The following is a 57509-nucleotide window of genomic DNA, read 5'->3' as shown; positions in this document are numbered from 1 at the left end:
CGTTGCCTCTATCATCGAATAAATCGATTTTATCATCAAACTTTGCCATTTTTTCCCTCCTAAATAAATAGAGTTTAACTAATATACCACTCTCAATGGTAAATTTTTTACCAAATTGAGTATTTAGCTACAAAGCAAGTTTTTGCAATAGCCAGCCATATGGTATACAAATTTTATTTTATTAAAGATATAATATAAATATTACCTATGAAACATTTTAGAAAACTTTATAAAGTATAATAAAAGATTTTTTCTTTAAGAAAAATTACTCTAAAAGTATTACTTTTTATTATTGATTAAATTAATGTAAATATAAAAAATAAAAATAAATAACTATTTAATTAAAAATAAAACGATATTAGAAATAATATGATAAAAATAATAAAAATAATAAATTTAAAATAAAAATAAAGCAATATAAAAAATTATTACTTTTAGATGTCTGAGTAATAAATATTACTAAAAGTAATACAAAAACTCCACCTGAAAAAAATTCGATTTTTATAAATAAAATGAATTAAAAAATAATATATTATGCAAGTTGTAGCAGATGTTGGAGGAATACCTGGAAAGGATTGTAACGGTTTTTGCAAATATTGTTACTTTAGAAAGGTAAAGGAAATTAAAGTATTTGGCTGTGCTCACTGTTTACCTAATAAAATTGGCTGTGAAAGATGTAGTAAAGGAGTGGCTGACTCCCAAGGAGCATTTAAATCACCCTTTGAAGTTATGAATGAAGTTCAAAGTGCATTGATGATGTCAATGGGCAGAGGAGACATTTCAGCATACATAAGCGGAGGAGGAGACGTGAGCTGTTATCCTCACCTTGAAAACCTAACAGCCAACCTGAAACAGTTCGGTATCCCATCAGTATTAGGTTATACATGCGGAAAAGGAATAAGCGACAGCGAAACTGCCACAAGACTGATTAACAATGGAGTTAAGGAAGTTTCATTTACTATCTTTTCATCAGATCCTAAACTCAGAAAGGAATGGGTCAAGGACAAACACCCCGAAGAGGCTCTTAAGGCCTGCCAGATATTCTGTGAAAACATTGACCTGACAGGTGCTGCCGTGATAATACCCGGCGTTAATGATGGAGATGTTTTGCGCCAAACCTGCAATTCCCTGGAAGAATGGGGAGCAAAAGGAATGCTTTTGATGAGATTTGCAAATACCTTCAATGAAGGACTGATTTTAGGAAATGAACCTATTCTTAAAGGAGTGGAATCACAACCTGTTGAAGACTTTGCCGAACTTGTAAAACAAATCAACTCAGAATACAAATTCAGAGTAAGCGGAACTCCATTATGCGACCCTGTAACTGGGGGCCCTTTTGCAATTGCCAGTGATGAAAATGAAGTCTTCTTGCAGTTCATCAAACCAATAACCGGTGAAGCAACCATAATCACATCCAAACTTGCAGAACCATTTATCTCCAAAATATTTTCAAAACTTGAAACAGGAGACAATGTTAATGTTGTTGGCGTTGAAAAAGAGATAGCCTGTTTGATTACAAAAGAAGATTTGGAAAAGCTTGATTTAAGTGAAATAAAACAAGCTGTCATACTTCCGGGCAGATCATTTGTTCATCTGCTTGATGCAGAGAGAATCTTAAGTGCAGACGGCATTGAAAGAATTGTTGGTCGTGGCCCCGACACATTGACTGTTGACGGAGAGTTGAGTATTGACATGACTGATGAAAATGTCATAGAAAGAGAATTAGAACAGTTTAACGATTTAGTGGATGCAGTCAATTTCTTCGGAATGAGAGTGATACGTTAAAAAAAAAAGAAAATTAGTTTGAATCCTCAATAAGAGAACTCTCACTATTTATTTTTACCAAAATATAATCATACATGAATGATTTTTTAATTTCAGCAAGTTCAGATAATTTTTTGCCGTCAATATCGACATTAGCTATCTTATCGGCATAATTATCATAGTTTAATTTTACACGGACACCATCTAGTTGAGAAGTTACAGGTGCTGGAGAAATCACATCTTTAATTTCCTTAACTTGGTTTTCAATTGCATTTTTTACAACGATAGATGGCACTAATGGAGCATCAAGAGCCATTTCGCGTTTTCTATCATTTAATATTTTTTCAATGGTTTCCACTAAATTATCAAGTGCACGTATATCCGGACCTCTTCTGAGCCTTCTAGGAATCCTGCCCAATCCTCCGACATATGCATCTGCTCCAGGAAGATCTTCAACATTCATATATGGTGCTCCAGTAACTATAACAGGAACATCAATATTATCATATAAGAAAGCTTTTTCCTTAATACAATTTTCAAAACTGCCTAATGCAAAAACAGCTATATCATGTTCTTCAATCAAGCTTCTTTCCTCTTCAGTGATTCCTGATGTACCTTTTCCATCACCTCTTGCAAGACCAATCATATTATCCTTTGCACCATATTCACGCAAATATTCGGATATGTCACATGCTGCATGAGGCAAATGATGTCTTGCCAATGTTGGTGAAACAATAGCTATTTCAGAACCAGCCATAGGGGCAACTGATAATTTACCTAATAATTCGGATGCCTTAGATTCAATTTTATCAACATCTTCCATTGGAACTGCTATATTCAATACCAATTCCATTTGTTGAATACTTTCCTGAAGAATGAATCCGCCCAAATCTTCAATTAATTCTTTTATTTCTTCACTTTTGTGAACTCCACCATTAAATGTTAATGTTTCATACATATTAACAACTCTCGAAAAATGCAATTTACAATAAATAATATTTTAATTTATATGTTATATTAAATTTTCTAAAATGGCATATCTTTGCTCAATTTTTTCAAATGGATTTTTAGAAATGCTATTGTGAGAAGGGATTTCGACTAAATTTTCGGTTTCTGTGACTTTATCTTTCAGATAATCAGGATAGATTACGTAATCATAATTATCAGATACTATATTAAAGCCAACATCAATAACAATGTCCTTTAAAAATTCAGAATATACCCTGACATTGACATTCCGTTTAAAACTGGAATTCAGGTATTTTTTCGCCAGACCGTAACCCTCAAAAAATGCCTCGATTTCATCATCTGAAATTTCATTTCCTGTGACTTTGGAAACTTCCCTGATACTTTCAAAAACCTGTTTTGGAGTGTTGATTTTAATGGGCAATGCATTCATTTCAACTTTGCTTTCGGAAAGCAGAATTGCCAAATCCCCATCCTCTTTTTTTGGAAATTTGTTTACCTTATAATCTGTGACTCCTGCAAGTCTTACAATTTCTTCACACATTGGTGTTGTGACGATTTTCATAATAATATTATTATATAATTGCCCAATATAAATTATTTCATGAAGGTTACATTGAGTTTTGAGAAAACAGTTAGTGAAGACGTGTCCATAATGGTTGATGCATTAAGGGCAAGTTCAACAATAACACTGGCTTTGGACAAATTTGAAAAGATTATCCCATGTCTTAGTGCCGAAGATGCTTTAAAAATAAAAAAAGAAAAGGGAGGAGTTCTTGCAGGAGAAAGAAATGGTGAAAAAATCGAGGGTTTTGATGTTGGAAACACTCCCGTCGGCATTGATGAATACGAAACGGATGAAAAGACATTAATATTGACTACCGGCAACGGAACCAGAATTCTTGACGGCATGGACTCAACCGTTCTTGTCGGATGCCTTGTCAATGCAAAGGCAGTTGCTGAAAAATCATTGGCCATATCCGAAGACCATATTGATGTTGTCATGGCAGGCGTCAGAGGAGAATTCTCGCTTGAAGACTTTTTGGCATCAGGCGAAATTTTATATTGGATCTGCAAGGATTTGGACGAATATGAAATAAACGATATGGCTAAGGCTGCGATAATGGCCAGCAGGAATCATAATTCTTTAAAAATGGGATTTTATAACTCCCGAACAGGAAAACACTTGGCCAAACTGGGGTATAAAAAGGACATTGACCTTTGCAGTAAAAAAAATATTTGTGAAAATGTAGCGATATACGAAAATCGGGAACTGTATTCAATTAACGATTAAGTTTATATATTAAGATTTCATAATATTAGATGAATACTAATTTTAAAAGAAGTGTTAGTCTTGAAAAGAGAATGTTTAAAAATTATAGGTACTGCTCACGTATCAGCAAATAGTGTTGAAGAAGTTAAAGATGCTATTTATGAACAGCAACCTGAAGTAGTAGCTATTGAACTTGATATGGGAAGATACACCCGCCTTAAAAAGGAAATGGCAGGAATTGAAGAAGACGACTCAATTTCAGTGACACAAATAATTAAAGACAATAAGGTAGGGCTGTTTTTTACCACAACACTTCTTAGTTTCTTCCAGTCCAAAGTTGGGGAAGATGTTGACGTGAAACCCGGATCTGAAATGGTCGGAGCCATTGAAGCATGTGAAGATTTGGGAATACCAATCGCATTGATTGACAGGGACATCGGTACAACCTTGCAAAGAGCCTTGAATAAAATGGGTTTTATGGAAAAGGCCAAATTCATGTACGGGCTTATAGCTTCCGCTTTAGGATTTGGTGATGAAGATGACGTGGATATTGAAGAACTTAAAAATCCGGAAAATCTTGATGATTTGATGGAAATGTTTAAGGATGAAGCTCCAAGCGTTTACGAAGTTCTTGTACATGAAAGAGATGCATATCTCGCAGGAAAACTACTTCAAATACCTCAAGACCATGTCATTGCAGTGGTTGGCGCAGGGCATCAGCCGGGAATTGAAAGATATCTTGACAATCCTGAAACATTGCCTAATTTAAGTGATTTGGAAGTCATTAATGAAAAAAAAGGAATCCCATGGACTAAAATAATCCTGGCATTGATTCCAATCCTGTTTGTTGTGATATTTTTTCTGGCATTTATTAATGGGATAAACATTACCGGAAATATTTATGAGTTCATAGTAATCAGCATGATAATGGGATTTATCGGATCAATCCTTTCAGGCTCAAAAATTCAGTCTGCAATTGTCGGAGGAGTTGTAGCCCCATTAACAATTATTCACCCATTGCTTGCCGCAGGATGGTTTTCAGGATTGACTGAAGCAAAATACAGGAAAGTAAGGCAAAGCGATATTAAAAATCTGGCCCATATCGGAAGTTTAAAGGATTTATGGCACAATAACATTTTCAGAATACTTTTAGTGGTGATAGGTACTAATTTAGGAGTCAGTATAGCCACATTAGTAATTTTGCCGTCAAAAGTTTTCATACCCCTATTCATGAAAATATTCGGCATGTAAAGTATATACTTTTATATAATATATTGATTAAATATTAATTACTATTAATTTTAAATGGACAAAATATCATGTATCTTATATTTCGTTGCGACTGCGGTCGTGTATTATATGCAAAGAAAGGAGTAGCAACACGCAAATGTGTTTGTGGAAAGACTTTGAAGGTTAAATCCAGAAGAATATTTAAAAAGGTTGCTACACGCGAAGATGCTTCATATGCAGTTCAGCAAATGCAAGATGAGATATATGGTAACACTGACTTTCAAAGAGCCAGTGATTTATAAGTTTTAATTGGTTTGTTAAAAATGATTGGAACGGCACTCAAAATAATTATAATATTAATCTTAATAATATTTACAGGATATTTATCAATGGCGGAACTTGCTGTTGTATCCATAAGAAAATCAAAAATGCAAAAATACTTAGAAGAAGGAAATAAAAACGCTCAAATTGTTTTTGATCTACTTGAAGACCCTAATGAATTTTTATCAACAGTTCAAATCGGAATTTCACTTATCGGAGTTTTAACCGGTGCTCTTGGTGGAGTAACATTAGCCAAACCTCTTTCTCAACTAATCTCATTCGTACCATACAGCGAACCTATCAGCATAGCGATAGTCGTTATTGTTACAACTTACCTAACATTAGTCGTTGGAGAGATTGTTCCTAAGGTTATCGCTTTGAATGACCCTGAAAGAGTTTCCCTAAAAGTCGCAAAAAGCATGGTAATCTTATCACAAATATCAAAACCTGTCAGCTTCATTCTTGCTAAATCAAGCAGTTTTCTTTTATGGCTACTTAGAATTGAAAATAAAAACGACGACCTTGTCACTGAAGAAGAAATCGAATTAATGATTAAAGAAGGAAGAGAAGACGGCACTATCGAAAAAGAAGAAGAAGACATCATCAAAAGAGTATTCAAGCTTGATGACCAGAAAGTAGAAAGCATAATGACTCCAAGAAATGAAATTATCTGGATTGACCTTGAAGACGATAAGGAAATAAATAAAGTTAAAATCATTGAAAGTAGAAGATCTATTTTCCCAATTGCTTCCGGAGAACTGGATGACTTTATTGGAGTAGTTCAGGCAAAGGACATACTTTCCGCATTATTCATTGGGGATGAATTTGACATTCATAAAATCGTTAAGGAACCATTGGTGGTATCCGAACACCTTGAAACATTAGAATTATTAAAAGAATTTAAAGAAAATCAGGAATACGTCCACATGTCACTTGTTGTTGATGAGTTTGGAAGTGTGGAAGGACTGATTACTTTAAATGATTTACTTGAAGGTATTGTAGGAGACATTCCTGGCATTGACGAAGAAGATGAACCTCAGGCTATCCAAAGAGCTGACGGAACATGGCTGATAGATGGAAGATATCCAATCGACAAGTTCAAAAAATTGTTTGAACTTAAAGACTCCTTGCCTGATGAGGAAGATGACGGATATACCACATTGGCAGGATTCATACTCAGTATAAGCGGTACAATACCTGATGAAGAAGATAAATACGAATGCGGCAGATTTATCTTTGAAATTATTGATATTGACGGACATCAAATTGATAAAGTCCTTGTAACTGATTTAGGACCTCAGGAAGAAATTAAGGAGGAATAAATATGGATACGTCGATTATAATCCAAATTGTTTTATTATTAGTGGGATTTGTATTTTTAATAAAAGGTTCTGACTTTTTTGTAGATGGAGCGAGCAGTATTGCATCCTTATTAAAAATACCGACCATTATTGTTGGATTGACAATTGTGGCATTGGGAACAAGTGCTCCTGAAGCTGCGGTTTCAATTACATCTTCCCTCACCGGAAGCAATGCAATGGCGGTCAGTAACGTTATCGGAAGTAATTTATTCAACATGCTAATGGTCATCGGTATTGCTGCACTGCTCAGCGAATTGCTGATGGAAAAAAAAGTTCTTGATTTCGATTTGCCTTTCCTTGTTGGAATAACCCTATTATGGGCAATTTTCATAATTATCGGATGGGACATTACAAATATTGAAGGTATCATTTTACTCCTGATTATGGTTGCATACATTGCTTATCTCGTTTACTCAACCAGAAAATCAGGCGGTGCGAATGAAGTTGAAAAACCTAAATATGATCTTCCAAAAAGTATCTTTTTCATACTTGTCGGACTTGCAGGTATTGTACTTGGAGGAGATTTGGTTGTTGACAGTGCTTCAGCTATAGCAATTGCATTCGGAATGAGTGAAACATTGGTAGGTTTAACCATTGTGGCTATCGGTACCTCTTTACCAGAACTTGTAACATCACTTACCGCTTTAAAGAAAGGGGAAAATCAGCTGGTTATAGGTAACGTGATTGGGTCAAACATCTTCAACATATTGTTCGTACTTGGTGCAAGTAGTGCAATAAGCGCAATCCCTCTTGATTCAAGCATGCTAATAGATGTTTTATTCATGTTATTTGTCACAATATTGTGTTTCATATTTGGTAAAACTCAAGATAAATATGACAAAAAAGAAGGAGCTATTTTAATCTTGCTGTTTATCGGATATATGGCATTCGCAATTATGAGAAATTGATTCTTTTAATTCACAGGCCTTGCAAATGTTTGAGGAAGTCGGTTCACCACAAACTTCACACTCATTAAGGCTTGTGGGAATATCATTTTCAAAAGTCAATATCTTTTGAAATGATTCCATCACATTATTTTTAATTCCAGGATATTTGTCTTCATTAACGTTTAAGAATTCTTTGATTTTAGCCCGTAAAGACAAATGAGAATAAGGGCACTCATCAAGATGAATATCAATATTATTTAAAACTGCCCACATTCCAACTTCCTTTTCTGGAGTATTCCACAAAGGTTTAATTCTTGGAACCAATTTTGGATGAATTACATCAAGTTCGGGGCCGAATTTGGAGAATTTGATTGTATCCCCACGGGCAAAGCTCATTAAAAATGATTGGATTTCATCATCCAAATTATGGCCCGTAGCTATTTTTACAGCACCCAATTCATATGCAGTTTTATTTAAAATGTTTCTTCTAAAAACACCACATGGAATGCAAGCGCTTTTAAAATCATGATAGATATCATCTAAAGCGAATCCTTCCTCTTGCCTAAATGATTTTTGAACGAGTTTGACGTCCAGATCTTTAGCATTATTGACTGCGGAATCTATTCCGTGCTGCCTGTAACCGTCAATGCCCTCATCAACACTGATGGCAACCAAATCAAAGTCCAGATAATTTTGATAATTTTTTAATGCGTGAAGTGTTAAAACACTGTCCTTACCGCCTGAAAGCGCAATGGCTATCAGTTCACCTTCCTTGATTAATTCATAATCGGAAATTAAATTATTGATTCTTGTAAAAATTTTTTCATTGAATTCATCTTTGTTTAACTTAACCATTACTAAATTAATTTATAAAAAGATAAATAAATATTTTTACAAGGTGAAAACATGATTACATGTGATTTTACAATAATTCCCATTGGAAATGGAACCAGCTGCAAAAACTATGTAACTGCGGCCGTTCAGGCAATTAAAGATTCGGGCCTGAATTATCAATTAACAGGAATGGGAACACAAATTGAAGCTGAAAATTTAGAAGAGTTATACTCTGCAATAGCAAATGCCCAGGAAGCTATTTTTGAAATGGGCGTGGACAGAGCATATACTGTAATCAAAATTGATGACAGAAGAGATATGAAAAACAGAACTTTGGATGCCAAAGTTGATAGTGTTAATAAAAAATTAAAATAAAAAAATAAAGTTAGAATTTAATCTAACTCTTCAGAAGCTGTTTTTACAGCCTTAATTACTAAATCCAAATCTTCTTTTGTAAGTGATGGGTGCACTGGAAGTGAAATAACATTGTCCGCTGCAAGTTCCGCATTTGGACAGTCACCTTCAATTCCTAATGTTTTATAAACAGGCTGATTGTATAATGGGATTGGATAATGAATACCAGTTCCTACACCACAGTCGTTAATGATGTCAACCCAATCGTCCCTGTCGCCTTTTTCAACCCTAATTGTATATTGGTGATATACATGTTTTGATCCATAAGCACAATAAGGAGTTATTACTCCATCGACCTCTTTTAGTCCTTCATTTAAGTATGCTGCATTTTCAATTCTTTTATCATTGAATTCATCAATTTTATTTAACTGTGCAAGACCTATTGCTGCGGAAATGTCTGTCATTCTGAAATTGTAACCAATTTTATCGTGATGATATCTTACGCTAGCTCCATGTGCCCTGAATACTTCTGCGTTTTCAGCCAAATCCTCATCATTGGTTGTGATAATTCCGCCTTCTGAGGTAGTCATGTTTTTAGTAGGGTAAAAACTGAAACAAGCCATATCCCCCATACTTCCAACTTTCTCGCCGTTACATGTTGCACCATGAGCCTGAGCGGCATCTTCAATGACAGATAATCCGTATCTTTCTGCAATTTCATTAATCTTATCCATATTAGCTGATTGACCATATAACTGGACCGGTAAAATCGCTTTTGTATTTTCAGTTATTAACTTTTCAATAGAGTCAGGATCAATTGTATATGTTTTTAAATCTATGTCTGCGAATACCGGTTTTGCTCCAGTATACAATATTGAATTTCCACTTGCAATGAAAGTAAAAGGAGTGGTAATCACTTCATCACCTTCACCGATACCGCATGAAAGTAATGCCACATGCAATGCTGCAGTTCCGGAATTAACTGCTATACCATAATCTGCACCAACCCATTCAGCGAACTTTTCTTCAAATTCTTTAACTTTTGGGCCTTGGGCAATCATGCCTGATTTTAGAACTTCAACCACATTTTCTATTTCTTCATCTCCAATTATGGGTTTTGCAATAGGAACTTTAATATTTGACACAATATCACCAATTAGATTTAAATATAAAAAATTTCACCTACACATTTCAAGTAATAAGAATTTATTACTCAACAAAGGGTCTTTCTATTTAGATATATATTGTGTTATGATATATTAATTTATCATATGAAGGCATAAAACAATGAATATTGAGCTAATAAATATTATTTTTTAAGATAATCCCATGGGCCCGTGCAAAAAAATAAGAATAATTAGACAAAATATAACTCCCATAACTCATTTATTTTCCCATATGTGCTTTTTGTGTAGATTTTTACTGTCAAAAAGGTGAATAATACAAGTGCAAATAAGATGATTACCCCTAGATTAATTTAATGAATTTAGAGTGAAAATAGAAATAAATTATGTGTTTGAGTAAATGTGAAAAATTTTTTAATAACTTTAAATAAAATTATTATAACGTGTTTTTATGCAGCCTTCAGTTCTTATGTTTAATAAAAATGATGATGACATCACCAAAATGGAATATGTTTGCATTTCTATAGTGAAATCAAAAATTGATGATTTGACTTCAAAACATAATTTGGACCAAAATTTGTTGTTTTTGGCTGCCACATGCATTACATTGACAAAATATGCCAACGGCACCCAAATTTTCATCAAAACAAAGTCCAAAATCAATGAAAAATCCGTTGAAATTCCTTTGAAATTCAATGATGAAAACAGAAAAAGGAATGTTATTGATTATATTTCCAACCTCAGGAGTTATTTTTCCAATCCGCAGGATAATAATGAATTGTTAAAGGAATTGGCAAATCAATCCCATTTCAATTATATTTATAATGATTTGGAAGACAATGATTCTAACACTTCACTGATTATCAACAAATCATCCCAGGAATATCACTTGAAACTAAAGTTCGATGCCAACAAATACACTATCTCATATGCAGGCTCATTTTTAAGGAGCGTCAAAAAGGTTTTAAATCAATTTTACACTTCTGGAATCGAGAATCTTAAGGTTGAAGATATCGCACTCCGGGATGAAAAGCCACCCATAAAATATGAACTTAAAAGAAGCCCTCTGGTTAATGAATTATTGGAAAATCAAGCAAACAAAACGCCAGAAAAAACTGCCCTGATGACTTGCGGTAAAAGATATACATTTAAGCAGGTCAATGATGAGGCAAATAGAATTGCCAATGCATTGATAAAAAGGGGAATAAAAAAAGGCAGCACAATCTCATTCATGCTTGCCAGAGACAAGACCCTCATCACAACATTTCTGGGAATTATCAAAGCAGGGTGCGTAGCCATTCCATTGGATATGAATTTTCCTCCAAAAAGGATAAGCTATATTCGAAACAACAGCGATTCAGAATATATCATTACAAAAGAATCCATTGATGGTGCAATTGACCCTCAGGATCTGATTGATGAGGGAGATACAGGTTTTCCCAATGTTGACTTAAAGGCGGATGACCCCATTTTTCTTCTTTATACCTCTGGTTCGACAGGAAATCCTAAGGGAGTCATTTCAACCCATTGCGGAATATCAAATCTGACTGCCACCCATATCAAGAACAACTACAAGAGATTGCTGTCTATCGCTTCGATATCATTCGACATTTCCGAAGAAGACATTCTGCTTTCCCTGACAAATGACATGGAGCTGGTCTTTGCAAACGATGATGAAATCAAGGATGTTGTTCTGTTGGCTAATCTGCTTGAAGAGACAAAGCCGGAATTTGTAAACCTTACCCCTTCAAGGATTCTTTCATATCTGCAGGTTCCAGAGTTCAAATCTGCAATAAGACACTTTAAGGGAATTGGCTGTGGCGGAGAGCCGTTTACAAGAAACGTCTACGATTCAATTAAGGAATGCGCAGACATTGATATTTATAACGGTTACGGTCCTCTGGAAACCAGCCTGACCTCGAACAGCAAAAAGATTCTAAATCCCGATTTCATCACCAACGGAAAGCCACTTTTCAATTATGTCACTGATGTAAGGGACATCGATGACAAGCTTCTGCCTTATGGAGTAATCGGGCAGCTGTATATCGGCGGAATCGGTGTAAGCAAGGGCTATTATAATATGGAGGAAAAAACTAAAGAGGTGTTCATTTCCTTAAATGGGCTTCCTTATTACAAGTCCGGCGATTATGCGGTTGAACTTCCCTCAGGCGAGATGATCATCAAGGGAAGGGTCGACAATCAAATCAAACTGAGGGGCCAAAGGGTTGACCCTGAAGAAATCGAACAAGTGATTGTCAGATATGATAAAATCAATAATGCCGTTGCCATAATTCATGAAATAAATAATGAAAATCATCTATGCGCCTATTTTACTTGCGAAAACCAGGTTGACATTGATGATTTAAGGAAATATCTTGAAAGATTCCTGTCTGAATATATGGTTCCGACATTCATCATCCAGCTGGACAAGTTTCCTGAAACCCCTAGCGGAAAGATAGACAGAAAGATGCTGCCAAAACCGACTGTGAACACGGAAAACATAAAACCGGATAATGATTTGGAGAAGACCCTCTACGATTTCTGCAGGGATATCCTAAACCATGACAGTTTCGGAGTCACCGACAATCTGTTCAAGCTTGGTTTCACTTCCCTAACATTGATGAAGCTGAATTCGGACATATACCATGAGTTCGACATAAACCTGAAACACAATGACCTAATGAACACTCCTACAGTCAGAAAACTGTCAAAACTAATAGGCAATAATCACTCAACCGATAAAATAGAAAAGGTAGCACCATCAGTTACCGGAAAATATCCGATGTCCTCCCAACAGAAGAGACTGTATGTTATTTATCGTAAAAATCCTGATTTAACCAATTACAATTTGCCAAATGTAATCCAGCTTAAGAAATCAATTGACATTAACCGGCTGGAAGATGCAATCAATAGGGTAATTGAAGCCGAAGAGATACTTAGAACTTCACTTCATGTTGAAAATGGCAAATACATACAAAAAATTCATAATGAGAGGCCAATCAAGGTGGATTCAGTCAAGCTTGAAGAGAATGAAGACATTTATGAAGTCATATTGCAAAACATTCAACCGTTCAAACTGGAAACGGATTCCCTACTTAGGATAAAGGTCTTTGAATTCAATGGCAAAACCTATATCTTCAGGGACATGCATCATGTGATAGGCGATCAGATAAGCAACGACCTACTATACGATAAAATTAAAAAGGCTTACAATAATGAGCCATTCACGACAAACGAAATTCAGTATAAAGATTATGCATTCTGGGTTAAGAATCAGCAGGCTAAGGAAAGGAATTACTGGAAAAACAAGGAACTTTCAGAATATGGAACCGTACTGATGACAGATTTTGAAAGGCCACAGAACATGACTTTCAACGGAAACAAGATTGAATACAATCTGGATAAAGAAATTATAGAAAAGCAGGCAAGAGATAACAACACCACAGTTTACAAATTATTGCTTCTGCAATTCAGTGTTTTGCTTCACAAATACACAGATGAATCGAACATTCAAATCGGGACCGTAACAAGCGGAAGAACACACCCGGTTCTGAAAAAGACTTTGGGAATGTTTGTCAATACGCTGCCATTTGCACAGACCATGTGTGGCAGAGATACCTTAAAAGAGACTTTAATAAAAACCGAAAAGGAATTGGCCAACTTATTTGCCAATCAGAACTATTCAATCGAGCAGATAATTGAAGACCATAATATGCCAACAAACAATTCATTCAATCCGCTGTTCAGCATAGCGTTTATACAGAACACTGACGATGAATTTAACAATGATTTGGAGTGGAATGAATCCAAATTTGACTTGACATGCACAATAAAGAATAGTCCAACCAATTTGACTGTCGAATTCGATTATAATATGGATTTGTATTCATTTGAAAAGGTCAACGGATTATTGAGCCATTATGTTTACTTGATTGACAACATCGATGAAAATATGGGTAAGAAAATAGATGATATTGATATCCTTTCCCCAAGTGAGAAGAAAAGGATAATAGAAATGGCTGGCGTTAAGGAGGATATAAACTATGATTCAATCCTGACTGCATTAAAAGAGCAAATTGCTAAAAACCCTACAATGCCTATTTTGTCTGATTGTGAATCTTGTTTAAGCTATAATGATTTTGATTTGAAAACCAACAGCTTGGCAAATTATCTTAAGGACAATTTTGCCGTTGAAAAACAAGACAATATCGTATTGATAGCTAACCGTAGCATAGAATCTGTTTTGAGCTTCTACAGCATTTTGAAACTGAATGCCGTTTATGTTCCAATCCACCCATCGGCACCGAAGGGGAGGATAAGACACATCATTGAAGAGGTTGACGCCAAAGTCATATTGACAAATCTGGATTTGGACATGGATGATGCCAACATCGTTGATTTGAGGCAAATGTCATTATATGATTATGATTATAGCGAATTTGAATCGTCCTCTCAAGGCAAGCTGTGCATACTCCATACTTCAGGAACTACAGGAGTCCCAAAAGGTGTGCAAATCACTCATGAAAATGTTGAAAACTTCCTGATCAGTGCCAAAAAGCAATTTTATGATAAAGACAGCAAGATTATTTACCATACAACAAATATCGGATTTGACACATCGCTTTTTGAAATTATCTTTTCAATGTTGAATGGCATACAGCTACATGTAATCGATGAGAATTATAATTTTTCAGGAATTCCTGAAGACATATTGAATCAAAAGTCAATTATCAATACTGTTCCGGCCAAAATGAAAATGTTTTTAATGCTTCCAAATTTTGAAATGATTATGGAAAATGTGGGGCAGCTAATATTTGCAGGGGAAGTCCTAACTGAAAGTCTGGTAGCCGAAATTCGAAAAAAATACAATCCAATTATTTACAATGCATATGGGCCTTGCGAAGCAACAATATTCGCAAGCATTAAAAGAGTCCCATATGATAAAATCACCATTGGAAAAGCCAATATAAATACTGAAATTTATATTTTAAATGATAGAAGACAGTTGTGTCCAATAGGCATTCCTGGAGAATTGTGCATTGGTGGAAAACAGGTAGCTGATGGTTATTTAAACAATGACGATGAAACAAACAGGCGTTTCATCAAAAATCCATTTGATGACGGTACATTGTACTGCACTGGAGATTTGGCCTATCTTGATAGTGATGGCGAGATAAATTTCATCGAAAGAATGGATACGCAAATTAAAATCAATGGCCAAAGGATTGAAGTGGATGAAATCAACAGACAAATTGAAATGAATGATGATATAATCCATGCGGTTACAGTTTCGAATTCCGAAAATACACAATTGCATTCTTATATCATTAGTGATGATGTCATTGACACCGACAAACTATTGGATGATTTAAGAGATATGCTCCTTCCGTTTATGGTTCCATCATCAATAATGCGGATTGATTCTATTCCTCTAAACAGCAACGGAAAAATCGATGTTAAAAAATTGCCCCAACCTAAAGTAGCCAAATACAAATATGTTGCACCGACCAGTGCAGTTGAAAGGGCAATTGTAAAAGTATGGGAGAATGTTCTGGATGTAAAACAGGTAGGAATCAATGATAACTTTTATCATTTGGGCGGAGATTCAATTAAGGCCATCCGCATAGTTTCCATGCTTCAAAATGAAGGAATCAATTGTAATCCAAGTGATATTTTAAATTATAAGACTCCATATCTCATTGCTCAGAATGCAGAAGATAAATTTGAAGAGTCTTATGAACATGTTGAAGGAATTTTTGATTTGCTTCCGATTCAAGATTATTTCTTTGATCAAATAAACAGGAATGACTACACGCAGGAATTTGTTTTGGAATCTGCAGTTGATTTGGATATCGCTATCCTGCAGACTGCTTTGGATGAATTAACGAATCTGCATGACATGCTGAGGGCAAGATTCAAAGTTAAGGATGATGGGCATGTTCAGGAAATATTGCCGTTGAATACTCGGATTTGCGAAATCAATGAATATGAGATAAATGGCAATTTTGATGAGGGCATTACAGAAATCATCCTGAAAGCTAAAGATTCCCTTGATGTTTTCAATAATCTGATGGATGTTAGTTTGGCCTATTATGATGATAAATGTTATCTTGTTTTTGTCATTCATCATCTGATTGTGGATGGAGTAAGCTGGAGCATCTTATTGGATGATTTAACACATATCTACACTCATTTGGCTTCTGATGAAAAAATGAAACTTGACAAGCCAAATTCATATGAATCATGGCTTGAAGATGTTAGAAATTCGGCAAAAAATATGTTCAATGATGAAAATGATTCATTTGATGATTCCACAATAGTCTGCCCGTTATCTGAAGTCCAATTGGGAATTTATCTGGATGAAAAAGTCAACAATAAGAATACTGCCTATTCCACATATACCATTATTGATTGCGGTTCTGATAGTTCGATAGAAGAAATTGAAAGAGCAATCTTATCAGTAATTGATAAGCACCCTATTTTAAAGGCAAGAATTTTAGATAATGACATTACACCTCTTTTAATTTGCGACAGTAATCCTGATATTAATATAAATTCTGATGACGACATTTCGAATCTTGTAAACAAATTTGATTTGGAAAAAACCCTTTCACGTTTTAATATTATTGATAAAAATGAAGAAAAAAAGGTGTTCTTTGAGGCACATCATATCATCAATGACGCTATAGGATGCAAAATTGTTGAAAGTGATCTGATTAATGCTTTAGAAGATAATCTTTATGATGGTGTTGATTTGGGTTTTGTTCATGCCAGTTATGATTCCTTCAAATCCAAATTTGAATCCAGCTATGAGCAAGCACATGAATTCTATGCAGCACACTTGACTGATATCGATGAAGTAAAACAATTGCCGAATGATCCAGAAGGTTGTGAAGGCATTGTTTCCCTCCCTATTCTAGGCATTAAAAGTAGTATTGAAAAGTTCGCCAGTGTTAATGGGATAACTACAGGAATTTTCTTAAATGCTGCTTTTGCATATACTTATTCACGTTTTTTAGGCAGTGACAAAGTTTACTATAATTTCACCGAGCATGGGCGACATGAAGATTATTCTCTAAATGCAGTAGGAATGTTCACTCGAACGGTTCCTATTTTGGTGGATTGTAAAAATGATTTCATCAATGAATACTTGAGATATTTTTCAGATTTGGCCTTATCTTCCATATTGAATGACGTTTATCCATTCAGAGCGCTTGCTTCTGAATTCAATTTGAGTAATGATGTGATGTTTGAGTATAATTTGGATTTCAATGATGTTTCCAGTTTAGATGAAGGAATTATTACAAGCAAAACCATCACGGATTCAATTTCTGATTTGTTATGTGTCGTTAAGGATTTGAATGATGGCTATGCGGTATGGATACAACATTCCGATAAGTTTTCTAGGAAAACTATGATCAGTTTTGCTAAAGCATATGCCGAAATTTTAACACAAATGTTAGATAAGGAGATGCTATCTGATATTGACTATTGCAGCGGTGAAGATTTGAAAATATTCTCTACCCGAAGTCAAAGTGAGAATTCTCTGGATGATTATTGCAAGGAATACCAAGGTGACGGTTTTGTTGATTATGTAGCTCCAACAAATGCAGTGGAAAGGATAGTTGTGGATGCATTCAAAACTGTGTTTAATCAGGAAACTATTGGAATAAACGACGACTTCATTGATTTAGGTGGAGATTCCATCAAAGCGATTCGAGTAACCTCATTGCTCAACAAAAACAGCATAACATGTTCCGCAAGAGACATATTGAATTATAGGACACCTTATAGGATTGTTAAGAATATTAAAAATATTCCTGAAATTTCCTCAGAGATTGCTGAAAGCAATGCATTATCACTAAAAGAAAATTATTTTGACTCAAACGATAAGCGTATTGACCTCACCAGACCATATTCCTATAAGAAATGGGTTGAAGATGTAAAAGGATTAGTTGATAGTATTTCTGAAGAAGAAAAATTGCATTGGATTGAAGTCAATGGATTATTGGACGATTCGCAGATAAGGGGAAATGCCATGGGATTCAATTTCAATGTTGATGTGAAATATAATGCTAATAATCTATTGATGCTTTCAGAGGAGGAATATTGGGCATTATCTATTGCACGTGCATATAAAAAGACTTATGGAAAAGACATAATATTTAACCGAGAATCATATGGGCGTGACGATAGTCTTGCAAATCTTTTCAGAACCGTAGGATGGTTTACCAGCCAGTATCCAGTACCTGTCGATATAGGCAATGATTATGATGATGTTTCAATTGTAAAGGACGTTTATAAAATTAAAACTGCATTTGGCAATGTAAAAAATTTGGGTTTGAATTATGGCTCATTAATCTACATCACCAACGAATTGGAGTATAGGCACTGCCCTGTTACATTCAATTTCTTAAGTACGGAATTCGCTTTTGAAGATGAGGTATTCAAAACTGTCAATCATGAGTTTGACCAAGATAATCAGCAGGATATGGACACATATGGGATTGATTTCAATATCAATCGCATGGATGATTTCTATTCCATTAGTGGAGATTATCCGAAAGACACATATATAGCCGATAATCTTGCGGAATTCATTGAGAACATCCGATACGAATTGGAATTCCTTGGAAATTTCACATTTAATGATAATGAGGTTGTCTGTGCACTGTCGGAATCCCAGCTTGAAGTCTATTTCAATGAAAAAGACTACGATATGGGCAACGCTTATTCTACTTGGGAGATTATCGAATGTCCTTTAGACAAATCCATTGATGAGATTAAGGATACAATTCATTCCTTGGTTGAAAAGCATCCTATATTAAAAGGACGTATTTTGGATGACCTGGACATGCCCCTTTTAATCTGTGATGGCTATCCTTTAGTTGAGGTCTGCAATACCGCTGATTTCACCAGCCTTATAAAACCTTTTGATTTGGAAAGGCATTTGGCCCGTTTCTTCATTATCGACAATGGGAAATCAAAGCGAATTGTTTATGATATTCACCACGTAATTAATGATGCTATAGGATGCATTATTATTGGCAATGATTTCATTGATGCTTTTGAGGGCGAATTGGACAGGGATGTTGATTTGGGCTTCCTTTATGCCAGCCGTGATTCTTTCGAATCCAAATTCAACGAGTCTTATGAATCTTCACATGACTTTTATGCCAAACAACTGGCAGGCATTGGCGAAGTTAATTCAATGCAAAAGGATTTAAACGGCTCTCGAGGAATAGTTTCTCTTCCAATTCGTGGAATTCGAAGTGATGTTGAAGAGTTCACTCAAAACAATAACATTACCATTGGTACTTTCCTGAATGCAGTATTTGCATATACTTACTCCAGTTTTATAGGAAGCTCTAAGGTCCACTATAACTTTGTGGAGCATGGCCGTCATGAAAATTATATTCAGAATTCTCTGGGAATGTTTGCCCGCACAACCCCAATTCTAGTGGACTGCAAAAACAATGCAATTAAAACATACCTGGATTACTTTTCCGATTTGGTCTTGAATTCAATGTTTAGCAATGTCTATCCATTCAGATTGCTTGAAAAGGAATTTAATTTGAATAATACAGTATTATTTGAGTATAATTATGATTTAAATGATGTATCTGATGTTGGAAGCGATATAATCATAAAGGATACCTTTAAAGATTCGTTCTCCGAATTCTTCTGTGTAATCAATGATTTGGATGATGGGTATGTGATTCATATAATTCATGCAGATATGTTTTCAAGCGATACTGCTGTCAATTTTGTCAGATTGTATGCTCAAATTTTAACCCAAATGATGGATAAGGAAAATTTGGATGATATCTCCTAGATTATTCTCCGTAATGAACTCTTCTTTCCAATGATTTTCGTTTATAAATCAGAATGATGCCGCAAATTAATGCAGGAACTGCAAACAATAGGAAAAAATTAGTCAATCCATTTATAGGAAAAGATCCGATGAATAATGTTGGGACTTCAGATGCCGGGAAAATGTTGATTATCTTTCCGGTCAAATATCTTGCAATTGCATGTGTTGATTGGAATATACCAAAGAACAGCGCAAAGTTGTTGGCTGGAGCCAGTTCCGCAACCATGGCATAACCTGTTACTGATAGAAATAGCTCAGATAATGCCAAAATCAGCTCATAGATTATTATCCAGATGATATTGATTTTATTTGTCACACCCACATCAATCAGATAGCTTATATTAGCCAAAACAATAAAACAAAGTGACAATAGCAGTAATCCTATTCCAATCCTTGTGACAAGCCCCAAATTCCAGTTTTTATCTGCCGCTTTTTGATTGAATTTGGAATACAATGGAGACAACAATATGATGAAAAGAGGATTGAAGATGCTGAAAAGCTGTACTGGCAATACCAAAAATCCATAATCTCTTACAACATAGCTTTCCTCAAATATAACCATGGATGCACTTGATTGGTTGTATCCGATTCTGTAGACAATGATGAATATCAGAATTACAAAGAACAGTATCAGCCTGTCCTTTTCCGTTTTGGACAGGGAACTGGTGAAATTTGATATTACTGATTTAATGTGCAAAATTCCATGAAGTATTCTTTTGATTCCTGAAGCAATTCTTCTTAAAATTCCTTCATTGTTTTCATCTGTTTTGTCATCCACTACAAGTTCACCTTTGTAGTTGACTAAAAAGACATGCCTTGCATATAGAAACACAATCATTCCTATAACTAGAAAAATGGCGAATATCAGGAAGGACCATTTAAAAAGAGGATAATTTGTATCTCCCACTACGAATGTCATTATCAGAATTCCAATGATGACTCCCAAATTCAAAAGGGAATAATAAATGGAATATGAATCTATTTCATCCTCTTGAGTGGTATTGCTGACTAAACTGATAATATTGGAAAATGTGTTGTTGGCAAAACTTGTCCCCAAAGCCAGAAATGCCAATCCAACTATAAACAGGGTGTTCTGCAGATTAAATGTAATTACCGTTTGTTCAACTGCACCTGGAGCATATAGCGAAGCTGATGCAAACAGGATCAATTGACTTATTATCATTGAGATGAAACCTATCAGAAGCGATTTGGTTTTAGTCAGATAGCTGTCTGAAATCAGCCCGACAAAAATCGGCAGAATGTAAGCGAATCCATAGTACTGTGAATACATGCTTGAGGACAATGGAATTGAAAAATGAAGTACATGTATTAAAAACAAAGTAAATATTGATGAAATTCCATATTCTGTAAGGGAGGACGTCATTGCCAGTGAAGAAATGAAATATGTTCCCTTTTTGGTTTCGCTTGCATCTTTACTCATAATATAATCTTTATTAATTTTTGTATTTAAGAATATATGACTATGCAGAATTCAAATCTTCGAGATGCATTTTTCCAATCAATTTTTTTCTATAAATGATTAGAACAAATGCAGTGAACAGGTTCATAATTACAAATGTTATGAAAAATGTCATCAGTCCGTTAATTGGCAAGCCAAAAATAAAAGACACACTTCCTTCCTCTGGGAAACATGATGATATGAATCCGGACAAGAACGTTGCAATAGACTTTGTAGCTATGAAGAAACCGAAAAACAATGAATAATATTTTTCAGGTGCCAAATCACCAACCATACTATAACCCGCAATTGAGAAAAGAAGTTCTGATACTGCTAGGAATAATTCAAAAACAACAATCCAAATCAGGCTAATTTTATTCACAGCATCAATATCTATATAATAACCAATTACTGTTAGCAGCGCAAAGCAGAGAACCAAGACCAACAGGGCAAGTATGGTTCTTTTTATGAAGTCCAGTTCAATTTTCTTTTTGTCCAGCTTATCATTGACTTTAATAAGAATAGGGCCTAAAATTAAAATGAACAGTGGGTTAAGCAGAGAAAACATTTGTACAGGTATTGTAAAAAAGCTCAAATCCCTTTGAACATACATATCTATAAAAAAGATAAGGGATATGCTGGTTTGGGAAAATGCAATTCTATAAAAGATTATTATCATTAAAAATATGAAAAAGACAGTTAACCCATCCTTGTCATTGGGTGTAAGCGAATCATTGAACAACTTTCTTCGTTGCCTAATGTTTAAATCTTTGATTTTGAATATGCTTTCATGTGATAAGTCCCTGAGAAGTTTATTCGACTCTTCAATTATGGAATCCTTTGAATAGTCATCCTTCATAGGGTTACCGTCATTGTCAACTAGATACTTCTCTTTGCTTAATCTAAAGGTAATGAGCCCGATAGTTAAAATAATTGCGAATATAAAGAAGATCCATACATATAATTCATAATTGTCATTTCCCACCACCAAACTTGTTATGATTACTCCAATCAATACTCCAAAATTCAAAATGGGATAATAAATGGAGAATCCCTTAATTCTTGATGATTCATTATTGATGGTATTGATTATATGCGTGATTGAAAGGGATGCGAAACTAGTTCCTAGAGCGAGGAACAGAAATCCTATAAAGTATGCAATGTTTTGCAAATTAAAGATTATTGTATCTCGAACAGGATTGTTGGGAGTATATAATGAGGCGGAAAGACATAGGAACAATTGACTTATTATCATTGAAACAAAACCGATGGTCAGTGCAGTGGATTTGTTCATGTATTTGTCTGAAATGTATCCGACCAGGATAGGCAGAAAATATGCAAAGCCGTAATAATATGCATAAACCCTTGATGTCAATGGAATCGAGAAATTCAAAACATCAAGTAGGAATAAAGTAAAAATTGATAATACTCCAAATTCAACAAGGAATGAAGTTGTTGAAATTGAAGAGATGAAATATGTTCCCTTCATGCTTTCGCGGTCTTTGCTCATGTTATATATTTATGCCAATAGTCATTATTTAAATTTTTTAAGGATTTGTAGAAATCCTTATTTCTATTGGATTTGAGTTGTGAAAAAAAAGTTATTAATACTACAAGCCACAGATATAAGGCCTAGAAAAGTATGAGATATTTCTGGGATTATTTAAATCAAAATATTTAAAACATTAGTTAATATAATTAAAACAATCAAGAGTGAAACAAATGGATGAATATAAAATTAAAAGTATTGAAGAGGGATTGACAAAAATCGAATTTCCGGAATTTGATAAAATTTCATCTGATGCACCTGTTTTTTACAACCCCCACATGGAATTAAATAGGGATTTATCAATACTTGCACTGCAGGTATTCCAAAGGGAACAGGAAAGAGACATTGACATCTGCGATTTGTTTGGTGGAAGCGGAATCAGAGGCATCCGTTATAAAAATGAAATCGACGGTGTCGGAAATGTCTACATTAACGACATTAGCGAAGTGGCAAACCACTATGAAAGACATAATATTGAATTAAACGGTTTAAAAGACATTGAAGTTCATCAGCATGACGCCAGTATGTTTTTGAGAATGATGAGAGGGAAATTTGATGTTATCGATATTGATCCATTTGGAACACCATCTCCATTTTTAGACTCTGCAGGTTACTGTGCAGGAAGAAATTCACTGCTGTGCGTGACTGCAACTGACACTTCTGCTTTATGTGGAACTTATAAAGAACCGTGCATACGCAAATATAATGCAAAACCTTACAAAAGCGAATACTGTCATGAGACAGGCATAAGGATATTGGCAGGATTTGTTGCATTGACCCTTTCAAAATATGCAAAATGCATTGAAGTGAAAATGTCCCATAGTACTGAACATTATATGAGATTATACATAAATGTTAAAAAAGGTTCAAAAAGAACTGATGAAAGTTTAAAAAATATCGGATACATCAGTCACTGCAAACATTGCCTCCACAGACAGACCAGTTTGGGTCTGGCCACTTCAGTTGATGAATTCTGCCCCGTTTGTGGTGAAAAATTAATTCATGCAGGACCATTATGGTTAGGAGACATTCAAAATTGTGAATTTATTCAAAAAATGATTGACGAAATTGAAAATAAAAAAATAAATACAGAAAAACAAGCCTTGAAACTTTTAAACAGTTGCCTTTTGGAAGCCGATGCGCCTGCAACATTTTACGATGTTCACAAAATCTGCAAATCCTTAGGAATTAGTGCGGCCAAATTAGATTTGATATTTGATGAAATTAAAAAAGAAGGATTTATCGCTGTTAAAACCCATTTTAACCCATTAGGAATAAAAACAAATGCAACAGTTAAAGACCTTCAAAACATTTTAATAAAACTTGAACCATAATAAATTAGTTTGATAAAACTTGAATTTGAATAAATTAGTTTAAATATTTTTTTCATTAGTTCAAAAAAACCATTAAATTTGTTCATATTAATACGAATAATTATCAAAAATAAATAATTTATGGCATCAATATAAATAAAATTCGGCAATTAAATTTACAATATAAAAGTTAAAAAAGAAAATATTAAAAAAATTAGACAAACAATAAATACTTTTAAATATAATGAAACAGTCATTATTATTATAAGTTAATTTATCAGATTTAAAAATCTAAAATTAACATATTAATTTATGGGAGATACTATATGGTAAAAACCAAAGATAATGTTATAAAACTTGATGATACAGACATCAACATTCTTAAAATAATCAATGAAGATGTTAGAACTTCCTATAGACAAATATCACGTAGTTTAGATGTATCTGTAGGAACTGTCCACAATCGTATTGATAAAATGGTCAAATCTGGAGTTATTAAGAAATTTTCACCAGTAATTGACCATGAAAAACTTGGATTCGTTTTAACTACCATCATTGGTGTCAGAGTTAAAGGTGGAAAACTTAAAAACTGGGAAGAAAAAACTTTCTTTAATAAAAATGTTGTAGGAATTTACGATGTTACTGGAGAATATGACGCATTTTTAATTGCTAAATTCAGAAACACCAATGAATTGAATGCATTTATTAAAGAATTATTAAAAGACCCAATTATAGAAAGAACCTATACTCAAACTGTATTAGATGTTATTAAAGAAGATATGGGATCTTCAAACATCTTATAAAATTTACTCAAAAAAGCAGTGTTATTACTGCTTTTAAACATTTTTTATTTCTTTTTAAATTTTTAAAATAATCAACTATTTTTTTGAAATTAATGTGTTAAAAACAATTTCCATTAAAAAAACATTAAAAATATTTTCATATCGGCATTTAAACTAAATATATAAATAAAAAGACATGATAAATATATAATGTTTATACTAAAAAATTTCGAGGTAATTAAATTGGCAGTATGCTTACCCGACACACAAGATGACGCTCCAAGCATACCTATCAAATTAACTAGAGTAGGCGTGACCGGAGTTAAAAAACTATTACAATTAGAAAGAACAAATAAAAGACCTATAATATTACTACCTACTTTTGATGCATTTGTAGACTTACCAAATGATCAAAAAGGTGTGCACATGTCTAGAAACCCAGAAGCAATCAGTGAAGTTCTTGAAACTGTTGCTGAAGATTCCACCGTTGATGTTGAATCATTATGCGCTAAAATTGTGTCTTGCATGATGACTAAACACGAATATGCAAAACGTGTTGAAATCTCAATGACTACTGATTTTATGTTCATGAGAGAGTCCCCGGTGACTAAAAACAAAACACAGGAAATGGCTAAACTAATAGCAAAAGCTATTGGACTTAGAGATGATGATGGTGCCGTAACCATCAGAAAAAGTGTTGGAGCTGAAGTCATTGGAATGACCGTTTGTCCTTGTGCACAGGAGTCCGTAAGAGAATCTGATAAAAATAAATTATTAGAATTCTTAGACGAAGAAACCACTCAAAAAGTATTAGATACAGTTACTTTTGCTTCTCACAATCAGAGAGGTGTTGGAACATTAATGATGGAAGTTCCAGAAGATAAAACTGTTAAAGCAGAAGACTTTATTGATATTATTGAAAAATCAATGAGTTCACCAGTGTGCGAATTATTGAAAAGACCTGATGAAAATGCAACTGTTTTAAATGCACACAGAAAACCAGTATTTGTTGAAGACTGTGTCAGAAACATGATGGAAAGCATTGCAAACAAATATTCTGATTTCCCTGATGACACATTAATTACCTGCCGTCAAGAAAATCATGAAAGTATTCACAGGCACAATGCATTTGCTGAAAAAGTTACCACTATGGGAGAACTTAAAGAAGAGTTAAATATTGAATAGGACTTGATTTAATGAAAAAAACTTATGAAATTGCAGGACAGGTAATGGGATTTTTTGATGCTTTTAAAGGATCAAGGCCTGCAATTGATAATGATAAAATTTTGATTGTTAGAGGAAGGTCTAGAAAAGTCATACCTCTCAATGAATTTGATGCCAAACTTACTGAAATTGGTGAAATTCTAGGAGGAACTGAATTAGAACCCGACTCTGATAAATTAGATGAAATTTTAAAAGCGGGAGATAAAAATATACAAGAAAGCGAGATTACTACAAACTCTGTTGATACAAAGGGATTCTTAAGAGTTAAGGAAGATTTGGAATCAATGGGACTGGTAGTCGAATACAAAATATTTAAACTTCCAAGTTTTGATGTTATAATCGCTATTTGGGAAGATAAAAACGAAATCCCTCCACTTTATGTGGAAGTTACCGTATCTGAAGACAAAGGATAAACATGACATCAACAACAAAAGATGATATTCTCCAAATATTAAATGCAACTGACAGTGAAATAATAAAGTTCATGCTGGAAACCGCAAAATATAGGGAGAATAATCATATTACTTTTTCTAAAAATATATTTATACCATTAACTGAAATCTGCAGAAATGACTGCGGATACTGTAATTTTAAAAAGAATCCTGATGACCCTCATGCAATCATTCTCAAAACCAAAGAGGAAATCCTTGCTGATTTAAAAGAAGCAGAAAAGCATGGATGTACTGAAGCATTATTTACTTTTGGTGAAGATGCGGATGAGGAAGAAATCGTTCGCATGAAACTCAAGGAATATGGTTATGACAGCATGATTGACTATATCGTTGATGTATGCCAGATGACATTAGATGAAACCAGCCTGCTTCCCCACACTAACGGAGGCAATTTTGCATACGAAGATTTAAAACGCTTGAAAGAAGTCAATGCATCAATGGGATTAATGCTTGAAAATTCTTCAAAAAGATTAATGGAACTGCCGGCACATAATAAAAGTCCCGGTAAAAATCCGGAACTGAGAATTGAAACCATTAAAAATGCCGGAAAACTTAAAATTCCATACACCACAGGAATATTAATCGGAATTGGGGAAACCAAAGAAGAGATTGCAGAATCTCTTTTAACAATAAAAGAAATTTATGATGAATACGGACATATTCAGGAAGTCATCATACAAAATTTTACACCAATACCTGGAATTGAAATGGAAAATTGGGAAGAACCTAGCTTTTTAGATATGATCAGGACAGTTATTGCAGGAACATTAGTATTCAAAGATACTGACGTCAGCATTCAAGTCCCGCCTAACCTGAATAACGATACTGCCCAGATATTCTTATTATGCGGCGCTGATGATTGGGGTGGTGTTTCACCGGTAAGCCCGGATTATGTGAATATCACATCCCCATGGCCGGGAATTGATGAACTTGAAAAACTAACTGAAGATGCAGGGTTTAAACTAATTGAAAGATTATGCGTTTATGAAAAATACATTAACGATGAATGGCTGAACAAAAATCTTTTGGACAACATTGCTAATTTATCCGAGCGTCAATAACAACGTGCTGCACTCCCGGCGAATATTTTTTTATCTTATTTATTTTTAGAAGCTCAACCTCCCTGTCTCCAGCCTGAGCAACAATTCTGTCAATCGGTCTTGAATTCATCAACTTTTCTGGAACCGTTTCATGATAATGCAATATTCCCCCTTCATTTAAACTGTCGATTGCCACTTTCAGATAATGATGGGTGGTTTTTACATATCCCATTAATATGCGGTCCGCTTTTAGTTTGGGGGTTTCAACCATGCAATCGCCTAATATTGGAGTTATATTGTCCAATTTATTTAGTTTGATGTTTTCACACAGATAATGATAGGAATTCGGGTTAATTTCTATTGCATAAACCTGCTTTGCATTTGAATGAACTCCAATAGGAATTGAAAAATAACCTATTCCTGCAAACATGTCGATGACAGTTTCATCATCTCGAACCAGCTTGGCAATTCTTAACCTTTCATTATTGTTTCCTTTTGACCACATCACCTTAGCCAAATCCAATTTAAACAAACATCCGTTTTCCTTATTTATTGTTTCTGTTTCATCACCATAAAGAATCCTGTAAACGGGTTCCCTTTTGGTTCCCTGAATATGGTCTATCTCCATTATGGTTTTAACATTATGTTTTTCAGATAACTTTTCAAAATCATCATCAGGATAATTTTTATCGATGATTAAAATATCTCCAATTTTTTTATATTTCATCTAGACCCCCCAATAAGAAAAGTTTATATATGCAAATGGATAATATTAATATTGTTAGTTTATACTAATAATTGATTCTGATTTTAAATAAAATTAACAACATTAAATTTGATTTTAATATATTACCTTAAGTAGTTGAAATTAGATATTTTATACTCTTATATGAGGTGAATTTAAATGGATGACAAAATATTAGAAGGTACAACCACCGTTGGAATTACTTGTAAAGATGGAGTTGTATTTGCAAGCGAAAGAAGGGCTAGTATGGGAAACTTGGTAGCTCACAAAGTCGCAGAAAAAATATTTAAAATTGACGATCATATTGTAACAACCATAGCTGGTTCTGTTGGAGACGCACAAAGCTTAATGAAAGTTATTGAAGCTGAAGTTTCATTATACCAAATGAGGAATAATGATGAAATCAGCGTAAAAGCGGCTGCATCATTAACAGCAAATATTTTACGTTCCGGACCAATGTATGTTCAAACATTACTTGGTGGAATGGACGGAGATAAACCATCTCTCTACTCTTTAGACCCTGCCGGAGGTATGATTAAAGACACATACATTTCCACAGGTTCAGGTTCCATCGTTGCATACGGTGTTCTTGAAGATAGATTCAGAGATGATTTGACAACTGACGAAGGAATTGAAATAGCCATAAGAGCTATTAGAGCTGCTGCTGAACGTGACACTTATTCCGGAAATGGATACTTAGTCGCTAAAGTGGATAAAGACGGCTTTGAAATGTTAGATATTGAAAAAATTAATGAGATTTTGGATAAGATATAAAGCAAAACTTATTTTTCATAACTAACTATTTTTTTATATAATATTGTGTAGATAGTTTATGAAATTTACCTGATTATAGCTTAAAGCTTTTCATAAACTATAATAATACACAAAACTATTTTTGAAGGGATTATATGACTTCAGATATTTTAGAAAATATTAAAAAAGAAATTTTGCAAAAACTACCAGATGAAATCCAGGTTTCAAAAGTAGAATTTGAAGGACCTGAAGTGGTAGTTTACACCAAAAATCCAGAAATTATAACAGAAAACGGTGACTTGATTAGATCACTTGCAAAAGAACTCAGAAAAAGAATTATTATAAGATCTGATAAAAGCGCTTTACTTGAACCTGAAGAAACTATAAATAAAATACATGAGATAGTTCCTGAAGGTGCTGAAATTACTGATATTTACTTTGATACCGTAACTGGAGAAGTGGTCATCACTGCCAAAAAGCCAGGACTTGTTATTGGTAAATATGGAGTGACATCCAGAAATATTGTTAAAAATACCGGATGGGCGCCTAAAATATTAAGGACACCTCCAATCAGTTCAGACATCATTGGAAAAATAAGAACAATCCAGAAAAATAGCAGTAAAGACAGAAAAAAATTATTACAACGCCTTGGACGTCAAATCCACCAAGGAAGTAAATACCCAAATGACTGGGCAAGAGTTACTTCAATGGGAGGATTTAAAGAAGTTGGACGTTCATCAATGCTTTTACAAACACCAAACAGTCGTGTTTTATTAGATTGTGGTGTTAATGTTGCTGCATCAGACAATAAAAATGCATTCCCTTATTTGAATGCACCTGAATTTTCAATTGAAGAATTGGATGCAGTTATTATCTCTCACGCTCACTTGGATCATTGTGGATTTGTACCATACCTCTTCCACTACGGATATGACGGACCGGTTTATTGTACAACTCCAACAAGGGATTTGACAACCCTTTTACAATTCGATCATTTGGATATTGCTCACAGAGAAGGCAATCCATTACCATTTACATCAAAGCATGTAAAACAAGCAATTAAAAATACCCTCACCTTAGATTACGGAGAAGTAACCGACATTTCTCCAGACATCAGATTAACCTTACACAATGCAGGACACATCCTTGGTTCCGCAATCTCCCATATGCACATTGGTGACGGAGCACACAACTTAGTATATACCGGAGATTTCAAATATGAACCATCAAGATTATTGGAACCTGCAACAATCAGATTCCCACGTGCTGAAACCGTGATTATGGAAAGTACCTATGGTGGAAGGGAAGACGTACAGCCTTCCAGGAACAATGCTGAAAAAGAAATGATGAAAACCATCTACAAAACACTTAAACGTGGCGGAAAAGTATTGGTTCCGGTATTTGCAGTAGGAAGAGCACAGGAACTTATGGTAGTACTTGAAGAATACATGAGACACGGATTAATTGAAGAAGTACCTATCTTCATTGACGGAATGATTTGGGAAGCAACCGCAATTCACACTGCAAGACCAGAGTACTTAAGTAAAGACTTGAGAGACCAAATATTCCATATGGGAAGAAATCCGTTTGTATCAGACATGTTCGAAAAAGTTCAAAATCATGACCAAAGAAAAGAAATTGTTGAAAGCAGGCAACCTGCAATCATATTATCCACATCAGGTATGTTAACCGGAGGAAATTCAGTTGAATACTTCAAGTGGTTATGTGAAGATGAAAGAAACACATTAATCTTTGTTGGATACCAATCTGAAGGATCCATGGGTAGAAGGGTCCAAAAAGGATGGAAAGAAATTCCTCTTGAAGATGATGATGGAAGAACCAGACAATTCTGTGTTAAAATGGAAGTCAAAACAATTAACGGATTCAGTGGTCACTCCAACAGAAGACAACTTATGGAATATGTTAAAAGGCTTAATCCAAGACCGGAAAAAGTCATTACCTGTCATGGAGATCCATACAAAACTGTGGACCTCGCATCTTCAATTCATAGAAGCTACAAAATTGAAACAAAAACTCCAATCAATTTAGATTGTGTGAGAATTCATTAATAATATATAGTAATTACAACAAAGTATTACTATAATATATAATGTTGTAACATATACGGCATAAATTAATTTAATCAAACAATAGGGTGGAAAAATGGTTACTTATTCAGAATCTGGTGTTGACATAGACCTTGAAGCAGTTACAGTATCAAAATTAGCTGACAAACTCAAGTCAACATTATCATATAGAGACATTATTACTGATAGCGGGCATTATGCTGCTTTAGTTAAATTAGGAGATAAAGCTATTGCAATGAGTACTGACGGTGTTGGAAGTAAAATCTTAATTGCAGAAATGATGAACAAATACGATACCGTAGGTATTGATTGTATTGCAATGGTTGTAAACGATATTTTATGTGTTGGTGCAGAACCAATAGCTTTAGTGGATTATCTTGCTGTTGAAAAGCCTGACCCTGAAAGAGCTTCTGAAATTGCAGAAGGTCTTGTTAAAGGTGCTGTGGAATCTAAAATAGCAATTATTGGAGGAGAAACAGCTTCACTTCCAGGAATTATTAAAGATTTCGACCTTGCAGGAACAGGTATCGGATTTGTGGATATCGATAAGATAATCACCGGAGAAAATATCCAACATGGAAATGTCTTAATTGGTATTAACAGTAATGGTATACACTCTAACGGATACAGTTTAGCCAGAAAAGCATTGTTTGACGATGCCGGATTTACCGTAGATGATAAAATGCCTAACGGCGAGACCACCATCGGTGAAGAATTGATAAGACCTACTGAACTTTATGTTAAACCTATTGTAGCCTTATTTGAGAAAGAATATAAAATTAATGGACTTGCTCACATTACCGGAGGAGGCTTCACCAATCTTAGACGTTTGAAAAAAGGTGTAGGATACGATATTGTAGACCTTCCTGAAGTTCCGGAAATATTCAAATTAATTTATGAACAGAATGTCGACATCAAAGAAATGTATAAAGTTTTCAATATGGGTGTCGGTTTTGTAGTTATCTGTGATGAAAGTGAAGCAGATAAAATCATGAACACTTTAAAAGAATATTGCAGCTGTCAAATTATCGGTAAAGTTACTGATGATGAAAAAATCACTGTTAAAGCTTTTGAAGGATCCACTATTGAATACTGATTTAATTAACTAATAAGGAGTGATAAAATGAAGATAATGAAAGATAGAGAAATAGCTCTCGTAAAAGAAATATTGAAAAAGCTGGGAGCTAGTGAAGAAGACCAAGAGCTAGTGGCGGAAGCTACAATTGATGCGGATTTAAAAGGATTCACTTCCCACGGGCTTGGCAGATTCCCACAGTACCTAATTAGTATTGAATCAGGAACTATTAATTTAAACGACAATATTACTATTGAAAAAGAAACCCCTGCTATTGCATTGATTAACGGTAACAGCGGATTTGGACAGGCAGTATCATACAAAGCTATGCAAATAGCTATTAAAAAAGCTAAAGAAGTAGGTATTGGTTGTGTAGGAGTTCACAATACCAATCACTTTGGAGTTACCGGATTTTACTCTGATTTAGCATTAAGAGAAAACTGTATTGGTCTTGTTCTTGCAAATACAGACCCTGCAATTGCACCTTTAGGAGGTAAAGAACCTTTAATCGGTACAAACCCTCTTGCATTAGGTATTCCATCTGAAACTTACATTACTGTAGACATGGCAACTTCAATTACTGCCCGTGGAAAAATCATTGAATCAAAAAGAAAAGGATTAGATTTGCCTGACGGATGGGCATTAGATAAAGACGGAAATCCAACAAATGACCCTGAAGCAGCACTTGAAGGTTCAATCTTACCATTCGGAGGATTTAAAGGATATGCTCTTGCCGCATTAATCGAAATTTTAACCGGACCATTGGTACAGGCAGGATACGGTAAAGGAGTAACAGGTACCGCTTCACCAGACAAAGATTGTACTAAAGGGGATTTATATGTCGTAATTGATCCATCCAAATTCGGAGACTTTGATGAATTTGTAGAGCATACTGAAGACTTTGTAAGTCAAATCAGAGCTACCGGTGAAACTGTTGCAATCCCTGGAGATTTGGAAATCAAAAGAATTGCTGAAGCCGAAGCCAATGGAATTCCAATTGATGAAAAATTATATGCTCAACTAAAAGAAATCTGTGACAATTTAGATATTGACATTGATTCATACATAGAAGAATAAATCATTATTCTTCACTTTTTTTATTAGAATATAAAGTTAAACTGAATACAAATAGAACAAAACTTTATATGTAAATAACTACTTAAATTATTATACTAGAAAATTTAACTATTTTTGAAAAAAATTTTCTTTTTAAAAGGAGGATAAAAGTTATGAAACTTAAAAACTCTTATATCTTATTAATAGTGATGTCAATATTCCTATTAGTAAGCGTTGGGTCAGTTTGTGCAAGTGATGCTGCAATGGATGCAGATATCTTATCCACTGATGACGGATTTATTGATGTCATTTCAGACAATGGTACAAATGAAGGCACATCACCAAAAGCTACAACTGTAGTTTCTAAGGATGTAACAATTAACGAAAAAGAAACTGCGAAAATTCCAGTAACTGTAAAAGACAATGAATCTCAGACAGTTAATATTAAAACCGGGGATTTGAATGTTACTGAAGGAAGTAAAGTTATAAGATTTAATTATGCTAATGAAAGTGTCATTTTAACTGAAAATTTAACTGTTGGAAATCACAACATATTCATTAAATTTTTAGGCAATTCAAATTACACAAGTTCACAAACTACAATGAAACTATCAGTAATCGGTGCAAAAATTATTGATGCAGCTAATGCTAATGTAACTTCAACTAAAAAAGTAGTAGTACCTATCAAAATAACTGATGGTGTTACTGTATATGACCTAGACAAAGATAAAATATCTTTGGTTGCATCATATAAAGATGGAAATAATACAATTACTAAAGAGATAGATAATTTTGAACTTATTAATAAAGCACTACACTTTGACTATCCTTTTGATGTTACTGGTAATTTAACAATTAATTATACTGAAAATAAAACATTGACTAAAACTATTACAATCAATAGAATTTACAATATTAAAATTATTGTATTAAATAAAGAAACAGATTATTCTGTAGGCAATTTTACATTCAAAATTTTAGATAGTGACAATAATCTTGCGGTTCTACCAAATAAAACTATTTCAATATCAGGAATGAAAAATACAACCCAACTCACTTGGATAACTCGTAATATTGGAGGAAGTATGAGCATCAGTACTTCCAAAGAATTTAAAAGTGATGACAATGGTATCATCACAGTTCCAAATGAGGATTTCTATCCCGGATACAACATTGGTAACTATATTTATTGTCCTGCAGGAACTTATTCATTAACATTAACAGGTTCTAATGACGTTAAAGGAACTAATAAAACTGATATTATTATTAACATAGCATCAATAAACATTGCTATCAATCCATACAAAGAACATTACAAATCAACCAAAAAAGTGGTTATTGATGTAACAAATGCTAAAACTGGAGCTCCGATGAAAGGAATTATTCTCCATTTATATATGGCAAATACAACTGCAAAAGACTATTACTTCCAAACTGGAGCTAATGGAACTGCAGAAATTAATGTGAGTGGTTTAATCCCTGGAGAATATCCATTGACAGTCAGCAACAATGACACTAAAAATATCAAAGAGAAAAAAGCTAGTGGAAGTATTACAATCTTAGGCATAGCAACCAAAATGACAGTTACTGTACCAAAAACCTACTACTACAACAGTGGAAATATAGCAGCCATTAAAGTTACCGATAAATCAACCGGTAAAAGAGTGGCTAACGCTATTGTTTTAGTACAGGTTTACACAGGCAAAGCTTCACAGGCATATCTTTACCAAGCAAACAGCGAAGGTATGATATATGTGAATTATGCTCCTACAGCAGTAGGATCTCATAAAATAGTTGTAACTATGGCAGATTCCAGATATACTGCTTCAACCGTGACAAAAACTGTAAAAGTTAAAAAATCAACCGCAAAAATTACCGTGAAAAAAGTAACAGGATATTATAAAAGCGGTTCAATCTATAAAATTAAGTTAACCAACACAAAAAATAAAAAAGCAATTTATGCTGGTAAGCTTAATGTTAAAATTTATCCAAACTCAAGAAGTTACTACAATTACAATGGTCAAACTGGATTAGACGGAACATTAAGAATTTCCCTTGATTCATTTAAACCAGGTACATATAAAGTTGAAGTTTCTTCAAACGACGGTAAAAACTTTACAGCAAGCAAAAAAACTAGTCAATTTGTTGTTAAAAAGGCACCTGCTAAATTAACTCCTAAAAAATTAACCGCCAAAAAAGGTGAAAATAAGAAATTCAGAGTTATTGTTAAAAACACTGCGAATAAAAACCCAGTTGTTGGAGTTAAAGTAAGCATTAAAGTGTACACTGGAAAAACTGTAAAAACCTATACTGCTAAAACAAATGCAAACGGTACTGCTAAAATTAGTGTCAAAAACCTTAGTGTTGGAACACATAAAGTTGTAGTAAAATCCGCAAATAAATATGTAGTAGCAACTGCAGCAAAATCCAGTATAAAAATAACTAAAACCTAAATTTAAAGAGAATTAATTTTCTCTTACTCTTTTTCTTTTTTGTATTTTGCGTAAAAACCATCAGTATCGGCATATATCGCATAAAATCCGAATTCTTCAGCTTTTTTTATTGAGGATTTAATATACTGTCTTCCCCATGATGTAATTGCCTTTGCACATTCGAAGGAATACCATCTAAATCTTGGGAATCCATAAATTCCATACATGGTATTTGCCAATCTCTTGATTGCCTGCTGTTGTACATCCAAAGCCTTTTTTTGTTGAGGGTCATCTGAAGCTTTCATTTCACGTTTTATTCTGAATCTTTCCTGCAAAATCTTGTCAATGACAGACGGAATAAATCCTTTTGGAGATTTCATGAATTTAAGACCGTGTTCAGGAGAAATATTATAATCATCCTCATTTTCAACATCCCCCAAAACCATGACGTCTGGAGATATGTTTTTTGAAATGATGATGCTTGGATACAGGCTCCTGAAATCGAACTGAACAAGGTTTTCATGCAGCCCTGTTTCTGGTTCCCTTACATATCCTCCTTCGTTATCCTCTGCATTTGCGCGGTCGGCAAAATTTGACCCCTGTTTATTTGGAACAACTTCCCCATCAAAATAAGCCTGTTTTACTAAAAACCATTCTGCCTGCTGGCCAGTTGCCATACGGGAAACATCGAATAGAGGTTGACCTATTATACGGGTAAGTTCTAAATTAAGAGGCAATGTTTGCTCGGCAATTTTCAAAGTGGAAATAACATCATCCAAAGAATAATCAAACAGGTTATCAAGCTCTTCACCGCCATTGTCCCAGAACTCCCAAATCCTTTCTCCGGGAACATCGATTTTTTCTTCTCCAAATAATTCATAGTAAACCCTTTCTAATGTATATCTTTCAAGAGACATGTAACGCCTCATAACCAGATATAAATCTACATGAATTAATCCTTTAAAAGAAGCGGCATTTGCATAACCTCTCCTGATATATTTGACGTCAGATCCATCCATTCCAATATCCAAATCAACACCCAAAAGTTTGGCGCGGTCCTTTAGATAAGGGAAATCAAAGTTATCTGAATTGTATCCTACAATAATGTCAATATTGTTTTCTTTGATAATCTTTACAAATTCCTGTATCATCTCGCGTTCTGAAGATACCTGATTTACAAAGTCTCCACAGCTATCTGAATTGGTTTTTGTTGAAATTACCTGATTTATGCCGAAATTGCTTGCAACTCCAATCATGATAATTTCATCTTCCTCGGAGTTAGGCATGCCGTGAGGATTTCTAACCTCCAAGTCAAAGCTCAATATTCTGAATTTTTGAGGGTATTCCGGAACCCTTTTTAATTCGTCAGTTAATTTAATGATAGTGATATCCTGTTTTTTAGAATCCAAATTTAAAAATGAATCTACCTCTTCACCGGTAGCTACAACTTCAGTCATCGGGATTACATCTCTGTCCATAAGATATCTTCTATAAAACGGAATGTCAAATTCCCTGATTTGAATGACAGTCTCCAAATCCCTTAATGCATCCCTGTTTTTGGCAAGTTCCTGAGGATGTTTGAAAGTGACTTTCAGGAATTCAGTTTCAATCTGGAAATCCTTTTTAGTGACCTTTTCGACACTAACAACATCCAAATTCTCTTCGATTTCACTTATGCATTCATCCAAATCATCGGACATGACATATAGGTAAGGTTCAAATGTGTCATCAAGTAAAACTATGTTTTTATCGCCATCCTTTGAAAATAATCTAATTACTGGCTTTTCTTCAAAAGTAACATAATCAATATCTAAAATAACAACATTTCTCTGCATTTATTCATCTCCAAGAAGATATTCTTTTCTATAATTATCCAAAACTGTATAGGTTATTCCTAAAATTAAAGGTCCGACAATGAATCCCACAACCCCATAAACAAGAGGCCCTGATAAAAATCCTATAAGCAGGATTAACGGATGTATCTCAGCATAGTGGCTTGATAGCATCGGCCTTATGTACATGTCAATAGTGCTTAGGAAAAATCCGAAAAGCAAAACAACAATCGCCCTTGGGTAATTTCCCCCAAAGATGTCCACGAAAAACAATGCCCAGTAAATCGGCCAAGGCCCAAATACCGGAATTAGCTGCAATATTCCTGTCAGAACACCTAAAAATATTCCATAGGGATAACCTAAAAGAGAATAGCCTATTGCTCCAAATATGCCTATGATGACTGATGTTAAAAAGTGTCCATAGAATATGCTTCTCAATACATCTTTTACGGATTCCACGGTATTGTCAAAAAAGTCCTTGGAATCATCCGGAACAAAATCACGGACAAAATTTAAGCATTTATCTCCATCACGAACAAAGTAAAATACTGAACAGACTAAAATAAACAGGTCCAGACTAATATTTAAAAATTTACTTAAGAAATTAACTGTATACTGCAACAGATATTTCCCTATTTCGGTTGCTGATGAATTGATTGATGAATTAATTGAATTTGTATCAATCGGCAGCTGTGAAATAAAGTGACTGAGATCGAAATAATAATTGCTTGCCAAAAATGTAGTGATAACCGATGAGATTTCATATGATATATAAGCTACAAGCAATATCAAAGGCACCAGAACAACAATCATTGCAAGCAAAATTGAAACGGATGAAAATCTTAATTTTGACTGAATCTTATTAGCAACAGGGCTTACCAAATAGGCAAGAATAGCTCCTAAAAGAATCATGTTTAATACTGGGAATATGAACATCAATGAAATTACCAGAAGGAAAATTACCAGCAGAACCGGCGGATTCAAGTAACTTTTAATGTCGACTCCCATGATATCACCCGTATATTAATATTTTACACCAGAAGCGTCCCTTCTGTATTTTCCAAACTCTGAAATTTGTTTAATTTTATCATTTTCAAAAACGGGACCCTCTACACAAATTCTCCATCCTTCACTATCAACACAACATTGTCCACATACACCTAGAGCGCATTTCATATATCTTTCAAGAGAATATTGTGCAGTTATTGAAGATGCTTCAAGAATATCGAATAGTCCTTTCATCATTATCTCAGGTCCGCAAACAAATGCATAATCATAAGTCGAATCTTCAAGTAAACTTATAGTACAATCTGTTGCGAATCCTTCAAAGCCAAAACTTCCATCATCAGTGCATGGACAAACATTGGCACCCAACTTTTCCAAACTGTCGATGAACAACAATTCATCTTTTGTTTGAGCCGCTGATACGACAGTGACGTCATTGCCTTTTTCAAGCAAATCAGTAGCTATTGAACTAATCGGAGCCATACCAACTCCCCCACCAATAGCCAATATGTTTTTGCCTTCAAATGAATTATTAAAACCGTTACCGTAGCTGCCTCTGATTCCAATCTGGTCGCCGACTTTTAAATCATGCAGTTGGGAGGTAAACTCACCAATATTCTTAACAGTAATGGCCAACTCATTATCATTGATTTGTGAAATTGACATCGGCTTTTCATTTTTAAAGTTCCAAACCATTAAAAATTCGCCAGGATTAGGTTTTCCAAGAGTTTCATAATCCCAATCAAATTTAAAAGTTTTAATTGTAGGAGTCTCATCAATAATCTCTTTTATTTCCACTATTTTCGGTTCGTTTATCATATTTACAACTCCCTATGTGCCAATCCTACCATTTCATCAATTGATGAATAACCTTTTTCAGTCATGAATTTCTCCAATCCTTTGTTAATGTCATCAAATACAGTTACACCTTCATCCATGATGGCTGTACCTATTTGAACTGCCCTTGCACCGGCGAATATAAATTCTACAACATCCTCAAAGGTGTAAATTCCACCAACACCAATCAATGGAATGTCAACAGCCTCGAAAACTGAATAAACATTACTGATTGCAATCGGCTTTATTGCCTTTCCGCTCATTCCACCGGATTTATGGAACAATACAGGCCTTGCCACATCAATATTGATTTTCATTCCAGGCCCCAATGTGTTAATGAGAGACAAACAATCAGCCCCAGCATCCTCACAGGTTTTTGCAATTTCTGTAATGTCAGTGACATTCGGTGTTAATTTCGCTATAATTGGAACTTCTGCAGCATCTTTTGCGGCAGATACAATAGTATGACTTAAATTACAATCCTGACCGATTGATGCTCCAAAACCCTCCATTGCATGAGGGCATGAAATATTCAACTCGATCATGTCAACGTATTCCTGAACTTCACCGACTAACCTTGAAAACTCATCAGGTGTAGCTCCGTAAATTGAAGCAATGACAACATTATTTTCCCTTTCAATCTTTTTTAGTTCTTCCTTGAAATTGTCAACACCAGGATTTGAAAGTCCGATTGCGTTTAAAATTCCCCCTTCAACTGCAACGGTTGTCGGGTTCGGATATCCCGGATGAGGATTTAAAGAAAAAGATTTAGAAACTACCCCTCCGGCTCCTGATTTTAAAATCCAATTCATAGATGAAGCATTGCTGCCCATAATGCCTGCAGCCAACATCAATGGATTTCTAAATTCTACTCCACAAACATCTGTTTTTAACATATTATCAACTTTGTAATTAATTATTTAATTAGTTTTTGTAAATTTATCGATGATTTCTTGATATTTTTCATTTTGCAATTTTAAGCTAATGAGATTGGTCTTATTGGATTTTATAATTTCATCACGAGATTTGATTAAATTTGAAATCTCCTCATCTTGTTTTTCAATGATGGAGTCCTTTTGCTTAAGCAAATCCTCATAATTCTTTGTTATTTTTCTAAGCTGAACCTCAAGATTTTCAGTGTTTGAATTTAACTGGGACTTGTAGTCATCAATTAAAGACCTCAAGTATTTAACCTGATCCTGCTTATCTTCAATAATCAAATCCTTTTCCTTTAATTTTTCAGTCAAATCGTCCAGTTCCTTCATTCGGGATTTGTCATAGTCAATTTTAGTGTCAAGTTTATCTTCCAGGTTTTTCCTTTCGTATTTTAACTTGGTCGAATATAGCTTCAGCTTGTTAATTTCCTCATTCTTTTCCTGAAGTTCCATAGTCAGCTCATCAATTTCAGCATTTTTAAGTTCCAACTCATACTTTAAATCATCTAAACTTTCTTGAGACATACATTTAATATTTTAAATTTCATTCTAAAAATACTTTAAAACTTGAAAAATAATTTTCAATTAAAATCCGGACAGAAACTTTTAAACTGACAATTAGATATTGAAAATACTTATTAAAAATAAAATTAATAATTTATTTTATGGAATGTTATATTACATACTGCACAAAAGGATTTTTAGCCTTTAACAGTGAAAATGAATTAATTGCAGAAAAACCGTTTCCAGAGCAGGAAATACTTAACCGATTGGCAGAAATCGAAGATAAAAAAATTGTAGCTGAAGAAAGGGAAATAATTGAGGAAGTGCTGCAGGACTATGATGAAATCATCATTGAATCCAACAAAAGATTATCAGATTACTCAATCGACAATATCAAAATTCAAAATCCAAACCAGGCAGGAGAATATCTGAGAAGCAATTACGAGGAATTTGGTTTGGATAGTGAAGACATCATCGACATTTATCAAAGATTGGCCATCTACAAAATTAAAAAGGAATCAGCAAGTGAAGATAAACATCTGATTCAGGCCATCAACTCAATTGATGAGATTGATGAGTCAATTTCCAAATTAATTGAGAGAATTAGAGAATGGTATGCATTGTATTTCCCTGAAATGGACGTTATCAAGAATAATGAGACTTATATAAAGTTAATATCTCAAAATAAAACTAAAGAAAACATCATGCAGGCAAAGCCTGATGCATTTCCAAGCAATGTCCTGGATTTGGAGGATGATATCAATCCGCTTGACTTAGAGATTATGAACAGATATGCAAATTCCATTTTTGAGCTTCAAAAAACAAGAAAAGAAATTGAAGAGTATATCGACAGCAAAATGGAAGAGATTGCACCTAACTTAAGACTTCTTGTCGGATCATCACTTGGAGCAAAATTAATTTCACATGCAGGCGGTCTTAAAAGACTTGCAACATATCCTTCAAGCACAGTTCAGATAATGGGTGCTGAAAAGGCACTGTTTAGACATTTGAAAAGCGGAGACCGTCCACCTAAATACGGATTAATATACCAGCATCCTCAGGTAAGAGGTGCAAAATGGTGGAATCGCGGAAAAATTGCCCGTATGCTTGCAGGCAAAATATCCCTGGCAGTCAGAAGAGACGTTTTTACAAAAACATTTGATGAAAATGCATTTAATGATTTTACCCAGAAAATAGAAGAAATTGAAAAAAACAATCCTTTTCCAACAAAAACCACTAAAAAAAGAAAAGAAGAAAAAGGCAAATCAAAAAATAAGAAGAGAAAAGGTAAAAAAAGAAAGAAAAGGAGATAAAGCATGAACGTTTATTTTAAAGATGGAAATGTTGCCACCAAAAATCTGACTCCCGGAATTTCAGTTTATGGTGAAGAGCTAATCAAAGAGGATGAAGAGTATAGGATATGGAATCCCAGACGTTCAAAACTAGCTGCAGCCCTTTTAAACGGATTGGAAAATCTGGAGATTCAGGAAACCTCAAAAGTCCTGTACCTGGGTGCTTCAACCGGAACAACAGTTTCCCATATTTCTGATATTGTAATCAATGGAAGAATATATGCAGTTGAATTTTCACCAACAACAGCGAAAAAATTAGTTCAGCTTTCACGCCAAAGGCATAATATTGCTCCGATTTTAGGCGATGCAACCAAACCCAAAGAATATATGAACATTGTTGAAAAGGTTGACTTGGTCTACTGTGATGTCGCCCAACCAACACAGAGCGAACTTTTTATGAAAAATATGAATCTTTTTGCAAAGGATGATGGTGTTGGCCTTTTAATGATAAAAGCAAGAAGTATTGATGTTGTACAAAAGCCAAAAAAGATATTCAAGGAACAAGAGAAAAAATTGAAAGAAAAAGGCTTTAGAATTATTGAAAAAGTAAAACTGGAACCTTACGAGAAAGACCATATTGCATTTTTGGTAGAAAAAAATTTTTAAAAATAAATAAAATAGGGAATTTGAAATTTCCCTTTTTATAGTTTAATTTTTGATAGTGATTACAGTACTGTTTAAACCTAAAACCCTTGAATAATCAATTTTATCTGCAATTTTATTTAAAACAGATATATTATCGAATTCAAGACTTTCCTTTTCAATAACCGGATTGAATTCAACACCGGTATCCTTAATGGAAATCAGAATATTGTCATCATCCTTTCTAACAATAACATCTATTGTATCAATGCTTTCATTATTGTTAATGATATTTACAAGCATTTCCTCAATAGCAAGACTTACTAAAGTCGCTGATTTATTACCCTTTAAGTAATCCTGAACACCACGAGACAGCTTAACCGCCTCTTCAACATCGCCAGAGATGGTATGTTCGAAAACCTTTTCATCATCATTATGCTTATTGATGAAAAATCCAGTGTATTCACCGTTGGTCTTTTTATTAATGTATTTTGAATAAAAGAAGATGAATAATATTGTCAACAATTCAGCCATTGCAAATGAAATCCAGATTCCATCTCCCCCAAGTGGATAAATAAGTATGACTGCAACAGAAATTGGCAAAACAAAACCTTCAAGCAATGAAATAATAGTAGATAACTGATTCCTTTGAATTGCCTGAGCATAAAACGTATATAGGAATGTGATTGCGGTTCCAACATAACTTATTGCAAATATCCTTAATGCATTCAATACAACAGGAACATCCGCAGGATTTTTAACACTATACAGGAACAGCAAAGCTTGAGGATACACAATCAATAAAACAGACAGTGCCAAACTTGAAGCCAAAACAATTTTTAAAGATCTTTTTACAATAAAATTAACGCCTGAATAGTCTTCCTCCTTAAAGTAAACGGACACTATTGGAGACATTGTCTGTGCGGTTCCAATCAGGAAAATGTATAATATGAATAAACTGTTATAACAAATACTGAATGCAACAACACCAGCTTTTCCAATACAAAGACCAACCAAAATGTTTATTACAAGCAATTTTAAGGTTAAGTATAGCTGGGTTGATGCGGATGAAAATCCTGAAGTTACTATTTTTTTAAGGAAATTAAAGAATGAATTTACTTTCAATCTAATAAATTCCAATGTGCGCTCTTTTTTAAAGAAGTAATATGAAATTAAAACGGATCCGACCAAATAACCTGTTGATGTAGCCAATGCCGCACCTGAAAGTCCCATGCCAAAAACTTTAATATAAATTATGTCAAAACAGATATTGACAATGTTAGCAACCAGTATGGCTCTGAAAGGCAATGTTGGAATACCATCTGCCCTTATAAAATAAGATAAACTCATCATATAACATAAAAAAGGCATTCCTATTATCAATGCTATGAAATAACTTTTAACATCTGAAGCCAGGCCAGGTTGGGAAATGCATAAGAACTGTGCAATATTGCCGGAAAACAACAGTCCCAATATAGTAATTAACACCCCAATCGAAATGAGTGAAATGAGTGATACCGAAAAGTAACCGTTACTTGTTTCATCGTCAAATTCCGCTTTTGAAACAGAACAAAGCACACTGCCTCCCAATCCAATCATCCAGTAAATAAGATTGACAAAAGTAATTACCGGAGCGACTATTTGGATTGGTGCAAGATTGCTCGCACCAATTAAAAAACTTACAATCAAACCATCTACAAACAAACAGATATTGCCCGCCATGGATGTGAATAATGTTGGGAAGAAAAATTCCCCAAATTTATTTCGCAATAATTTATAATTTCTCTCATACATCGCCTTAACCTCTAAATACTAAAGAAATCCACATCATCCAAATATTTGACAAAGGTGTAAATGTATTCTTCAGATATGAATGGCCATTTAATGCCTAAACGGTATAACGCCTGGATAGTGTAGGTATTGTCAACAGGCACCCAAATCTTTTTAACTTTACCGGAACCTATTGAAGTGATGAGACCGGACACTCCTTCCTGTTTTGATTTATCCGCAAGTGCCTCATCTAAAGCATTTTCATAATCCTCTTCCTCAGCAGGTTCGATATTTAAACCTAAAGGTTTGATAATATCAATTATATCTCCAAAGGAAATGCTGTGATAATCATATGGATGGAAAACAGTGCACTCCTTAGGAGTCTTTGAAAGGTTTATGATAGCTTTCGCAGTTACGTCAATCGGTGAAAATTCAACATTATTCATCAGCATTGAATAAGGCATTTTTCCAATTGTTACAAATGCCTTTAACCTATTGATGAAACCATTTGTTTCAAAGTTGATTTGGAATTCACTGTCAGAGCTTCTTGCCATTAAGTTTCCAACCCTCATGATTTTAACGTCCAAGTCATCATTGACAGCAGCTTCCAGAACGGCACGTTCTGCTAAGAATTTGGAGCTGAGATACTGATTGTCTACAGCCTGACCAATGAACAAATCATTTTCAGTGAATTTGACATCAACAGGAGGATAATTGTTTATACTTTCACCGGCAATACTGTATGTTGAAACCTGGACATATTTTGCATTTTTCATCTTTGCAAATTTAAGTCCGTTAATTACACCGCCAAGGTTAATGTCCTCAATATCTGTTCCTGATGAGAAGTGTTTTACATTAGCTGCACAGTTGACTATAGTGTCAATTTTTTCATTAATAAGACTTTCAAAGTCTTCGAAATTAGTAATGTCTCCCTCAATGACATGTAATTTTTCTCCGAATAGCTCCCCATATTCATTGGAGAAGTAATAGAACAGTAATGATTTTAATCTTTCCTCGCCGCTCAATACTTTATTTGACCTGATGAAACAGTAAACTTCACCATTTTCATTTTCAAGTATTTCACGAAGTACATGTATTCCTAAAAATCCTGTTGCACCTGTAAGTAAAATATTGCCTAAGCTGTCCTGAATTTCACCGCCAACAATACTTTCAAGATTGTTTTTCTTGAGCAGGTCATTGATTTGAGAATAATCATATGCCAATTCCTCTTTTTTCTCAAATGTTTCATCAGACAGGATAAACTCTGATAATGCCCTTGGAGTCGGATTTGAGAAGACATCACCATAACTTAAATTATAGTTTCTATTTAAAGCTTCCATAGTGATTTTAGTAACTAATAGTGATGTTCCACCGATTTCAAAGAAGCTGTCAGTGACACTTACTTCATCAAGTCCTAAAATTTCTGCAAATAAGTTTGCAAAGAATGCTTCAATGTCATTTTCAGGAGCGACATATTCAGTGATTAGAACTGGTTCAGGCAAGTTTCTCAAGTCTGTTTTGCCGTTTACGGTTTGAGGCATTTCGTCAAGCTCCATGTAGACTGTTGGAACCATGTAATATACCAATTTTTCAGCAAGAGATGCCTTTAACTCGTCAATGTCAATGGAATATCCGTTTTCTTCACGATTTTCGTCCCTGTATTCATCATGAACTGTGAAATATGCACACAAATGATCATTGCCCTTGATTTTTTTAACAACAACCGCAACGGATTTGATTCCAGGGAATTTTGAAAGGCCAACTTCAATTTCACCTATTTCAATTCTCAAACCTCTAAGTTTGATTTGGTTGTCCATTCTTCCGAATACATAATAGTCCCCATCTTCAGTGACTTTAACAAAATCTCCGGAATGATAGAATCTTACTCCATTAATGACTTCAAAGGCTTTGGCATTATTCTCAGGACGGTTTAGATATTCCCTTGAAACACCTTTTCCAGCAATGAAAAGTTCCCCAATGACATTTGGAGGCAGAGGATTGGAATCGAAATCCATAACCATTTCATGCACGTTGAATAATTCTTTACCTATATGGATATCGGAGCTTTCCAGCAATTGACCGTTACAATAGACAGTTGTTTCGGTTGGTCCGTACATGTTAAAGAATTTTCCATTAGAGTTTTCGCTGAGCAGTTCATATAATCTGGCTGAGAACGGTTCTCCAGCATGTATGTATACCTTAAATCCGTACATTGTTTCCTGCATCGCCTCGATTTCCAAATATTGAAGCAGACGTGAAGGTGTGGCAACGTAAACATTTGCTCCGGACCTATTGATTAGATCCATCATTTCAATTGGATCTTTGTATTCAGTATCATTGGCAAACACCATTGGAACTCCGTTCAATAGAGATCCCATCAATTCTTGCTGGAATACATCGAAAGCTACAGTTGTAGTAGACAATACTTTATAATCCTCTTTTTCAAGATTGTGAACCAGTTCATAGGTACAGATATTTCTAGGGTCAGGATAAACAAAGTTTGCAATGTTTCCATGCTCCAATATTACTCCTTTTGGAAGTCCTGTGGAACCTGAAGTGTAAATAAGATATGCCATATTATTTGCATGCACATCAGGATCAGGATTGGAAGTGTCCTCTTCCTTGAGCAATTCATTGACATCCAGTAAATTATCAGAATATTGGGACAAGTCTAAGCCTTTTTTCTCAATCACATCATCCACAATAATGAATTTTGATTCACTGTCAGTTAAAACATGCTCAATTCTTTCGGAAGGATATTCTGAATCGACAGGAATAAATGCGGCACCAGACTTTAGGATACCAAATATTGAAGCTATTGCATTACTGTTTCTGTTTAATACAAACATTACCCTATCTTCAGGACCAACACCCTTTTTAATAAGGCTATGGGCAATCCTATTAGCTTTTTCATTTAATTTTGCATATGTGAATTCCCCGTCATCAGCATATAAAATGACCCTATCAGGATGCAATTCGACCTGATTTTCAAATATTTTATTTAACCTGTCTTCAGGAATTTCATCATATTCAAAATCATCAACACCCCAATCATCATTTTCAATGATTGAAATATCCTTCATCAAGGTATTTTCATCGAATGTTAAGAATTTATTTAAAACTATCCTGATGCAGTCAAGGAAAGTGTTGATTAATTTTTCAGAGTACAATTGGTCGTTGTATTCACAGAAAATTCTGTATTGACCGTCAACTTCAACTACGTTAATGTTAATTTTGAATTTCAGCCCTTCATAGTCGATGGATTGCCTTTCAACTTTCATTCCACCGATTTCAATGTCTTCAATGATTTTTCCGTGATATGCGTATAGTATTTCTGGAGTTATGTCGAATTCGTTTGAAATTTCTGTTAAAGGATATGATGAATATGCCAGTACATTCAGCCATTCCCCGTTAATATATTCCAAGTATTCCTTAAGGTTTGAATTAGAATCTAATTTTAATGCTAATGGCAATGTTTTAACCATCATAGCCAGTGTTTTTTGTTGATTTGGATTGAATCTACCGTTAGTGATTGTTGCAATCAGTATATCCCTATTGAAAACAAACTTATTTAAAACAAATGAAGTTGCAGCCAGGAATAGATTATTCTGGCTGAGGTTTGACTCAATACAGAATTTGTCAATAGATTCCTTATCCAGGAAAATATCTTCCATTGCGGCATTGCCCTCTGATTCATCACCGTTAATGTCCTGGGCAATCAATGTTGCATCATCAAATTCTTTGACTTTATGGGAGAAGAATAATTTTGCTTCCTCATATAAAGATGACTGTTCTGTTTTAATTTCATTTAATGAATACTCGAATCCGTCAAGTTCTTCCAATTCATAATCCTTTCCATCATAGATTTTTGAGATTTCATCAAATAAAATGTTTAAGGAAGTTCCATCAACAATAATGTGGTGGAAATCCGCAAGAAGCATTGAGTTTCCAACTATTTTAAATCTGAATAAAGGACCTTCGTCAAGTTTGAACGGCTTTACAAACTCATCAATATTCGCCTCATCCACAACTTCAATCAAATCATCGACTTTTAGGCTATCTCTTCTTTGCTGATAGACTTCACCGTTTTCCATTACGATTATTGTTTTTAGATAAGGATGGTTTTCAATAGCTGTTATGATTGATGATTTGAGTTTATCCACATCAATGCCCTCACTGAATTCCATTTTCTTTGGAAGGTTGTATGCAGTGTTATCCGGATCCTTAATGCAGTCAAAGTAAACTCCAAGTTGATTTGAAGTTAATGGATAAAACTCCTGAATATCAGATGCTTCATCATCGACAATTTTAATTTTGGATGCGATTTTTTCGATAGTTTTATATTTTAATATTTCTGTAACATTCAACTGAGCATTCAATTTATTGTAAATAGCCGAAGTTAATTTGATTACAGAAAGGGAGGTCAGACCTATGTTGAACAGGTCAGTGTTTACACCAAATTCGTCAACTCCCAAAATATCAGACACAATATTGAACAACTCTTTTTCAATAGCAGTTCTTGGCTTTATGAATTCATCAACGCCAATTTCAGGGTCTGGTAAATTTTTAAAGTCAGTTTTTCCATTAGGAGTTTTAGGGAATGATTCCAGCTGTGTGAAATATGACGGAACCATATATTCAGGAAGGGAATCAATCAAGTGTTGTTTCAAGTCGTCAATGTCAATATCGCAGGATGCTGTGAAATAAGCGCATAAATGTTCCACATTGTTGAGTTTTTTAACGACAACTTTTGAAAGAGAGACGTTTTCATAATTTGCAATTGTTCCCTCAATTTCAGATAGCTCTATTCTTAAACCTCTGAGTTTAATTTGAGTGTCATTACGTCCTGAAACATACAATTCACCATGCGCATCTTTATTACCCAAATCTCCTGTATTATAATATGGAATACCGTTTAATGTTAAAAAGACTTTTTGAGTTTGTTCAGGATTGTTTAGGTATCCTCTTGCAATTCCAGCCCCTCCGACATAAATCTCACCAGTCACATAAGCAGGCAGTTGATTTCCATCAATATCCATTATCTTATCAACTACATTGAGCATCTCCCAACCTGCAGTAACCTCATTGGAATCTATTAACTTATAATGTGAAGCGATTGTAACTTCTGTCGGACCATATGAATTATAGATATCTGCCATTGTGTATTTTGACAGTCTGTCATATAATACAGGAGGGAATCCTTCACCACCCACAATAATCACATTACACTTTCCAACGACGTCCTGAATTTCTTCAAGCTGCAGGTATTCAAGCAATCTGGTTGGTGTGGAACCGAACCCTTCAGCGCCAGTTGCCTTGAATAAGCCGACTAATTCTAAAGGATCGACCGCCTGTTCATCATTGGCAAATACTACCGGCAATCCGTTTAGTATTGTACCGAAGATTTCCCTTAAAAATACAATGAATGAAACTGTAGAAATTGATATGAATTTATTGCATTTGTGGTTTAATTCATAAATCGGAACATTTTCCTCAACATTTGCCACATAGTTTGTAATACCTCTGTGAGTAATCATTACTCCTTTTGGCTTTCCTGTTGAACCTGAAGTGTAGATTAAGAAACATAAATTGTCAGGAGTCAAATCGACTTCTGGATTAGAATAATTCTCCTCCAGCAGCAATTCATCAACATCTATCCTGTTTTCACCGCCATAGTCAATTTCTGAAGAGGTTATTACAAATTTAGAATCACTGTCTTCCAGAATCTGATTGATTCTATTTTTCGGATAATTTGGATCAATTGGAATGAATGCAGCTCCAGCTTTAACAATACCCAAAACGGCAGCGATTAAATCGCTGTTTCTTCTCATCATGACCATTATTCTGTCTTCTATGCTGACTCCTCTTTTGATTAAACCATTAGCTATTTTATTTGCCTTTCTGTTTAGTTCATCATAAGTTAGTTCACCGTCTTCGGCATAAAGTATTGTCTTTTGCGGGTTTTCAGAGGCAATATTTTCAAATACCTTATTTACAATTCCTTCGTTTGCAAGCTTAATTTCAAACCCTTCATCCAGTTCAATTTCACGTCTGATGGAAATATTCTTAAGCAGTTCATCGCCAGAACAGAATCTGTCAAATAAAACATCCATTGAATCAAGGAAGGTTTCCATTAATTCTTCTGAATAGAAGGATTCATCATATCTGACGTTAATATTGCCGCTTTCAAAATTAAATACCAATTTGTAATCTTTTGTATCATATTCATCCACTACGAACAATACCTCACTTTCAAAGTTTAACTTATTGTTATGCAAAAGAGGATAATTCTTATATTCCTGGAAAGATTTCTTGAAATCTTCCATATATTGGCGGACAGACATGTCTGTGTTAAAATGATATCCTGCAGCAACACGGTCATATGCTATTAAAATATCCTTTGAAAATGAAAATTTAGTCAAGTTATATAAAAATGTCGCAAGAAGTAATTTTTCTTTTGACATGCGATATTCACTGGACAAATACTTTAATTTTTCAATGTCGATTGGTTTGGATATTTTCACGAAATTTACTTCATCTCCACTTACATCCGGAGAAATTGTAGTGGAGTGGTCGAATGAATTAATTAGATTATTGTAATAATTTTCTGCCTTGAAAAATTCAATTTCATTGACATGGTATTCGCTGCATTTTTTAGATGAATCATCAGTTACTTGCCTCAATAAATCTTTTAAACCGTCTGCAAGGAATTTTATTTCCTTCAAATTGAAGCAGGATTTATCATACTCTATGAATATGGATTGCAGACCTTTTTTATCTGAATAATTTTTATTTATTCTGAAGTGAAGCGGGAATTTAATATCTTTTTGGAGATTTAAGAATTTTGATCCATAATCTGTAGAATTAGACACAATAGAAAATGTTGAAATACAATCAGGGTCAATACCCATGTTTCTTAAATCTGTTGTGTATTCACTGAACTGCAATTTTGCATGAGGCAAACCTTCTTTTAAAACACTTTTTGAATAAGCCAGCAGCTCATCGAATGTCAAATCTTCATCACAGGTCAATCTCAGAGGAATTGTATTGACGAACATTCCCAATGCATCATCTTGATTGAAGTATCTTCCATGAACAGAAGTGTTCAATACAATGTCCTTAAATGATTCATTGCCCTTTTTAGATTTTGAAAAGTATAACAAATTGAGTGCCAATGAAATAATGAAAGGTGAGTATTCAAAATCAGGAATCTGATCTAAAAGGATTTCAAAAAATCCAAATTCGGAATCATCGAATGAATACCAGTCCTGACTATAATCTTTTAAAGTATCTAACCAGTATTTTTTATCGGCTTTCGCATCATCAGAATTGAGATATTCCAATTCATCTTTAACATATGTTTCATAGGAATAGTCGATTGGAACATATTCCTCATTATTTTTTATGCATTCCAGATATCTGTCAATTTCACGAGGAACAATTGAGTAGAGTGATGTTCCATCAAGTAAAATATGTTGCACAACACCAATAAGCACAGCAGAATCATTTGTTTTTAAAACCGCCCATTTATATAATGGAGCATCAAAAACATCATCAAACGGTTTATCCAAATACTCTTTTATAAATTCATCAATGTTTTCATCTGAAACATCAAATGAATTGACAACAACATCATTATCCACAAAATATTGTTTGAATTCACCATTTTCATCATATTTAAGTTGTAGATTCAAGTATTCCTTAGAAATTGATTCTATAGCCAATTTTACATTTTCAAAATCATCCAAATCATAATCCTTTCTAAATTTAAGATAAAAAGAATCATTTTGAGGATTATTAATCTCTGAAAACAATAACATTTTCTGAGCCGAAGACAAGTTAAATAAATCCATACCAAATCACCAATAAAATTAATTCATCAAGACATTTCAATATTTAATACCACATATAAACAATACATTATAAACATCAAATATGCTCAAAAACAGAATAAAATATTTAGGAATCTTCTCCAATTTACAATACATCCAAACAGACATTATTTTATAAGATAAACTTGTTTTAAGCAGATGATTCATTATTCATGTTTTAGAGAGATTGTTTCATTAATCTTCAAGTTTTTATCAAAACCTGACGATAACGAAACCATTAACCGTTATAACAAGAATAGAATGTTATTAATTTAGTTTCTTCCGGATTGCTGTTAAAATTTTTTGTTTAAATTAGAATATGTCTGTTAAATCCAATGAATCCAATTCGCATAATCAATCATTAATTTCTTCATCTGATTTTCAAGAATATAATGTATCAAAGGACTCTATAAAAGACAATGCCAATTTCAAGTTATATTTGTGTAATATTCAAGATACAATTCCTATTCTAAGTATATATTTTTCATTTTTATCTTTTAAATATTATGCAATCATCACTTTTATTATTAAAATTTCCATATTTTCAATTATAGCCCACATCCCCCCAATTTGCAACTCTGAAAAAATGATTTAAATTTTCAATTTTAATTGCAGCCAATTTTTTCTTTTGGAATTAAAAAAAAATAATTATCTATAATGTTAATGTATTTTGAAAATTTTGGTAGGTGCAACGCACACCTACTGCTCTTCTTTTTTTTCTATCTTATCAGTCACTTATACTTTAAATTTTGCCATAGCTCTGATGATTGTTTCGGTAAAATAGATAGAATTTTAAGAATCTAATAAAAAAAATAAATTTTTCAATTTTAAATAAAGATTAAAAGATTCATATGAATTTAATTTTTTATGACATTGCCTAAAAGAAATAATATCCATCAATAGCCAAAAAAGTATACTGATGATACTCCAATAAATATGTATACCTTAAAAATCAACCATTTCAAAATATTTTAAAATTTCATCAAATGGAATTAAAAACCTATAACTTCACAACGAAAACTATCCAAACCAAAACCATATAAAATCCCAAATTGAAATTCAAATAATATAAAAAGAAAACCTAATCTAAAGTTTTTAAAATTAATCAAATCATAAAATAAGACAAGTACAAAAAAGGCAGTAATGTATTGTCAATGCAAGAAAAATTTTTTAAAAAAAACACCTGATTTTTGAGTGATAATCAACAAAAAAGTCACTCTGAGAAATATAAAAAATTACTACAAAAACCACGAAAAAGTATTACTTAGATAGGTATCAAAATATATCAAGCTTTTGCTACCTCACTATTCTAATAGTCTATATCGCATACTACATATACTTTTTGTAACTGTGTTCAAACAAGTTAATATCAACAAATCTTTAAGAAAAAAAGAAAACAATATTCAAAATAATAAAAAAATACAATGAATATTAAACAACTCCGAAAGGATGAATACAAATTAAATTATGATATGCAGCTAACACCATTTTTTTAAAAGTGATTATGATTTGAAGAGTATTTTTTTACCACTCACATCAATTTCAACTTTGTCACTGATTGGAACATTGGTAGTGCCATTATAAAATTCAACATCATAATCTTCAGGTACATTTTCAATTATTTTCTTTAAGACTTCAACATTTAAAATTGCCATGAATAATAATTTATAAAAATCTGTATTTAAATCAATCTTCAAAATTTATTCCAGATCTATTCAAAACTTATTCCAAACCGGTTGTAAATAACATAGAAAATTAAAAATATCTGTTTTTAAAAATAATTTTAATTAGTAGATGATATATTCTGATAATATTTTCATTCTAAGATATTATTTTAAATTATTTTAAGTTAAATAATTCATAGTTAATGAAACTTTATATGGTATAATAAATATAATTAAACTATATAACCAATTTTATCACACATTATGAGGAATACTTATGCAAACTAGACAAATGAATGTTTTAGAATATCTTAATGAAAAACCAAAAATTATCATTGAAGAATTTCAAAGAGGTTATGAATGGAATACAACTAATGTTCAAAAATTCTTACAAACTATAATTAAAGTTGGTTTAAATAAGAATATTACTAATAAACATTTAGCACATGTTTATCATCAAAATAGATATTCTTCTAATGGTTTAGAACAGATGAAAATACTGGTTGATGGTCAACAACGGATAACTACACTTGTCTTGATTATAATTCGAATTGCTGAATATCTTAATAAAAAAGAGGTGAATTCAATACCTTATTCTTCCGAGGAATTATTGAATAATTTTGTAATTAATGTTTATCCTAATAATGATATTAAATTAGTTTTGCATGACGATGATTTTAAATCTTTAACTAAAATCGTTAATTCTGTAAAGAATAATGAAGAAGTTATACTTACAAAGGATACTAATCTTGAGGAGATATACAAGTATCTTCAAAAATTGTTAAATTCGGACGAATATATGATTCCTCTTTTTAATGGATTAAAAAAATTAAGATTTACTGTTGAAGAATTGAGTGAAAATGAGAATATATATGATACTTATGTGGAATTAAATTCAACTAGTAAACCTTTATCAAAACAAGACCAGTTAAAAGGTTTTTTATTCATGTCTAATTTTACAGATAATAATGATGAACTTTATTTAAAGTATTATGTTCCCCTTAATAAAAATTTACAAGAATTAAATATTGCTATTGATACCTTTTTTAGGGGAGTGGTTTATATTTTGACAGAAGCTCCTTATGTAAAAATATGGGGTGTTAAAAATAATATTATAAATATAATTGATGTTATAGAATACTACATTACTAATGATACATTTAGCTTAGAAGAATTATGCAAGTTATGTTTGGAATTAAGTGATACAATAATAGAGTTTACACAAAATTCTAAATTAAAAAATTCCATGAGAATTTTTAAAAAATTTTCATACCAACCAGTAGCATTATTTTTAAGACTTGCTTTTCTATATAATAATGATAGAATTAATTTAAATGACGTGAATGATACTTTAAATATTATGGAGCCTATTCTTGTTAGAGGTAAAATTGCAGGAGTTAAATTTATTGAAGTACCTAACTGGACTAAATTTTTTAAAGATGTAGATTTTTCTGATATTAATTCATTAAAATATAATTTAAGGATGTGGAATTCTAAGAGAAAAATATTTGTAACCGATACTGAAATACACAATATTTTCCAAACAAAATCCGTTAGTCCTAAACTTATTAAATTTATTCTTTTAGAGTTAAATAATTATATTGAAGATGAAAAGGTCTCTTTGTTTAATGAGGATAATGTTCAAATAGAACATATTCTGCCAAAAAAACTTGAAATTAATCCATTAGATTTGGGTTTTGTTGATAAAAGTGATTATGATATGAATAATGGTAAATTAGGAAATTTAACTTTATTAACACAAAGAAAAAATGTTAAAGCTTCAAATAATACATTTGACCTTAAAAAAGAAATTTACAAGGATTCTCCATTTAAAATTACTAATCAACTATGTAACTTCTCTAGATTTACAAAAATAGAATTAATTAATAATACTGAATCATATGCAGATTTATTTTGTAAGCGATGGAAAAACTATCAATAAATTTTTATTTACTTCTTTATTAACATCTATTTTTTGATTAATAACATTTTAAATGTTTATGACTTGAGCAGTATCCTTTCGTCACTAACATCAATTTCTACAGTATCGCTAAGTGGAATATTAGTTGCATAATTATGAAATTCAACATCACAGTTACCCTGCTTATTTTCAATTATTTTTAAAACTTCAATCTTTAAAATGCCCTGAATAATAATTTATAAAAATCAGTATTAAAATCAATCTTCAAAATCCATTCCAAATTTATTCAAGATCAGTTTTAAAACTATTGCAAATAACAAATGCAAAATGTTTAACTAACTACAATAAATTTATTACTTATTTTATATAAAAAATATAATAAATAATATAATAAAATTATATTTGGAAATGATTATTATGGGAATTACCTCATTTATTAAAACAAGATTATTGAATAACCGTGTAGAACAGTACAACACTAAGCGCAGCTATTGGGGTGAGGATGAAAGGCAACCTAGAACTGATGGAATCAACACTGGCCTTAATCTTCCAGATGCACTTCCACCCGTAATCAACAAAACAATAGCTAATGCTAGATATGCAGTTAAACTTGACGGTTATACTTCAGGAATATTGAAAAACAGAATTGATAAAGCTAATGTTAATATTGTTCTTGTAGATAAGGAAAATAAATTATCTGCTGAACAGAAATTGACTTTAATTTTATGGGCGAGAAAAATCGACATCAGCCAAATAGCTAAAAATATTCTGCAAGGCGGAATGGTTGATGGAGAGGGTTTAATTAAACCTGTACAACGTTGGGATAAATGCATTGGCAAATACATTAAACCTATATTTTTAGAAATTGGAGCTAATGGATATGGATTAAAAAAAGAATTTAATGATGATAATGAAGTGCAGCTATTCCTGCATGAGATGCCGAAAGATATTGTTAATGGATCTCCTGAAGAGTTTGACAACTATGTTAGTGTTGAGGAAGGAACATTAACGGTTAAGTATGAACCTGAAGAGGTCATTAACTTCATGTATAATGAAATATACTGTGAAGCTCAAAGCATTATCCTGAATTGCCTTGATGATATATATCACAAATGTAACTTGGAACGTAACCAGGTAGAGAGAATTAATAAGGATAATATTATTGAAGTTAAACCTTCAGTAGATGCTAACGGCCAGCCAATGATTACTGAACTATCCTCAACAGCTAAAGAAAATCTTTATGCTGACTATGGTACAACGGCCGGAAGTAATGTAGCTATT

Annotated in this window: 37 protein-coding genes; 22 read left to right on the top strand and 15 right to left on the bottom strand. The window is 33.5% G+C overall.

Annotated features, from left to right (window positions below; all coding sequences use genetic code 11):
- Window positions 1-534 precede the first annotated feature (534 nt).
- Window positions 535-1785, top strand: a complete 1251-nt coding sequence (mmp10, locus tag QZU83_RS04325) for a methyl coenzyme M reductase-arginine methyltransferase Mmp10 (protein ID WP_295609965.1) — start codon at window positions 535-537, stop codon at window positions 1783-1785.
- A 13-nt stretch (window positions 1786-1798) separates the two neighbouring features.
- Here the strand turns inward: mmp10 and QZU83_RS04320 are convergent, their stop codons facing one another.
- Window positions 1799-2722, bottom strand: coding sequence for a methanogenesis marker 7 protein (locus QZU83_RS04320; RefSeq protein ID WP_295609963.1), 924 nt, complete (start codon window positions 2720-2722; stop codon window positions 1799-1801).
- Between the two features lie 54 nt (window positions 2723-2776).
- On the bottom strand, window positions 2777-3295 hold the full coding sequence (locus tag QZU83_RS04315; RefSeq protein WP_295609961.1) for a hypothetical protein: 519 nt from the start codon (window positions 3293-3295) through the stop codon (window positions 2777-2779).
- A gap of 39 nt (window positions 3296-3334) precedes the next feature.
- Here QZU83_RS04315 and comB point away from each other — a divergent pair, with 39 nt between their 5' ends.
- The 5 genes from comB to QZU83_RS04290 all read left to right on the top strand — a co-directional run bounded on the left by comB (window position 3335) and on the right by QZU83_RS04290 (window position 7823).
- Window positions 3335-4024 carry a 2-phosphosulfolactate phosphatase gene (comB, locus tag QZU83_RS04310; protein ID WP_295609959.1) on the top strand — a complete coding sequence of 230 codons (690 nt, stop codon included), beginning with the start codon at window positions 3335-3337 and terminating at the stop codon, window positions 4022-4024.
- Between the two features lie 51 nt (window positions 4025-4075).
- A complete protein-coding gene (locus QZU83_RS04305) occupies window positions 4076-5254 on the top strand; it encodes a TraB/GumN family protein (RefSeq protein ID WP_295609958.1) in 1179 nt (392 codons plus the stop codon).
- A 68-nt stretch (window positions 5255-5322) separates the two neighbouring features.
- A complete protein-coding gene (locus QZU83_RS04300) occupies window positions 5323-5535 on the top strand; it encodes a DUF1922 domain-containing protein (protein ID WP_295609957.1) in 213 nt (70 codons plus the stop codon).
- Window positions 5536-5556: 21 nt separating this feature from the next.
- Window positions 5557-6876, top strand: a complete 1320-nt coding sequence (locus tag QZU83_RS04295) for a hemolysin family protein (protein WP_295609956.1) — start codon at window positions 5557-5559, stop codon at window positions 6874-6876.
- A 2-nt stretch (window positions 6877-6878) separates the two neighbouring features.
- Entirely contained in the window at window positions 6879-7823 is a 945-nt protein-coding gene (locus QZU83_RS04290; protein ID WP_295609955.1) for a calcium/sodium antiporter, read from the top strand.
- Here QZU83_RS04290 and QZU83_RS04285 read toward each other — a convergent pair.
- The gene (locus QZU83_RS04285; RefSeq protein WP_295609953.1) at window positions 7773-8657 is read right to left on the bottom strand and encodes a TIGR00269 family protein; all 885 of its coding nucleotides are present in this window, start codon (window positions 8655-8657) and stop codon (window positions 7773-7775) included. The genes QZU83_RS04290 and QZU83_RS04285 overlap by 51 nt on opposite strands.
- Window positions 8658-8708: 51 nt before the next feature.
- Between QZU83_RS04285 and QZU83_RS04280 the strand changes: the two genes are divergently transcribed.
- Complete coding sequence (locus QZU83_RS04280) at window positions 8709-9011, top strand: MTH1187 family thiamine-binding protein (protein ID WP_295609952.1); 303 nt, start codon at window positions 8709-8711, stop codon at window positions 9009-9011.
- A 17-nt stretch (window positions 9012-9028) separates the two neighbouring features.
- Here the strand turns inward: QZU83_RS04280 and QZU83_RS04275 are convergent, their stop codons facing one another.
- Complete coding sequence (locus QZU83_RS04275) at window positions 9029-10135, bottom strand: DegT/DnrJ/EryC1/StrS aminotransferase family protein (RefSeq protein ID WP_295609950.1); 1107 nt, start codon at window positions 10133-10135, stop codon at window positions 9029-9031.
- 448 nt (window positions 10136-10583) lie between these two features.
- Here QZU83_RS04275 and QZU83_RS04270 point away from each other — a divergent pair, with 448 nt between their 5' ends.
- Window positions 10584-19949 (top strand): condensation domain-containing protein, encoded by a 9366-nt coding sequence (locus tag QZU83_RS04270; protein WP_295609949.1) that lies wholly within the window; start codon window positions 10584-10586, stop codon window positions 19947-19949.
- Window position 19950: 1 nt separating this feature from the next.
- Here QZU83_RS04270 and QZU83_RS04265 read toward each other — a convergent pair whose 3' ends face one another.
- Together QZU83_RS04265 and QZU83_RS04260 are read right to left on the bottom strand one after the other, a co-directional pair.
- The gene (locus QZU83_RS04265) at window positions 19951-21429 is read right to left on the bottom strand and encodes an MFS transporter (RefSeq protein WP_295609947.1); all 1479 of its coding nucleotides are present in this window, start codon (window positions 21427-21429) and stop codon (window positions 19951-19953) included.
- Between the two features lie 40 nt (window positions 21430-21469).
- Window positions 21470-22957 carry an MFS transporter gene (locus QZU83_RS04260; RefSeq protein WP_295609946.1) on the bottom strand — a complete coding sequence of 496 codons (1488 nt, stop codon included), beginning with the start codon at window positions 22955-22957 and terminating at the stop codon, window positions 21470-21472.
- Window positions 22958-23169: 212 nt separating this feature from the next.
- On the opposite strand from QZU83_RS04260, the gene QZU83_RS04255 reads away from it, so the two are divergent.
- From QZU83_RS04255 to cofG, 5 genes are all read left to right on the top strand, one after another.
- The gene (locus QZU83_RS04255) at window positions 23170-24330 is read left to right on the top strand and encodes a tRNA (guanine(10)-N(2))-dimethyltransferase (RefSeq protein WP_295609945.1); all 1161 of its coding nucleotides are present in this window, start codon (window positions 23170-23172) and stop codon (window positions 24328-24330) included.
- 305 nt (window positions 24331-24635) lie between these two features.
- Window positions 24636-25112 carry an Lrp/AsnC family transcriptional regulator gene (locus tag QZU83_RS04250; RefSeq protein ID WP_067044706.1) on the top strand — a complete coding sequence of 159 codons (477 nt, stop codon included), beginning with the start codon at window positions 24636-24638 and terminating at the stop codon, window positions 25110-25112.
- Window positions 25113-25334: 222 nt separating this feature from the next.
- On the top strand, window positions 25335-26276 hold the full coding sequence (gene mptA / locus QZU83_RS04245; RefSeq protein ID WP_295609942.1) for a GTP cyclohydrolase MptA: 942 nt from the start codon (window positions 25335-25337) through the stop codon (window positions 26274-26276).
- Between the two features lie 11 nt (window positions 26277-26287).
- Complete coding sequence (locus QZU83_RS04240; RefSeq protein ID WP_295609941.1) at window positions 26288-26728, top strand: DUF2120 family protein; 441 nt, start codon at window positions 26288-26290, stop codon at window positions 26726-26728.
- A 2-nt stretch (window positions 26729-26730) separates the two neighbouring features.
- Window positions 26731-27828: a 7,8-didemethyl-8-hydroxy-5-deazariboflavin synthase subunit CofG gene (cofG, locus tag QZU83_RS04235; RefSeq protein WP_295609939.1), complete on the top strand. Its 1098-nt coding sequence runs from the start codon at window positions 26731-26733 to the stop codon at window positions 27826-27828.
- On the opposite strand, the gene QZU83_RS04230 is transcribed toward cofG, so the two are convergent.
- Window positions 27806-28534, bottom strand: a complete 729-nt coding sequence (locus QZU83_RS04230) for a class I SAM-dependent methyltransferase family protein (RefSeq protein WP_295609937.1) — start codon at window positions 28532-28534, stop codon at window positions 27806-27808. The two genes, cofG and QZU83_RS04230, sit on opposite strands and share 23 nt — an antisense overlap.
- A 177-nt stretch (window positions 28535-28711) precedes the next feature.
- Here QZU83_RS04230 and psmB point away from each other — a divergent pair, with 177 nt between their 5' ends.
- The 5 genes from psmB (at window position 28712) to QZU83_RS04205 (ending at window position 35976) form a co-directional block, all read left to right on the top strand.
- Window positions 28712-29326, top strand: coding sequence for an archaeal proteasome endopeptidase complex subunit beta (psmB, locus tag QZU83_RS04225; protein WP_295609936.1), 615 nt, complete (start codon window positions 28712-28714; stop codon window positions 29324-29326).
- Between the two features lie 134 nt (window positions 29327-29460).
- Complete coding sequence (locus tag QZU83_RS04220; RefSeq protein WP_295609935.1) at window positions 29461-31374, top strand: beta-CASP ribonuclease aCPSF1; 1914 nt, start codon at window positions 29461-29463, stop codon at window positions 31372-31374.
- Window positions 31375-31468: 94 nt separating this feature from the next.
- Window positions 31469-32488 (top strand): phosphoribosylformylglycinamidine cyclo-ligase, encoded by a 1020-nt coding sequence (purM, locus tag QZU83_RS04215; protein WP_295609933.1) that lies wholly within the window; start codon window positions 31469-31471, stop codon window positions 32486-32488.
- 27 nt (window positions 32489-32515) lie between these two features.
- Window positions 32516-33544 (top strand): L-sulfolactate dehydrogenase, encoded by a 1029-nt coding sequence (gene comC / locus QZU83_RS04210; protein WP_295609931.1) that lies wholly within the window; start codon window positions 32516-32518, stop codon window positions 33542-33544.
- A 152-nt stretch (window positions 33545-33696) separates the two neighbouring features.
- The gene (locus tag QZU83_RS04205) at window positions 33697-35976 is read left to right on the top strand and encodes a hypothetical protein (RefSeq protein ID WP_295609929.1); all 2280 of its coding nucleotides are present in this window, start codon (window positions 33697-33699) and stop codon (window positions 35974-35976) included.
- Window positions 35977-35999: 23 nt separating this feature from the next.
- On the opposite strand, the gene QZU83_RS04200 is transcribed toward QZU83_RS04205, so the two are convergent.
- Genes QZU83_RS04200 through QZU83_RS04180 form a run of 5 tightly spaced genes read right to left on the bottom strand, consistent with a single transcriptional unit; the run spans window position 36000 to window position 41089 of the window.
- Window positions 36000-37790, bottom strand: coding sequence for a DNA-directed DNA polymerase (locus QZU83_RS04200; RefSeq protein ID WP_295609927.1), 1791 nt, complete (start codon window positions 37788-37790; stop codon window positions 36000-36002).
- A complete protein-coding gene (locus tag QZU83_RS04195; RefSeq protein WP_295609926.1) occupies window positions 37791-38795 on the bottom strand; it encodes an AI-2E family transporter in 1005 nt (334 codons plus the stop codon). It lies immediately after the preceding gene.
- Between the two features lie 15 nt (window positions 38796-38810).
- Window positions 38811-39611 carry a dihydroorotate dehydrogenase electron transfer subunit gene (locus QZU83_RS04190; RefSeq protein WP_295609925.1) on the bottom strand — a complete coding sequence of 267 codons (801 nt, stop codon included), beginning with the start codon at window positions 39609-39611 and terminating at the stop codon, window positions 38811-38813.
- 2 nt (window positions 39612-39613) lie between these two features.
- Window positions 39614-40525, bottom strand: a complete 912-nt coding sequence (locus tag QZU83_RS04185; protein WP_295609924.1) for a dihydroorotate dehydrogenase — start codon at window positions 40523-40525, stop codon at window positions 39614-39616.
- A 24-nt stretch (window positions 40526-40549) separates the two neighbouring features.
- A complete protein-coding gene (locus QZU83_RS04180; protein ID WP_295609922.1) occupies window positions 40550-41089 on the bottom strand; it encodes a glycosyl transferase in 540 nt (179 codons plus the stop codon).
- A gap of 140 nt (window positions 41090-41229) precedes the next feature.
- Here QZU83_RS04180 and QZU83_RS04175 point away from each other — a divergent pair, with 140 nt between their 5' ends.
- Window positions 41230-42381: an NOP5/NOP56 family protein gene (locus QZU83_RS04175; protein ID WP_295609921.1), complete on the top strand. Its 1152-nt coding sequence runs from the start codon at window positions 41230-41232 to the stop codon at window positions 42379-42381.
- Window positions 42382-42384: 3 nt separating this feature from the next.
- On the top strand, window positions 42385-43026 hold the full coding sequence (locus QZU83_RS04170; RefSeq protein WP_295609919.1) for a fibrillarin-like rRNA/tRNA 2'-O-methyltransferase: 642 nt from the start codon (window positions 42385-42387) through the stop codon (window positions 43024-43026).
- A gap of 42 nt (window positions 43027-43068) precedes the next feature.
- Here the strand turns inward: QZU83_RS04170 and QZU83_RS04165 are convergent, their stop codons facing one another.
- From QZU83_RS04165 to QZU83_RS04155, 3 genes are all read right to left on the bottom strand, one after another.
- Complete coding sequence (locus tag QZU83_RS04165) at window positions 43069-44796, bottom strand: MATE family efflux transporter (protein ID WP_295609918.1); 1728 nt, start codon at window positions 44794-44796, stop codon at window positions 43069-43071.
- An 11-nt stretch (window positions 44797-44807) separates the two neighbouring features.
- Entirely contained in the window at window positions 44808-52625 is a 7818-nt protein-coding gene (locus QZU83_RS04160; RefSeq protein WP_295609916.1) for a non-ribosomal peptide synthetase, read from the bottom strand.
- 1520 nt (window positions 52626-54145) lie between these two features.
- Window positions 54146-54298: a hypothetical protein gene (locus QZU83_RS04155; protein ID WP_295609915.1), complete on the bottom strand. Its 153-nt coding sequence runs from the start codon at window positions 54296-54298 to the stop codon at window positions 54146-54148.
- Window positions 54299-54584: 286 nt separating this feature from the next.
- Here QZU83_RS04155 and QZU83_RS04150 point away from each other — a divergent pair, with 286 nt between their 5' ends.
- Window positions 54585-56249 (top strand): DUF262 domain-containing protein, encoded by a 1665-nt coding sequence (locus QZU83_RS04150; protein WP_295609913.1) that lies wholly within the window; start codon window positions 54585-54587, stop codon window positions 56247-56249.
- 387 nt (window positions 56250-56636) lie between these two features.
- Window positions 56637-57509, top strand: an 873-nt coding sequence (locus tag QZU83_RS04145; RefSeq protein WP_295609912.1) for a hypothetical protein, incomplete at its 3' end; no start/stop codon positions are given.

Origin of the sequence: uncultured Methanobrevibacter sp., assembly GCF_902771435.1 — an archaeon.
Classification (GTDB): domain Archaea; phylum Methanobacteriota; class Methanobacteria; order Methanobacteriales; family Methanobacteriaceae; genus Methanocatella.
Note: the sequence above shows the minus strand (reverse complement) of the source record. Positions and strands in the feature narration are given on the sequence as shown.

Bases quoted from the DNA above. Each gene is read 5' to 3' on its own strand.
- mmp10 (WP_295609965.1), top strand. From the start codon at position 535: ATGCAAGTTGTAGCAGATGTTGGAGGAATACCTGGAAAGGATTGTAAC.
- QZU83_RS04320 (WP_295609963.1), bottom strand. From the start codon at position 2,722: ATGTATGAAACATTAACATTTAATGGTGGAGTTCACAAAAGTGAAGAA.
- QZU83_RS04315 (WP_295609961.1), bottom strand. From the start codon at position 3,295: ATGAAAATCGTCACAACACCAATGTGTGAAGAAATTGTAAGACTTGCA.
- comB (WP_295609959.1), top strand. From the start codon at position 3,335: ATGAAGGTTACATTGAGTTTTGAGAAAACAGTTAGTGAAGACGTGTCC.
- QZU83_RS04300 (WP_295609957.1), top strand. From the start codon at position 5,323: ATGTATCTTATATTTCGTTGCGACTGCGGTCGTGTATTATATGCAAAG.
- QZU83_RS04295 (WP_295609956.1), top strand. From the start codon at position 5,557: ATGATTGGAACGGCACTCAAAATAATTATAATATTAATCTTAATAATA.
- QZU83_RS04290 (WP_295609955.1), top strand. From the start codon at position 6,879: ATGGATACGTCGATTATAATCCAAATTGTTTTATTATTAGTGGGATTT.
- QZU83_RS04285 (WP_295609953.1), bottom strand. From the start codon at position 8,657: ATGGTTAAGTTAAACAAAGATGAATTCAATGAAAAAATTTTTACAAGA.
- QZU83_RS04280 (WP_295609952.1), top strand. From the start codon at position 8,709: ATGATTACATGTGATTTTACAATAATTCCCATTGGAAATGGAACCAGC.
- QZU83_RS04270 (WP_295609949.1), top strand. From the start codon at position 10,584: ATGTTTAATAAAAATGATGATGACATCACCAAAATGGAATATGTTTGC.
- QZU83_RS04265 (WP_295609947.1), bottom strand. From the start codon at position 21,429: ATGAGTAAAGATGCAAGCGAAACCAAAAAGGGAACATATTTCATTTCT.
- QZU83_RS04260 (WP_295609946.1), bottom strand. From the start codon at position 22,957: ATGAGCAAAGACCGCGAAAGCATGAAGGGAACATATTTCATCTCTTCA.
- QZU83_RS04255 (WP_295609945.1), top strand. From the start codon at position 23,170: ATGGATGAATATAAAATTAAAAGTATTGAAGAGGGATTGACAAAAATC.
- QZU83_RS04250 (WP_067044706.1), top strand. From the start codon at position 24,636: ATGGTAAAAACCAAAGATAATGTTATAAAACTTGATGATACAGACATC.
- QZU83_RS04240 (WP_295609941.1), top strand. From the start codon at position 26,288: ATGAAAAAAACTTATGAAATTGCAGGACAGGTAATGGGATTTTTTGAT.
- cofG (WP_295609939.1), top strand. From the start codon at position 26,731: ATGACATCAACAACAAAAGATGATATTCTCCAAATATTAAATGCAACT.
- QZU83_RS04230 (WP_295609937.1), bottom strand. From the start codon at position 28,534: ATGAAATATAAAAAAATTGGAGATATTTTAATCATCGATAAAAATTAT.
- psmB (WP_295609936.1), top strand. From the start codon at position 28,712: ATGGATGACAAAATATTAGAAGGTACAACCACCGTTGGAATTACTTGT.
- QZU83_RS04220 (WP_295609935.1), top strand. From the start codon at position 29,461: ATGACTTCAGATATTTTAGAAAATATTAAAAAAGAAATTTTGCAAAAA.
- purM (WP_295609933.1), top strand. From the start codon at position 31,469: ATGGTTACTTATTCAGAATCTGGTGTTGACATAGACCTTGAAGCAGTT.
- comC (WP_295609931.1), top strand. From the start codon at position 32,516: ATGAAGATAATGAAAGATAGAGAAATAGCTCTCGTAAAAGAAATATTG.
- QZU83_RS04205 (WP_295609929.1), top strand. From the start codon at position 33,697: ATGAAACTTAAAAACTCTTATATCTTATTAATAGTGATGTCAATATTC.
- QZU83_RS04200 (WP_295609927.1), bottom strand. From the start codon at position 37,790: ATGCAGAGAAATGTTGTTATTTTAGATATTGATTATGTTACTTTTGAA.
- QZU83_RS04195 (WP_295609926.1), bottom strand. From the start codon at position 38,795: ATGGGAGTCGACATTAAAAGTTACTTGAATCCGCCGGTTCTGCTGGTA.
- QZU83_RS04190 (WP_295609925.1), bottom strand. From the start codon at position 39,611: ATGATAAACGAACCGAAAATAGTGGAAATAAAAGAGATTATTGATGAG.
- QZU83_RS04185 (WP_295609924.1), bottom strand. From the start codon at position 40,525: ATGTTAAAAACAGATGTTTGTGGAGTAGAATTTAGAAATCCATTGATG.
- QZU83_RS04180 (WP_295609922.1), bottom strand. From the start codon at position 41,089: ATGTCTCAAGAAAGTTTAGATGATTTAAAGTATGAGTTGGAACTTAAA.
- QZU83_RS04175 (WP_295609921.1), top strand. From the start codon at position 41,230: ATGGAATGTTATATTACATACTGCACAAAAGGATTTTTAGCCTTTAAC.
- QZU83_RS04170 (WP_295609919.1), top strand. From the start codon at position 42,385: ATGAACGTTTATTTTAAAGATGGAAATGTTGCCACCAAAAATCTGACT.
- QZU83_RS04165 (WP_295609918.1), bottom strand. From the start codon at position 44,796: ATGTATGAGAGAAATTATAAATTATTGCGAAATAAATTTGGGGAATTT.
- QZU83_RS04160 (WP_295609916.1), bottom strand. From the start codon at position 52,625: ATGGATTTATTTAACTTGTCTTCGGCTCAGAAAATGTTATTGTTTTCA.
- QZU83_RS04155 (WP_295609915.1), bottom strand. From the start codon at position 54,298: ATGGCAATTTTAAATGTTGAAGTCTTAAAGAAAATAATTGAAAATGTA.
- QZU83_RS04150 (WP_295609913.1), top strand. From the start codon at position 54,585: ATGCAAACTAGACAAATGAATGTTTTAGAATATCTTAATGAAAAACCA.